This window comes from Methylobacterium isbiliense, from assembly GCF_022179325.1.
Lineage (GTDB): Bacteria > Pseudomonadota > Alphaproteobacteria > Rhizobiales > Beijerinckiaceae > Methylobacterium > Methylobacterium isbiliense.
The window spans coordinates 1-56,676 of the sequence record NZ_BPQQ01000015.1 but is presented as its reverse complement, the minus strand read 5'-3'; the positions used below and the strand labels follow the sequence as shown (position 1 = coordinate 56,676).

Sequence of the window (56,676 nt, the reverse complement as noted above, 5' to 3'; positions counted from 1 at the left end):
TCCACGACGCCTCCCGGGGCGTCCTATAGAAGATCAACAGGCCTTGCTGGTCGCGGCGCCGATCCCGAAGATCGCCGCCCGCTCCCTGGCCTTCGTCCCGCAAGTCCTGGATCCGGCCGCGGGCGGCATCGCCCTTCAGGTCGTGCTGCCCGGCTCCATTGCGGTCGCGCTCGACACGCTGGCCGCGATCGGGGCCGCCGTCGTGGCGGGCGACGCGGCCTTCCGCCTCACCGGGGGAAGGCCCATCGGCTCAGAGGGCGCGGGCCGCGGCCAGAACCTCGTCCGCATGGCCCGGGACCTTCACCTTCGGCCAGATCCGCGCCACGGTCCCGTCGCGGTCGATCAGCACGGTGGTGCGCTCGACGCCCATGTACTTGCGGCCATACATGCTCTTCTCGGCCCAGACGCCGTAGGCGTCGAGCATCGCCTTCGTCTCGTCGGACACGAGGGGAAAGCCGAGACCGTACTTGGCGCTGAACTTCTCGTGGCTCTTGATCGAGTCGGGCGACACGCCGATCACCGCCGTGTCGGCGGCCGCAAAGGCCTCCGCCAGCGCATTGAAGGCCTGGGCCTCCAGCGTGCAGCCGCTCGTATCGTCCTTGGGGTAGAAGTACAGAACCGCCTTGCGGCCCCTGAGCCCGGCGAGGCTGACGGTGCCGCCCGTCGCGGGCAGGGTGAAATCCGGGGCGGGATCGCCGGGGTTCAGGGGCATCGTGCCTTCCTTTCGGCCGATTGATGGTGTGCCTCATGGGACCGAGACCCGCAACGGTGCCCGACGGCGCACAAGGCTGCCGCGGCACCGAACGGGCCGGCTTGAGGCATGCGGACGCGGCGTTAACCTTCGGTAACCGGACTGGACCGACGCTGTCGAATCACCGGCAGGCGGCCCGCAACGACGGCAGGCATGGATCAGGCTCATCCGACCCCTCCCGCACCGCCCGGCGCGGCCTGCCCGCCGGGCCGGCCGTCGGTGCTGCGGCGCTGCGTCAGGGGCGTGCTCGTGCTCAAGCTTGCGGCCGCGCTGCTGGTCGGGCTCGGCGCCGGGCTCGCGTATCTGCGCCTCGCCAGCGGGCCGGTGGGGGTCGCGTGGCTGGAGCCGCGCCTCACCGGCGCCATCGCGGCGCGGCTCGGGCCGGGCTGGCAGGTCACCCTGCGCGACAGCGCCATCGAGATCGACCGCGAGGGGGCGCTGGCGCTGCGCACCACGGGGCTCGACATCCGCAACCCGGAGGGCGCCCTGGTGGTGCGGGCGCCGCTCGCCCTCGTCAGCATCGACCTGCCGGCGCTCCTCACCCTGTCGGTGCAGCCGCGCTCGGTGGAGTTCCGCGACCTCCAGCTGCGGGCGGTGGTGCACCGGGACGGCTCGATCGCGGCCTCCGCCGACCCGACCGAGACGAGCCCGCGCACGCCGCCCACGGTCGACGCGGCCCGCGGCACCGTCTCGCCCATCTCGGCCACGGTCGCGTCGATCTTCAGCCTCGTGCTCGATTCCGCGGGGGTGTTCGGCACCCTCGACCGCGCCCGCCTGACCAACGCCCGGCTCACCCTCACGGACGATGCCGGCGTCGACCGCGCGGTCTTCCCCAAGGTCGACGGCCTGTTCACCCGGGACGCCCTGCGCGAGGCGCGGGTGTTCGAGATGCGCATCCTCGGGCCGCACGGGGCGTGGCGCTTCGGCGGCGACGTGGAACAGGCCGCGGGCGGGCTGCGCCGGGGCGTCCTGACCCTCGACGACCTGCCGGTCTCGGACCTCCTGCTCCTCTCCGGCCAGTCGCGGCTGCCGCTCACCACCGACCTCAAGCTGTCCGGCCGCGCCAGCGTCGCGCTGCACGGCGCCCGGGTCGACACGATGACGCTCGCGCTCCGGTCGAGCGAGGGCAGCCTCCTGATCGAGGAGAAGGACTTCAACCCGGTCACCATCGAGGCGGTCGCGGTGGATGCGAGCTGGGACGAGACCCGCCGCGCCCTCAAGCTCGACGCCGTCGACTACCGGGGCGGGGGCAACGCGGTGCGGCTCGCGGGCGAGTGGGTGGCGGGCCAGAACGGTGCCGACCCGGCCTGGACCGCGCGCCTCACGGGCCGCGACGCGGTGCTGCGGGGCGCCACCGCCGGCGACCCGCCGGTCAGGATCGACAGCATCGAGGCCCGCCTCTCGGGCCGGGACGAGGGCGTCTCCGTCGAGGCCTTCACGGTCGCCGGCCCCACCGCGAGCGGCAGCGTCTCGGGCACCTTCGGCACGCGCCAGGACGAGGGCGGCCTGACGCTGCGCATCCAGGCGGCGCAGACGGACGGGCGCAGCGCCCTGCGGCTGTGGCCCGAGAACATCGCGCCGCCCATCCGCACCTACCTCGTCGACAACCTGCGCGCCGGCCGGCTGGAGAGCCTCGACATCACGGTCGACATGACGATGGCGGAGTTCGCGGCGGCCACCCGCGGCGATCCGATGCCGGACGGCGCGGTGCGCATCGCCTTCGCGATCGCGGAGGGCGGCCTCGTGATCTCGCCCGACGCGCCGCCGCTCTCGCGCGGGCGCGTCTCGGGCCTCGTCACCGGGCGCAACACCACGATCCGGGGCGCCACCGCCGAGATCCGGATGCCGGACGGGCGCCTGCTCGGCCTTCAGGACGGGTCCTTCGTCATCAAGGACGCGGTCCCGCACGACGTCACCGCCCAGATCGGCTTCCGCCTTGTCGGCGGCACCGACGCGGTCGCCTCGCTGCTGCAGGCCAAGCTGTTCCGGGGCCTGAGCAGCACCGAGATCGACCCGGCGGGGGTGAAGGGGCAGGCGGACCTGCGGGTCGACTTCCCCCTGAACCTCGACCGCGTGCCCGACATCGCCGACCTGCCGGTGACGGCGAGCGGCAGCTTCACCGACGTCACGGTGGACAAGCTCGTCGGCAAGGACCGGCTGGAGAACGGCCGCTTCGCCATCGCGTACGACCGCACCGGCTTCAGCCTCAAGGGCGAGGCGAAGCTCGCCGGCGCGCCGATGAGCGTGGACCTGCACCAGCCGAAGGCCGGCAGCCCCGGCGAGGCGCTGGTCACGCTGACCCTCGACGACGCGGCCCGGGCGCGGCGGGGGCTGCCGGCCGCGCCCGCGCTCGCCGGCCCGGTGCCGGCCCGCTTCGTCGTGCCGATCGGCCGGCCGGGCCGCACCACCGCACGGGTCGAGGCCGACCTCTCGCGGGCCTCCATCGACGGCCTCGTCCCGGGCTGGACCAAGGCGGCCGGCAAGCCCGGCAAGCTGAGCTTCGCGCTCACCGAAACCGCGAACGGGATGGACCTGCGCGACATCGTGCTCGAATCCGGCACCGTCCAGGCGCGCGGCAGCGCGGTGGTGGGCCAGGAGGGCACGCTGGAGCGGGCCGAGTTCACCAGCCTGAAGCTCTCGCCCGGCGACGACGTGCGGGGCCAGGTGGAGCGCAGCGGCGGCGCCTACAAGGTCACCCTGCGGGGCGGCGTGGCGGATGCCCGGCCCTTCCTCAAGGCCCTCACCGGGCCGGGCAGGAAGGGCAAGGACGGGCCGGGGAAGGAGGTCGAGGCGGATCTCAGCTTCGCGATCCTCACCGGCTTCAACGACGAGGCGCTGACCAATGCGTCCTTGCGCCTGTCGCTGCGCGGCGACGACCTGCGGCAGGGCCGGATCCAGGGCCGGCTGAAGGGTGCGGCGGTCGCCGTCGAGGTGGCCCGCGGCGAGCGGGGCGCGCCGCCGGTGCTCTCGGCGGAGTCGAGCGATGCGGGGGCGGTGCTGCGCTTCCTCGACATCTACCGGCGCATGTATGGCGGGCGCCTGCAGCTGCAGACCACGATGAACGACGGGCCGCAGAGCGGCGCGGTTCAGATCCGCTCCTTCGTGCTGCGCGACGAGCCGGCGCTGGGGCGCATCATGGCGCAGGGCGATCCCGGCGGCGACGACCACCTGAACCAGAGCGGGCGGCGGGAGGTCAACGATGTCGGCTTCGACCGGCTCTCGGCCGATTTCGTGCGCACCGGAACCCGCATCGAGGTCTCGGAGGCGGCGATCTCCGGGCCCGCGATGGGCTTCACCCTGCGGGGCTGGCTCGATACCGGGCGCAACCGCACCGACATTGCCGGCACCTTCGTGCCGCTCTACGGGCTCAACAACGTCGTCTCGCACGTGCCGATCTTCGGGCCGCTGCTCGGTGGCGGCTCCAACGAGGGCCTGTTCGGCATCAACTTCCAGGTCTCCGGGATGATGAGCGCGCCGAACGTCAGCGTGAACCCGCTCTCGGCCATCGCCCCCGGCTTCCTGCGCAAGCTCTTCGGCGCCGGAGGACCGCCCCAGGCGGCACGGCCGGAGCGGTGAGCGAGGGGCTGATGCGCGGCCCAGGCCAAGCCGCACCGGACGCGCTTGCCAGGCACGCCGGGTCCCGGCACTCTCAGCTTGGCCGTAGCCCCGGCGGGTGCAGGCCGGGGTGTGGCCCCATCGGCCCGCAGGAACTGTCGCAGGAATTGGGAAGTCGAGGATCATGATGATGGACGGCGGACATGCCGAGGCCGGCGAGCTGGACGGGGTCGCTCTGCCCGGGCGTCGGGCGCGGCTTCTCAGCCGCCGGTCGTTTCTGGCCGGCTCGGCCGTCGGCCTCGGGGCGCTCGGGCTGGGCGGCTGCGCGACCTCCGACGGCCTGCTCCTGGCCGAGGCGGCGAAGCTCTACGGGCCGCTCCCCGACGAGAAATTCCCGATCCCGGCCGTCGATGTCAGCAAGGTCGATCCGAAATACTATCGCCGGACGGTCCGCTACGCATCCAAGGAAGCGCCCGGCACGATCATCGTCGATCCCGGCCAGTACTACGTCTACCGCATCGAGGGCGATGGCACCGCCACCCGCTACGGTGCCAATGTCGGCCGCCAGGGGTTCCTGTGGAGCGGCGACGCCTATGTGGGGCGCAAGTCCGAATGGGCGACCTGGACGCCGCCCAAGGAGATGATCCGGCGTCAGCCCGAGACCGCCAAGTACGCCCGCGGCATGCCGGGCGGCCTCGACAACCCGCTCGGCGCCCGCACCCTGCATCTCTACCAGAACGGCGCCTATACGCTCTACACGATCTACGCCAGCAGCGATGCCGAATCGATCGGCAGCGGCATCACGAGCGGCTGTGTCGGCCTGCTCAGCCAGGACATGATCCACCTCTACGCCCGGACGCCGGTCAAGACGAAGGTGGTCGTTCTGCCGGCCTAAGCAGATTTCGCAAAAGCGGTCGCCAGTTTTGCGATAAAAATCTGCGAAGAAACAAGAACCTAAGCGGACGAAGCGTTGGCTTGCCAACGCAAGTCTGCTTAGGCCCATCGCGGCGGCCTTGGAAGCGGCCACCGCCGCGCCAAGATTCCGGTCCGGCCCCTGGGATCAGGCCGCCTCGGGCCCGTAGGCGGCGAAGAACACCCGCACCGCCTCGCCGATCAGGTAGGCCTGCTCGGCCTGGGTCGGCGGGTCGCCCACCGCGAAGAGCAGGCGGCGCAGGGTGCCGGCCGCGCACAGGTCGAGGAAGTGCCGGGCGGCGAGCGCGGTGTCGGCCGGCCGCAGGCGGCCCGCCGCCACCTGGGCATCGAGGTAGATCCGCAGGCGCGCCGCGCCCTGCACCGGCCCCGCCTCGTAGAAGGCGCGGCCGAAGCGCGGGAACTTGTCCGAGGCGCCGATCACCATCCGGACCGACGCGATGTGGTCGGGGCGGCACATCGCGTCGAGGAGGCTCAGGCCGAGACGCCGCAGCACCGCCTGCACGTCCGGATCGTCCTGGTCGAGCCGGAAGAGATTCTCGGCGAGCGTGCGCTTCTCCTCCAGGGTCAGCGCCTCGAACAGCGCCTCCTTGCTGTCGAAGTAGACGTAGAGCGTGCCCTTCGACACGCCCGCCGCCTTGGCGATGGCGCCCATGCTCGCGCCGTCGAAGCCCGCCGCGAGGAAGACCTCGCGCGCGCCGTCGAGGATCTGGCGACGCTTGTCGCTCTCCGCGCCCTGCGCGGCTTCGGGAAGGGTGGGGCCGGCTGCCATCACGGGGACCATTCCGCCGAAGGGAGGTGCGGTCAAGCGCCGACGCCCGGAGCAGGGCGCGGCGCACATTGACCGAACCGTTCGGTCAATCTATATCGGGGCGCGTCGGCAGCGGTCAACCGCGTCGCGACGAGGGATCTGGCCATGGCCTACCGGGACGACTTCGCGCAGGGACGGCCCGCCGGGGCGGGCGAGGCCGCCGCGGCAGCGCCCGCTGAAGCACCCGGCAGGCCGCCCCGGCGCCTGCGCCGTCTGGTGCTCGCCGCCGCGCTCGCGGGACTCCTCGGCGTCGGCGCCTACGAGGGCAGCCGGTGGTATACGACCGGCCGCTTCCTGGTCTCGACCGACGACGCCTACGTGCAGGCCGACATCGCGACGCTCGCCGCCAAGGTCTCGGGCTACCTCGACGCCGTGCCGGTGGTGAACGGGCAGGCCGTGCGGGCGGGCGACGTGATCGCGCGCATCGACGACGGCGATTACCGGCTCGCGCTGCGCGCCGCCGAGGACAAGCTCGCCACGCAGGCGAGCACGGTGGCCCGCATCGGCCGCCAGATCGAGGCGGCCCGCGCCCAGGCGCAGCAGGGCGCCGCCCAGATCGATGCCGCCCGGGCCGATCAGGTGCGGGCGGCGGCCGACTACCAGCGCCAGACCCAGCTCGCCCAGTCCGAGTTCGTCGCCCGCGCGCGCCTCGACCAGGCCCGGGCCGACCGCGACCGCTCCGACGCCACCGTGAAGGGCGCCGAGGCGTCGCTCGCCGCGCTCAAGGCCAACGTCGCGGTGCTGGAGGCGCAGGAGAAGGAGGCCGAGAGCCTCGCGGCCGAACTCAGGACTGCCGTCGCCCGCGCGGCGCGCGACCTCTCCTTCACGGTGCTGCGCGCGCCCTTCGACGGGGTGGTGGGCAACAAGGCCGTGGAGGCGGGAGCCTACGTGGCGCCGGGCTCGCGGGTGGCCGCGCTGGTGCCGCTCCAGAGCGTGAGGATCGACGCGAACTTCAAGGAGACGCAGCTCGCGCGGGTGCGGGTCGGCCAGCCGGTGCGGATCCGGGTCGATGCGTGGCCCGGCCGCGACATCCACGGCAGCGTCGAGAGCCTGTCGCCGGCCTCCGGCTCGGTCTTCAGCCTGCTGCCCCCCGACAACGCCACCGGCAACTTCACCAAGATCGTGCAGCGCCTGCCGGTGCGGGTGCGGGTGCCGGCGGAGGTCGCCCGCGAGGGCCTGCTGCGGCCGGGCCTCTCGGTGGTGGTGCAGGTCGACACGCGGGGCCCGGGCGAGGACGGGCCCGCGCCGAGCGGCGCCCTGGTCTCGCAGGCGGCCCCGGTGCGGACGGCCGGCCGCGGGGAGTAGCCGCGATGACCGCCGCCGCGATGCCGCCCCCGGGCGATCCGCTCCTCGACCGCCGCCGCATGGTGGCGTTCGTCTGCATGGTGTTCGGGATGTTCATGGCGATCTTGGACATCCAGATCGTCTCGGCTTCGCTCGCCGAGATCCAGGCCGGGCTCTCGGCCTCCGCCGACGAGATCCCCTGGGTGCAGACGAGCTACCTCATCGCCGAGGTGATCTCGATCCCGCTCTCCGGCATGCTCTCGCGGGTGCTCTCGACCCGCTGGATGTTCACGGTCTCGGCGGGCGGCTTCACCCTGATGAGCCTGATGTGCGCCACCTCGTCGTCGATCGGCCAGATGATCGTCTGGCGCGCCGCGCAGGGGTTCATCGGCGGGGGGATGATCCCGACCGTCTTCGCCGCGGCCTTCACGATCTTCCCGCCCTCGAAGCGCACGATCGTCTCGCCGATGATCGGCCTCGTCGCGACGCTCGCGCCCACCATCGGGCCGACGGTCGGCGGCTACCTCACCGACCTGTTCAACTGGCACTGGCTCTTCCTCGTCAACATCGTGCCGGGGCTGTTCGTCACGGTCTCGACCTACCTGCTCGTCGATTTCGACGAGCCCAACCTCGACCTGCTGCGTCGCTTCGACTGGGCCGGGCTCGCCTTCATGGCGGCCTTCCTCGGCTGCCTCGAATACGTGCTGGAGGAGGGACCGCTGCACGACTGGTTCCAGGAGGAGGCGGTGTTCGTGGCCGCGATCGTCTGCGTGCTCGCGGGCCTCGCCTTCTTCTGGCGGGCCTTCACGGCCGCGCAGCCGATCGTGGACCTGCGCGCCTTCGCGGACCGCAACTTCGCCGGCGGCTGCCTGTTCAGCTTCGCGATGGGCATCGGCCTCTACGGTCTGACCTACCTCTACCCCGTCTATCTCGGCCGCGTGCGCGGCTACTCGGCGCTGCAGATCGGCGAGACGATGTTCGTCTCAGGGCTCTGCATGTTCGCCACCGCGCCGATCGCCGGCCGGCTCTCGGGGCGGGTCGATCCGCGGATCATGATGGCGGGGGGCTTCCTCGGCTTCGCGGTCGGGACCTACCTCGTCACCGGCCTCACCAAGGACTGGGATTTCTGGGAGCTGCTGCTGCCGCAGGTGCTGCGCGGCTGCTCGCTGATGCTGTGCATGATCCCGATCAACGCCATCGCCCTCGGCACCCTGCCGCCGGCCCGGATGAAGAACGCCTCGGGGCTCTACAACCTCACCCGCAACCTCGGCGGCGCGGTGGGCCTCGCGCTCATCAACACGGCGCTCAACGACCGCTGGGACCTGCACCTCGCGCGGTTGCACGAGCGCTTCACCTGGACCAACCCGATGGTGCTGGAGCGCCTCGACGCGATGGCCCGCGGCTTCTCCGGGCTCGCGGGCGATCCCGACCGGATAGCCCTCAAGGCGATGATGGGGACGGTGCGCACGCAGGGGCTGCTGATGAGCTTCTCCGACGTCTTCCTGATGCTCACCGTGCTGTTCGCCGGCATGGCCTGCGCGGTGCCGCTGATCCGCCGGCCGAATCCCGGTGCGGGCGGGGGCGGGGGGCACTGAGGGGAGATGGAAGGGCGTCTCTCTCGCCGAGGGAGAGAGACGCCAAGTCGCGACACGTCTCGGGAGGAGAATGCAGGGATCCCGGCGGGCCGCGCGAGCGGCGCGGGATCGATGCGTGTCGCTCCCGGAATACGCCTCCCCGCGGCCGGCGAACAGCGGGGATGGCCCCCCACATTGGTCCTAACGGAAGGGGCGCGGGCAGGCCCGCGCCACCTTGACGGCCGGCCGGGTTCTTGCGTGTAAGGGCGCTCCAGGGACGCGATCGAAGCCCATCCCGCCTTGCCTCCAGACCCCGCCTCCTCCGCTCCCGCCCCACTCCGCTTCGAGGCGGTGACCAAGCGCTTCGGCACCGTGCCGGCCGTGGAGGCGGTGAGCCTCGACCTCGCGGCGGGCGAGATCTTCTGCCTGCTCGGCCCCTCGGGCTGCGGCAAGTCCACGCTGCTGCGGATGCTGGCGGGCTTCGAGGCGCCGAGCGCCGGGCGCATCCTCCTCGACGGGCGGGACCTCGCCGGCGTGCCGCCCCACCGGCGCCCGGTGAACATGATGTTCCAGTCCTACGCGCTGTTTCCCCACATGAGCGTGGCCGGCAACATCGCCTACGGGCTCAAGCAGGAAGGGCTGGCGAAGGCCGAGATCGCGGCCCGCACCGCCGAGATGCTGCGCCTCGTCCAGCTCGAGGGCCTGGCGGCGCGGCGGCCCGACCGGCTCTCGGGCGGCCAGCGCCAGCGGGTGGCGCTCGCCCGCGCGCTCGCCAAGCGGCCCCGCGTGCTCCTCCTCGACGAGCCGCTCGGCGCCCTCGACCGCTCCCTGCGGGAGGCGACCCAGGCCGAGCTGCGCGAGATCCAGCGGCGGCTCGGCACCACCTTCGTGGTCGTCACCCACGATCCCGGCGAGGCCATGGTGCTCGCCGACCGCATCGGCGTGATGGATCGCGGGCGCCTCGTGCAGGTCGGATCGGCCGCAACCCTCTACGAGCGCCCCGCGACCCGCTACGTCGCCGGGCTCCTCGGGGACGTGAACCTGATCGAGGGCCGCCTCGGCCCCGGCGGCGCGGGTCAGGCGCGCATCCTCGACACGCCGCTCGGGCCGCTCACGGGCACCGACCACCACGGGGCCGGGGAGGCGGGGGCGAGCGCCGTGCTGGCGCTGCGCCCAGAGCGGCTGCGCCTCGCGCCCGGGAGCGAAGGCGAGGGCGACGGTGAGAGCCTGCCGGCCACGCTCCTCGACGCCACCTATCTCGGCGACAGGATCCTCTACCGGGCGAGGGCCGCGGACGGCCGGGTGCTGCGGGCCACTGCGCCCGCGGGCACGGCGCCGCTCGCGCCCGGCGAGGCGGTGCGCCTCGGCGTGCCTCCCGAGGCCGCCGCCCTGGTGCCGGCATGAATGCCGGTGCCCGCATGAAGGCGGGTGCCCGCATGAGCGCCGGCCCGCGCCGCCGCGACCGCCTGCGCCGCCTGCTGCTCCCGGCGGTGCCGTTCGGCTGGCTCCTGGTGTTCTTCGGCCTGCCGTTCCTGATCGTCCTCAAGATCAGCCTGTCGGACCCGGCCACCGCGCTGCCGCCCTACACGCCGGTCCTGAACTGGGACGGGGGCGTCGCCGCGTGGTCGGACTTCCTGGCCGCGCTCGATTTTGAGAACTACCGCACGCTGATCGCCGACCCGCTCTACCTCGCGGCGGCCACGACCTCGCTCGGGGTGGCGCTCGCCGCCACCGTGCTGCTCGTCCTCGTCGGCTATCCGATCGCCTACGGCATGGCGCGCGCGCCCAAGGGGCTGCAGCCGCTCCTCGTCGCCCTGATGGTGATCCCGTTCTGGACGAGCTTCCTCATCCGCATCTACGCCTGGATCGCGATCCTGAAAGGGGACGGGCTCCTCAACAAGGCGCTGCTCGCCCTGGGTCTGATCGCGCGCCCGGTCGAGATCCTGAACACGCTGCCGGCGATCCTGATCGGGGTGGTCTACGCCTACCTGCCCTTCATGGTGCTGCCGCTCTACGCGGTGCTGGAGCGCCTCGACCGCAGCCTCATCGAGGCCGCCCGCGACCTCGGGGCGAGCCGGCTGAAGGCCTTCCTCACCGTGACGCTGCCGCTCTCGGCCCCCGGGCTCGTGGCGGGCGCGCTCCTGTGCTTCATCCCGATCATCGGCGAGTTCATCGTGCCGGACCTGCTCGGCGGCCCCGACACCCTGATGCTCGGGCGCGTGCTGTGGAGCGAGTTCTTCTCCAACCGCGACTGGCCGCTCGCCGCGGCGGTGGCGATGCTGATGCTCGTCATCGTGGCGGGGCCGGTGGTGTTCTTCCGCGAGGCCGAGGCGCGGCGGCTGGAGGGACCGCCGTGAGCACGCGCCTCCACCCCCTGGCGCTCGCCGCCCTCGCGCTCGGCTTCGCCTTCCTGTACGGGCCGATCCTCGTCCTCGTCGTCTACTCGTTCAACGCCTCGCGCCTCGTCACGGTCTGGGGCGGGTTCTCGACCCGCTGGTACGCGAGCCTCGCGGCCGACGGCGCGCTCGTGACCGCGACCCTAGTGACCCTCAAGGTCGCGTTCGCCTCGGCGAGCCTCGCCACCGTGCTCGGCACGCTCGCGGCGCTCGCCCTCGACCGGCGCGGGCGCTTTCCCGGGCGCACCCTGTTCACGGGCCTGCTCGTCGCCCCGATGGTGATGCCGGAGGTGATCATCGGCCTGTCGCTGCTGCTGCTCTTCGTGGCGCTCGGCGTCGACCGGGGCCTGTGGACGATCGTGGCCGCGCACGCGACCTTCACGCTCTGCTTCGTCGCCGTGGTGGTGCAGGCGCGGCTGGCCACCCTGGACCGCTCGCTGCTCGAAGCCGCCGCCGACCTCGGCGCGCCGCCCGCGCGGGTCTTCCTCACGGTGACGCTGCCGCTGATCCTGCCCGCGGTGATCGCCGGGTTCCTGCTCGCCTTCACGCTGTCGATGGACGACCTCGTGATCGCGAGCTTCGTCTCGGGGCCGGGGGCCACCACGCTGCCGATGCGCCTCTACAGCCAGGTGCGCCTGGGCGTCTCCCCCGAGATCAACGCGATCTCGACCCTGCTCATCGCCACGGTCAGCCTCGGCGTGCTGGCCGCCTCGCTGCTCACGGCCCGGCGCGGCTGAGAGACGCCGCCGGGCCGGGGGCTCAGGCCGCCTGTCCCTCCGGGTTCGGCCGCGGGCCGCGCCGGATCAGCGCCGCGAGGCCGCGCTGGCGGAGACGGTCCTGCAGGGCCACGACGCGGTTGCGGCCGGCGCGCAGGCCGTAGACGAGCTGGCCGGAGAGACGCGCCTGCAGGGTCGCCGCGTGGTCGAACTCGCCGGCCGGCTCCTGCACCACGCCGTCGCGTCCGACGAAGCCCTGCTTGAACAGGCGCAGGCCCGGATTGGTGACGCCGTTCCCGAGGTCGTACCACTCCACCCCCTCTTCGGCGAGCCGGCGGGCGATGCGCCAGTGCAGGGCGTAGCCGGCGCGCAGCGCCAGGGCCTCGTCCGCACTGGCACCGAACAGGTAATGGGCGGTGTCGCCCCCGTTGATCACCACCGCGGCGGCCAGCGTCTCGCCGTCGCGCGCGATGGAGGCGAGGAGGCAACGCCCGGGCGGCAATTGCCGGAACAATCGCGGCAGGGTCTGCAACGGCGCCCGGTCGATGAAGCGCTTGCGGGCGACCATCGCGTCGTTCAGTGCATGGAACTCGGGCAGCGCCTCCATCGGGTCGCGAAAGCTCACCGCAAGGCCGTTCCGCTCGGCGAGCTTCAGGTTGTAGCGCCATTTCTGCGACAGGCTCGCCCGCATGGCGGCCGCATCCGGGTCAAGCCGGACCAGGAAGCTCGCGTTGCCGGGCGCATGGCGCGCCGGGGCGAAGCCGCTCTCGCGCAGGATCCGGACCTCGGTCTCCTGGCCGAGCGGGTGCGGCCGCGGGCAGACGGTGAGGCAATGGCCGCGCCGCGTCCCGTACTCGTCCGCGAGGGCGGCGATGACCGCCCGGTAGACGGCCGGGTCGGCCGGTACGCCGTCCCGGCGCCAGAACGGACCCTCCTTGAGGTAGGCCACGCCCGAGGGAAGGCCGGGCGGGCGGATGATCGCCAGCCGCGCGCCCGCCACCGGCTGGCCGCCGCGCAGCAGCAGCAGGTGGCTCATCCGGCTTCCGCCGCGCAGGCCGTCCGCGTAGGCCGCCGTCTGGTAGCGGCTCACATCGGCGAAGCCGCCGGTGAGCGCGTCCCAGGCGGCCGGATCGAGGGTGTCGGTCCGTACCGCGAAGCCATCGAGGCGCGGGACGGAGGGGAGCAACGCGGCGGGCGGCGGGCAGGCGAGGGCCGCAGCAAGATCGAGACGGGACATGGGCGGGGTCCTGCGAGGATCCGGGACATCTGACGAGGGGAGCAGAGCGGATCACCCGGACCGACCGAGTCTTCGGTCCAGGTCGCCAGGATGCACCCGGCCCGACCACCTTTATTCCCTTGCGTCAGAATGCGGCCATCGCCGGCGCATCGCCAGCAGGAATCGCGCGATTACGTAATCTCGCTTAACGTCAGTCGAGGCGAACGTCTTCGGCAGGGCCATATGTCCATCGGGCCGGCCGGGCGTCAGTACTCCCACTCGGCGCCGACGCCCACCGCCGTGCGCCCGTCCGCGCCGGCCTCGCCCTGGACCTTGATGCGGCCGGTGACGTCGTAGGTCAGGGTGGCGGCGCTGTCCTCGGGCCGCGCGCCGGCGCGCACGCCGACGCTCAAGCGGTCGCCGAGCGCCCGCGACAGGCCGACCGCCGCCCCGCCCCGGGCGCCGGCCTGCACGTCGAGACCGTCGAGGCCGAGTCCCTTGCGGGCGCTCTCGAACACGTCGGGACCGCCGGCGCCGCCGGAGAGCTGCGCTACCCCCTGGGCGAGCTGCAGGGCCTGGAAGGGCGAGAGCCCCCCGGACGCCTTCTTGAACAGCAGGCGCGAGAGCACCTCGTCCTGCGGCAGGGGGGGCTCGGAGGCGAGCACGAAGGAGGGGCGGTCGGCCGGGCCGGTGACGAGGATACGGGCGGTGACGTCCCCGGCCTGGGCCCGGGCTTCGAAGTCGAGGTCCGGATTCGTCAGGTCGCCCGCGAAGGTCAGGCGCCCGCGCTCGAAGTCGAGGCGCTGGCTGATGATCTGGATGCGCCCGCGGCGCATCGCGAAGGCCCCGTTCGCCACCGGCGCGCGGGAGCTGCCGGTGAGCCGCAGGGTCCCGCCGAGTTCCGCGTCGATGCCGCGCCCGCGCACGGTGATGCGCCCGGGGGCGTTCACCGCGAGGTCGAGGGCGGCCTCGAAGGGCGCGCCCTTGCGGCGGCCGGCGGCCTCGCGGCGCGTCCGCGCGGCGAGGCGCCGGCGCTGCTCCTCCGGCACGTTGACGTGCCGCAGGCCGGGCAGGGGCTGCACGGTGGCGGGCAGGCGGTCGGGCACGCCGACCTCCAGCGAGACCACGTCCACCCGCCCCCCGACCCGCGGGGTGCGGGCGAGCGGACCGGACAGGGACAGGTCGAGATCCGTCACCGCGGTCATGAGCGGGCTCGCCACCAGCTCGGCCCGCGTCCCGCCGATCCGCAGCGTGCCGGGGAAGCCCTGCGCGGGGGAGAGCGCGACGCGCCCTTCCGCCCGCAGGCTGCCGCCGTTGCGGGTGGCGGCGGTGAGGCGCTCGATCACCAGCGCGTCGCCCCGGCCGCTCACCCGGCCCTGGATGTCGGTGAGGCGGATGCCCTGGAGCGGATCGGTGAAGCTGCCCCCGCTCAGCGTCGCGTGGCCGGACAGGCGCGGGGCCGCCACCGTTCCGCTCGCCTCGCCCTCGAAGGCGACCCGGCCCGCGAGGCGCTGGCCGGAGGTGGAGAGCAGCGTGTTGGCGAGCGCGGCGTCGAGGCTGCCGCGGGCCGAGAGCCCGAGCGGACCGCCGGTTTCGACGGGGAGGAAGCCGCCGAGGCTCACCTGCAGGCCGCGCCCCGCCGCGACCGTGCCGTCGACCCCGGCGCGGCCGTCGCGGATCGTGCCGGCGGCCCGCGCGTCGATGGGCGGCAGGCCGGCCGCGCGGGTGTCCGGGGTGACGAGCCGCGTCAGCGTCAGGGCGTAGCGCCCCTGCGGGCTCGCGGCCGGGCCGGAGAGCACCGCCTCGCCGTCGAGGCTGCCCGAGAGGGCGAGGGAGGGGGAGGCGAGGCGCGCCAGCGACAGCGGCACCGCCTTGAGCGCCAGGGTGGCGTCGAGGCGCGCGCCCAGCCGCCCGTCGAGGGCGATCCGCCCGGTCCCCGCCGCGACCGCGAGGCCCTCCACCACGAGGTCCGAGCCGTCGAGGGTGAGGCGGGCGGGCTGCGCCAGCGCGAGGCGGTCGGCCCCGCGCACGGCCGAGAGCCGCGCGAGGTCGAGGCGCCGCGGGCCGGCGACGAGCCGCCCCTGGCCGTCGAGGGTGAAGCCGCGGGCGCGGGCCTGGAGCGAGAGGTCGCTGCCGCCATCGGCCGGCGCGGCGTCGAAGCGCAGGGTCTCGACCGTCTCGCCCGCAGCGACCAGCCGGTCGGCGTGGAGCCGCCCCTGCAGGCGGGGAGCGCCCGTCAGGTCGCTGCCGGCAAGGTCGGCGTCGAGGCGCGCGAGCGCGAGGGGGCCGGCCTTCAGGCGCTCGGCCGTCGCGCGCAGGCGCGCCTCCTGCCGGCCGCCGCCCCGCTCCAGCGCCAGCGCTGCGTCGAGCCGTCCGCCGAGGCGCGTCAGCGCCAGCGCCGAGAGGTCGTCGAGGTCGCCCGCCCGGACGGTGAGGTCGGCCTCCGCGAGGCCGCTCTCCTGCCCGAGCGCCGCCCGGCCCGCCACCGCCACCGAGCCGAGACCGAGGCTGAGCCGGTCGAGCACCCAGTCCGCCCGGGCGCGGGCGAGATGCGCCTCGCCGGAGAGCGGCTTGCCGTCGACCCGGCCGGAGAGCCGCAGGCTGCCGTCGAGGCGGCCGGTGACGTCGCGCAGGTTCGCCTCGGCGGCGAGATCGACGAGCGGCCGCCCGAGCGCCCTCGCGTCCGGCGCCCGCAGGCTGAGGGCGAGGTCGGGGCGCTCCAGCGAGCCCGTGAGGGCGGCCGTCATTCCGGCGCGGCCGGCGAGATCGTCGTGCAGGGTCGCGAGGTCGGCGAGATCCAGCCGTGCCGTCAGGTTCGCCTGCGCCAGCGTGGCGCGGCCCTCCGCCCCCGCCGTCACGGCGCGGCCCTCCAGGCGCAGCCCCTCGGCGGCGTAGCCGTCGGGCAGGCGGGTCAGGCGGCCGGCGAGGTGCGGCACGGGGCCGAGCGTGCGGTCGAGGGCGGGGGTGCCGAGCGCGAGGTCCTGGCCCCTCGCCTCGATAGCGGCGGTCACGCCGGTGCGGGCGGGGTTGCCCGACAGGTCGGCACCGGCGGTCACGCGGCCGGCGAGCGGACGCCCGGCCAGCAGCGAGAAGGCCGAGAGGTCGCGCAGCTCGGCGCGCAGCCGGCCCGCCACCTCGGTGCGGCCGACCCGGCCGGCATAGTGCAGGCCCGCCTGGGGCGCATCGAGCGTGAGGTCGGCGAGATCCGCGACGCCGTCCGGCCGCAGGGTGCCGCGCAGGGTCAGCCGCGCGCGCGGCCCGAGCGCCCGGCGCAGGGCCGGATCGGCGAGGCTCAGGCCCTCCACGGCCGCATCGGCCGCGAGGCGGAACGCCTGTCCCTCGGGACCGCGCGGCAGCGGCTCGGCCGAGAGGTCGGCGCTCACCCGGTCGAGGCGGCTGTCCTGCGCCCGCAGGCCCGCGGCCCGCAGGGTGCCGGACAGGTGCGGGGCGGCGAGCGGGCCCTTCAGGCTGGCATCGAGGCTGAGCGATTCGACCTCCCCCGCGCCCGCCCGGGTGACGCCGCCGTCGGTCGGCAGCGCGCGGGCCTGGACGACGAGGTCGGCGCGGCCGGCGGGATCGAGCCGTCCCGCCGCGGTGAGGCGCGCGGTGCGCGAGGCGAGGTCGAAACGGTCGATGGCGGTGCCGCCGTCGTCGCGGAAGTGCAGCACGCCGTCGAGCCGGGTCGTGCCCGCGAAGATCGCGGCGGCGGGGCCGGGCATCAGTCCCTCGATCCGCGAGGCGAGGTCGAGCGTCATCCGGCGCTCCTTCGCCACCCGGTCGATGCGGGCGCGGCCCTCGGCGCCGATGTCGTCGCCTGCCCGGAAGGCGAGCGTGGCCGCGAAGGCGTCGAGGGGGCCGCGCCCGTCGAGGTCGAGGGTCACGGGCGGCAGGCCCGGCAGGTTCATGGCCCGCGCCACGAGGCCGCCCTCGGGCTCGTCGTGGGCGAGCTTCAGGTCGAGCCTCTGGCCCTCCGGCACGAAGGCGAGCCTGAGGGTGGCGTTCCCCGGCCGGTCGAGGCGGCGGATGCCCAGGCCGAGGTCGAGCCCCTCGCTCGGGCTGCCGAGCTTGGCCTGCCCCGCGCCGGCGAGGCGGGCGGCCTGCCCCAGCACCGGCTCGCCGAGCACCAGTTCGCCGAGCGCGAAGGCCTTCACCTCGACCTTCACGGGCAGGTCCGGGAGAAGGGACTCGTCCTCCGCGGCCGTGGCGGCGACGGGGTTCGGCAGCGGCCGGCGCAGCACCTCCAGGCGGCCGATCTCCAGCCGGTCGACCTCCAGGCGGCGGGAGAGGAGCGCGGTGCGCCGCCAGATCAGCCGCGCCCGGTCGAGGCGCAGCCACACGCCCTCGCGGTCGGCGATCGCCACGTCGCGGATGGTCGCGTCGGAGGACAGCGCGCCGTCCACGGCGCCGATCGACACCCGGGAGGCCGGCGTCGAGAGCGCGCGGGAGAGCAGGCCCCCCAGCACCGTGGTCTCGCCCTCGGCCGCCCGGCTGCCCGCGTTCGACCCCAGCCAGACGAGGCCGAACAGCAGCAGGGCGAGGGCGGCGAGCGGGGCCACGCGGCCCCCGAGTGACGGCGCGCGACGCGGGCGCCGCGCGATCCGTCCGGAATCGTCCGTCATCAGAACGCCTGCCCGATGCTGATGTAGAGGGCGACCGGCGGCTGCTTGAGCGCCTTGTCGGGGTTCAGCGGCACCGCGAGGTCGACCCGGATCGGGCCGATGCCGGTGTAGTAGCGCAGGCCCAGGCCCGCCGCGTAGCGGATCGGCTCGTCGAAATCCGGCAGGCTCGACGCGAAGGCGGTGCCGGCATCCACGAAGGGCACGAGGCCGATCGTGTCGGTAAGCTTGATGCGCGCCTCCAGCGAGCCTTCGAGGAGCGAGCGCCCGCCGATCGGCAGCTGGAACGGCCCGATCGGCCCGACCGTGCGGTAGGCGTAGCCGCGGATCGAGCCGCCGCCGCCCGCGAAGAAGCGCAGGCTGGCCGGGATCTCGGCCAGCCCCGCGCCGCTGATCGAGCCGAAGCCGAGGCGCGCGGCCAGGATGGTGTTCGCCTCGTCGTCGAGGGCGAGGTAGGTCGAGCCCTGCGCCCGGGCGAGGAAGAGGCCCGGATCGGAGCCGAGGAAGCCCGGATAGGGCGTCGCCGAGGCGGTGAGGCGGATGCCGCGCGTCGGATCGAGCAGGCTGTCGGTGGAATCGTAGGCCACCGAGACGGGCAGGCCGACGAGGCGGTAATCGACGCGGCCCAGCGCATCGCGGGCGGATCCGACCTGCCCCTCGACGCCGCCCTGCACCGAGACGGTGTCGCTGAAGCGGTGGCGCAGGCCGAGCGTGCCGCCGGCCGCGTCGCTGAGGTAGGATTGCTGCACCTCGCGGCCCACGAAGGCGCCGGCGACGAGGTCCGTGCGGCTGCCGAACAGGGCGGGCTTCACGAAGGTGGCGGCGAGCCGCCCGCCGAGCCCGTTGGTCTCGATGCCGGCGAGCTTGCGGCGGCGCGCGTAGTAGTCGGTGCCGAGCCCGAGATAGGAGAGGTCCGCATCGATGCGCAGGCTCTCGCCGCCGCCGAACAGGTTGCGGTTCGCCCAGTAGCCCCGCACGCCCGGCCCGTCGACCGTGGAGTAGCGGGCCGAGACGCCCAGCAGGTTCGGCGCCCGCTCGGTGACGTCCACGAAGACCGGCAGGCCGCCGTCCGGGTCGAGCGCCTGCCCCTCGCGCACGCGCACGCCGCCGAGCGCCTCGATGCGGGAGACCGAGCGGCGGATGCCGGCCAGCGCCTCCGGGGAATAGGGATCCCCGGGCTCGGCGTAGATGAAGGAGCGCACCACCGCCGGGTCGAGGTCGCGCGTGCCGCGCACCGTCACGGCCCCCAGGGTCGCGAACGGCCCCGGATCGACCGTGATCGTCACGTCCAGCGTGCGGGCGGCGTGGTCCACCACGGGCTCGCGCCGGACCACCTTGGCGAAGGGATGCCCCTCGCCGCGCAGGTGATCGACGATGCGCGCCTCGCGCGCCAGCACCGTGGCGGAGCGGGCCGGCTCCTCCTCGGCGACGCGCGTCAGGCGCGGGGGCAGGGGGAGGGGCCGGCCCGCGGCATCCCGCACCGCAACGCCGCGCAGGCGGTAGAGCGGTCCCTGCTCGACGATGATCCGCACCGCCGCGAGGCGGCGGTTGCGGGCGGCCTCCGCGGCGCGCACGGCCGCCCGGGCCGCCCCGTCGCCGCCGAGGAGCACGTCCTCGATGCGGAAGGCCACCGTGCCGGCGTAGTAGCCGTAGCCCCACAGGGCGTCGACGAGCCTGACCGCGTCGGCCTCGGCGCGGCGCAGCAGGCCCTCGCCGTCGGGCGGCGGCTCGGCCCGCAGGCGGTAGAGGGTCGAGGCGTCCTGGAGCGCGGGCAGGAGGTCGCCGTCCGCGACGCCCTGGATGCGCACGGCGTAGGCCACCGCGTCCGGGCGCGGGGCGGGCGGCGCCTCCTCGCCACCGAACAGGCCGAACAGGTCAAAGGCCCGGGCCGGCGACGGCGCCAGGAGGCCGGTCACGAGGCAGGCGCCGAGCGCGAGCGCCCCCGGCCGGCCATGTCTCCCGATGCGGTGCGCCGTCCGTCCCCTGCCCAGCATGCCCCCGGCTGCTCGTTGCCCCACCTTCCCTTAGGGTCGGCGGATTTCGTGTTCAAACCGTGTCCACGCCGCGGCGCGCGGGCGCACTCTGGGGATAGCCGGGCCGGCGCTCAACCCCGGCCGGGCGCCTTGCGGCGTGCGGTCGCGCTTCGCGCGACGCGGCGGGGCCCCTATCCCGGCGGAGGCGGAGGGGCTTGCTGCCGCTCCGCCAAGGTTCTGGTCCTGCATCGGTTTCGCCGCGGATCCGGGATCCGCGCCGGTGGGCGATGCCCGCCTGTCCGCTTCGAGGAGGCCCCATGCTCCCGGTCGTGTTCCACCCCGCCTACGAGGCGGCGCTGCCGGACGGGCACCGCTTCCCGATGCGCAAGTACGGTCGGCTGGCCGAGATCCTGGCCGCCCGCGGGCTGGTGCGGGAGGGCTTCGTCACGCCCGAGCCGGCCGATCCCGACACGATCGCGCTCGCGCATGACCGCACGTATGTCGAGCAGGTGGTCACCGGCTCGGTGCCGCGGGCGATCGAGCGGGCGATCGGGCTGCCGGTGGATGCGGGCGTGGCGCGCCGCTCGCTCGCCTCGGCCGGGGGCACGCTGCTGGCCGCCCGGCTGGCGCTGGCGCACGGGCTGGCGGGGAGCACCGCGGGGGGCAGCCATCACGGACGCCGGGCCGGAGGCGGAGGCTTCTGCGTCTTCAACGACGTCGCGGTGGCCGCGCTCGCGCTCCGGCGCGAGGGGACGATCCGGCGGGCGCTCGTCATCGACCTCGACGTGCACCAGGGCGACGGCACCGCCGACTGCCTCGCGGGAGAACCCGACCTGTTCACCTTCTCGATGCACGCCGAGAAGAACTACCCCACCGACAAGGTGCCGGGAGATCTCGACGTCGGGTTGCCGGACGGGCTCGGGGACGCGGATTACCTCGACGCGCTGCGCCTCCACGTGCCGCGCCTCCTCGACGCCGTGCAGCCGGACCTCGTGTTCTACAACGCGGGCGTCGATCCGCACCGCGACGACCGGCTCGGGCGTCTCGCGCTCGGCGACGAGGGCTTGGCCGCCCGCGACCGCCACGTGGTCGGCGAGGCATGGCGCCGGGGCATCCCGCTCGTCGCCGTGATCGGCGGCGGCTACGCCACCGACATCGAGGCGCTGGCGGGGCGTCACGCCCTGGTGTTCGAGGCGATGGCGGAATGGGCCTGACGCCGAGGGCGCGGAACGGCGAAGCCTGCGCGCTCGTTGACTCCCAGACGCGCCCCCGCGCCTCGGACCATGAAGGGGATCACCATGAGCTTGATCGGCCGCATCGTCACCAAGATCCTGGGCAACGACGACCCGAACCTCCGCACCGGCGACCGCCACGATTACCGCAATCAGGATTCCGGCACCCTCGTCGGCCGGATCGTCACCAAGATCCTGCGCCGCTGAGGCGGGACTCGCCGCCCGCCGCGGAGCGCCGCCGTCGATGTGCGCTCGCGCACGTCGGCGGGGTCGGAATCGGGCTAGGTATGAGTCCGCAGGGCGACGTTGGCGTCGTGGCCCTGCTGCCCTCTTGGGCGTTTCCTCCCTAGACTCGGGCCGCCCTGCACGGGCGGCCTATTTTTTTGCCGGCACATCCCGCCCGGACAGCTCGTAGCCTCGGACGGCCTGCGAGGGAAGCGGCCCTCTCGGCTTAAGGCCCGCTCAGCCGGACGGCGTAGGCCGGCCCGCGCCGCCCTCCGCGAGCCACGCGGCCTGCGCCCGCGCCACCCGCAGGACGGCTCGCCCGGCGCGGGTGGCCGGCACGCCGACCGCCTCGCCCGCCGCCACCCGGGCCTTCAGCGCCGTCAGGGCCGGATCGCCCCACTCCGCCAGGAGCGCCTGGACGGCGTCGTGCCGGGCGCGGTCGAACGGCGCGCCGCCCGCGAGCGGATGGGGTGGATGCAGATGGGCGACCGGCACCAGCCCGGGCGGGATCTGGGCCGTGGCCGCATGGGTGCGGCGCAGGCGCAGCAGCTTCGCCAGCACGTGCAGGCGCGGGCCGTCCGGTGCCGCTTCGGCCCGGTGCGGGCCGGCGAGGACGACCCGGTCGCAGGGCAGGGCGAGGAGCGCGGCGAGGAGCCCCTCGTCGGCGAGCGGCGCGCGGCCGCAGGCCGCCCGCAGGATGGCGGCCGCCGCGGGATCGGCCGCTCTCAGCAGCACCCGTGCCTGCCGCAGGCCGAGGCCGAGATCGAACAGGGGCGCCTCGCGGTCCTGCGGACGCGCCGCCTCGCGGTCCGGGCCGCAGGCCGTGACGCCGCCCGGCGCGACGCCGGTGCAGGCGGCCGCGGGCCGGCACAGCGCCACCGCGTGGCTCCAGTCCCGGCCGCCCAGCGCCGTCTCGTAGGCGAACGGGACGAGTCCCGGCCCCGGCGCGAAGGCGAGCGCCGCGCGCGACGTCGCCCAGCCGAGCCGGCCCGCGAGCGGGACGGCCGCCTCGCCGGGGTCGCGCCGCAGGGCGAGCGCCGCCCCGTAGCCGCCGAAGGTCCAGGCCACGGCCGGATCGGCCAGCGCGCGCTCCAGGAGCGCCCGCACGGCGCCGGGCTCGACCGGAGGGCGCATCACCGCGCGCCGCCTTGAGCGCAGCGCAGCAAACCGCTACCTGTGCGGGGGCAGGGGGCGCCTGCGCTGGTGAGGGCGAGAGCGTGCAGGATCCGTCTCCGTCGATCCCCGAGGTGGACACCCGCAAGCGCGTCAGTGTCCGGGGCCGCCTGCGCAACTACTTCTTCACCGGCGTCATCGTCGCCGGCCCGCTGGCGATCACGATCTACATCACGTGGTGGTGCATCAGCCTGATCGACGGCTGGGTCAAGCCGCTGGTCCCCTCGGCCTACCTGCCGGACCACTACCTGCCCTTCAGCATCCCGGGCCTCGGGCTGCTCATCGCCTTCGTGGCGCTCACCACGCTGGGGGCGCTGACCGCCAACCTCGTCGGGCGCTCGGTGGTGGAGTTCGGCGAGGTGCTGCTCGCGCGCACCCCGGTGATCTCGGGCCTCTACCGCGGCCTGCGGCAGGTGTTCGAGACGCTGTTCTCCGCCAAGGGCACCTCGTTCCGCACCGTCGGCCTGGTGGAATTCCCCGTGAAGGGCACGTGGTCGGTGGTGTTCCTCTCGGCCCCCGCCGGTCCGGACGTGCAGGCGGCGCTGCCGCCGGCCGGCGACTATGTCGGGGTCTTCCTGCCCTGCGCCCCCAACCCGACCACCGGCTTCTTCTTCTACCTGCCGCGCTCCGAGGTGCTGGAGGTGCCGATCAGCGTGGACGATGCGGCCAAGCTCGTGATGTCGGCGGGCGTGATCCAGCCGGAGGATCCGCAGACGCGGCTCCAGGCGATGGCGGCGGGCCTGCGCGTCGCCCAGGTCGGCCCGGTGGAGGTGCCGGCGCGCGACCGGCAGGACGCGTGAGGCGGCCTGCGCCGCGACGGGCCGGGCTACCAGGCTGCGCAGACGACCGGATCAGGCGCCGACCGCGAGCGCCCGCGCCGGGCGGCGCGGGGCGGGCGTGGCCGCCGCGCTGGACTTGGGCGCGGCGAAGCGCACGAGGTCGGCCAGGGCCGTGAACTCCTCGGTGTCCGGCCCCGGCAGGCGCGTGCCGAAGCCGAGGGCGAAGGAGAGGGTGAGCTTCGAATCCGGGGCGATGCCGCCGGCGTCGAGCGCCGCCAGGAAGGCCTCGCGGAAGCTGCGCACGCCGCACCACGTCTTCTCGGAGAGCTGCAGCGGCCAGTCCCAGTAGCCGTCCGCCCGCCGGGCCGGCAGGGTCTCGCGGGCGATGAAGTAGCCGGTGGCACGGTGCTCCAGGCCCTCGCGCGAGACGACCCAGTCCCGGTTCTCGAACAGGACCGCATCGCCCGGGCGGGAGGAACACGGCGGGGTCGGCCAGCTCGTCGGCATATCGGCCTCCGGTGCGGGCGCGTGCCACGTGGCGTCCGGGCCCGATCTATGGAACATATGCCGAACAGTGAGACGAATCAGGGCATCCGTCAACGGGTTTGCGCGAACAATCCCGGAACGATGGCGGGCCGGGCGGGACCTCTGGCGGGCGGCCGCGCGGGATGCCACCTGAGGCGTTCACGACCAGTCGGAGCGGGGAGCAGCATGGACCGGAGCCGGACGAGCCAGGAGGCCGAGGCGCTCAAGCGGCTGGAGGCCCTGCGGCCCGCCTACGAGCGCCTGCGCGCCGACCGGATTCGGGCCGAGAGCGACGTCGAGCGCCTGACCGCCGAGCTGGAGGCGGCCCGCGCCCAGGCCCGGGAGGAGCTGGGCACCGACGACGAGGCGGCGATCCGGGCGATGATCGAGGCGGCCCGGGCCGAGAACGCCCGGGCGGTGGAGGCCTTCGCGCAGGGCCTGCGCGAGGTGCAGGACCGCCTCGACTGCCTGGCCGAGCAGGCTGCCGATCGCCCCGGGAGCCGCTGAGATGGCCCCCGAGGAGGCGGCGCAGGCCGCCGAGCGCCTCGCCCGGGCGCTCGGCCTCGCCGAGGCCCGCCGCGCCGCCCTGATCGAGGAACGGGACGCGCTCATCCGCAGCGTGGCGGCCGCCAAGGGCCGGCTCGACCTGCGCGACGCGATCGAGGCCTGCCTGCGCGACCTGCAGCAGGAGGTCCACCAGCGCAGCCTCGCGCGCTTCGAGACCCTGCTCTCGGCCCTGGTGCAGGAGGTGCTGCCGGGGGAGAAGCCGGTCTCGCTCGACCTCACCACCGAGCGCGGCCTGCCGGCCCTCGACATCGGCCTCCTGCGCCCGGATGGCGGGCGCGAGGACGTGCTGGAGGACAACGGCGGCGCCATGACCAACGTGGTCGGCACGGGCCTGCGGCTGATCGCGGTGGTCAAGGCCGGAATCGGTCGCTTCATCGCCCTCGACGAGGCCGATTGCTGGATCGCCCCGGACCGGGTGCCGGCCTTCTACCGGGTGCTGGAGGACGGCGCCGCGCGGCTGGGGCTGCAATGCCTCGCGATCTCCCACCACGACGTCTCGGGCTTCGGGCCGGCCACGCAGGTGAGCCGCATCGGCGGCCACCCGGGGAGCGGCGTCCTCGTCGACGGGCCGGCGGAGGCCTGCGCGGCGGCGTGGTCCCCCGGCGACCCGGGCTTCCGCTTCATCCGCCTCGTGGACGTGCAGGGCTTCGCCGACGCCACGCTGCCGCTCGGCCCGGGGGTCAACGCCCTCGTCGGCCCCAACAACCGCGGCAAGTCCACGGTGATCCGGGCCCTGCGGGCGGTGTTCTACGGCGAGGCCCGCGACGGGCTGGTGCGGGCCGGCGCCGCGGCGGCCCGGATCGAGATCGGGGTCGCGGGCGGGCGCCTGCTGCGTTTCGTGCGCCGGCCGAAGCGCAGCCCGGTCAACCTGTGGTCGCTGCACGAGCCCGACGGGTCGGTGGCGGTCGAGAACGGGACGCATTGCGAGACCGGCGGACGCGACGTGCCCGACTGGGTCGACCGCCTGTTCGGCATCACCCGGGTGGAGGATCTGGAGGTCCACGTCGCCCACCAGAAATTCCCGGTCTTCCTGCTCGGCGAGAAGGCGCCGAAGCGCTCCGCCGTGCTCTCGATCGGCCGCGAGGCGGGCTACGTCCGCGACATGCAGGCGCTCCAGCGCGAGCGGATCGCCGAGGACCAGCGCGTCGTGCGCGAGGGCGAACGGCGCCTCGCGGTTCTGGGCGAGCGGCTCGCGCCCTTCGCGGATCTCGACGCGCTCGCCGCGGCGGTGGCGGACCTGCGCCGCGCGGCCGGCACGCTCGCCCGCGGGGCCGGGCGCCTGCGCGCGATCGAGGCGCGGGCGCTCGCCCTGGCCACGCTCGCGGCCGGGCGCGAGGCGGCGTCGGCACGGGCCGGAGCCGTGCGCGCGCTGCCCCCGCCCGAGGCGGTGGCGGAGCTCGGCCGCACCCTGGCCGAGGCGCGCCACCGCGAGGGCCTCGCCCGGCGCCTGACCGCGGCGGCGCGCGACCTCGCGGCGGCGCATGCGCGGAGGACCGCCCTGGCGGGCCTGCCGGCGGCCCCGAGCCTGCGCCCGAGCGCGGCACCCGAGGGCCACGCCGCCGCCCTGGCGCGCCTCTCGGGCGAGCTGACCCGCGCCCGCGGCCGGGCGCAGGCCCTGGCCGACGTGCCGGCCGCCCCGGTGCTCGCGCCCGACGGCCCGGCCGTCGGCCTCGCCGCGCGCCTCTCCGCCCTCGCGGACCGGCTCGCGGCGGCGCACGGGCGCCTCGCCGCGGCGCAGGCGGGCCTCGCGGAGGTCGAGACCGAGACGGCGGCGCTGCTCGCCCGGACCGGCGGGCGCTGCCCGGCCTGCGGCGGCCCGGCCGGTGCCGGCGCGCTCCTCGACGGCCACCGCCACGGCCCGGCCCATCCGGAGGCCGCATGATCCTCGGGCACGAACGGCTGGAGGCCGCCCCGCTCGCCTGCGCGGGCCTGCTGCTGGTGGGCGATCCGCACGTCTCCTCGCGCAAGCCCGGCCGGCGCAAGGACCCGGACTGGCCCGGCCCGATCCTGGCCAAGCTCGACCACTGCGTCGCGCTCGCCAACGCGCGCGACCTCGCGCCGGTGCTGCTCGGCGACCTGTTCGAGCACCCGGTGGAGCCCGACGAGAGCCTGAAGGCGCGCCTCGTGCGCATCCTGAAGGCCTTCCGCCACCGCCCGCTCGCCAATGTCGGCAACCACGACATCCGCCACGCGCGCCTCTCGGACGGCGACAGCCTCGCGGTGCTGGCGCTCAGCGACGTGCTCGACGCCGTGCCGGAATCCGGCCCCGCCGCGCTGTTCGACCTCGGCGGCCGGCGCGTGGGCCTGGGCGCCACGCCCTACGGGCAGGCGATTCCCGCCGACGTGCGCGGGCTCCTGCCCGGGGCCGAGGCGGTGGTCTGGCTCACCCACCACGACCTCGCCTTCGGGGCGGGCTATCCGGGCGCCGTGCCGCCGCACGCCGTCGCGGGCTGCGCCCTGGCGGTCAACGGCCACGTCCACCGGCGCCACCGGCCGGTCGGGATCGGCGGCACCCAGTGGTTCAACCCCGGCACGATCACCCGCGGCTCGGTCGATCTCCTCGCCCACGAACCCGCGGCCTGGATCGTCGCGCCCGATCTCTCGCTGACGCCCGAACCCCTGCCGCACCGTCCCGACGTCTTCGACCTCACGGGCCGCCAAGTGGCCCCGGCCCGGCCCGAGGCGGCGCCGGTCGAGAGCGCCTTCGTGTCGCTCCTGCGGGCCGAGACCGCCACCGACCTCGCCCGCAGCGACGACGGCGCGCTGATCCGCGAGGAGATCGAGGCCAAGTTCGCCCGCGACGGCACCCCGGAGCCGGTGCGCGCGGCGATCCGCTCGCTGGTGGAGGAAGCGGTGGCGCGCCGGGCGGGGTGACCCGGGCTTTCGATTCCGCCTCCGCGCGCCATGATGCGGGCGGGCCGGATCCGGCCCGGACGGGACCCAGGGAGGGAACGCCATGACGACCGGACCGGAGGCCGCGCGCGGGGCTGCGGACGCGCCGGTCCCGTATCCGCGCACGCCCGCCGAGATCATCACCGTGCTCGCCCATTACCACCGGGCCGAGATCGCCCGCATGGCGGGCTGGCGCGACCGCATCGACCGGACCACCAACTGGGCCATCACGGTCATCGCCGCCATGCTCTCGGTGTCGCTCTCGACCCCGACCGCGCATCACGGCGTGCTGCTGTTCGCGATGCTGCTGGTGCTGCTGCTGCTCGGCATCGAGGCCCGGCGCTACCGCTTCTTCGACGTCTACCGCCACCGGGTGCGCCGGCTGGAGCGCTGCTACTACGCGCAGGTCTTCGCCCCGCGTCCGGACCAGACCGGCGACTGGGGGGCGGCGCTCGGCGCGGATCTGCGTCATCCGGAGTTCCACATCAGCCTGGCGGACGCCTTCGCGCGGCGGCTGCGGCGCAATTACGGCTGGATGTTCGTGATCCTGGCGCTCGCCTGGGTGCTCAAGATCACCTCGGCCCGGCTGCAGGAGGCGGGCCGGGGCGAGATGGTCCACTCGGCCGGCGAGGTCGTCGGCAACGCGGCCCTGGGGCCCCTCCCGGGCTGGCTGGTGCTCGGGGCGGTCGCGCTCTTCTACGGCTGGCTCCTGGCGGTGGGCCTGTCCGCCGGCCGGCGGGACGGCGAGGACGGGCAGGTGCACGTCTGATCCCGGCCCCGATCGTCCGCGTCCTCAAGGACTTGCCGAAGCGTTCGGAACCGGCGCGTGAGGCCGCGACGGGGCCTCAGAAGCCGAACGGGTCCGCGGCGGGCAGCGGCCGGCGACGCACCGGCGTCTCGGGCAGGATCGGGCGGCTGACGTCGATGGCGAGCAGACCTTCGACGGCGAGCGCCAGCACGGCGGCGACCCCATCCGGGGCGTTCTGGACCACCGCGGCGCACTCGACGAGGCGGCCGGTGCCGCATTCGTCGAGGTAGTGCAGGATCCGCACCCGGTCGCCCGCCGACACGACGGTGCGGCGGCAGGCCATCACCAGCCGCACCGTGGAGATCCGGGGCTCCGCCCGCAGCGAGGCCGCGCTCTCGATGACGAAGCGGCGCCCGTCCTCGGCCACCACCGGCTCGCCCGCCACGTAGGCGACACGCAGGGGATGGCGGGGAAGATCCGCCTCCGCCACCACGTCGACGAGCAGGCCCGGCTCGTCCGTCCGGGTCTGCTCGAAATCCGCGGCATGCTCCAGGCTCTCGCCCCCGACGAGGAGCCGCGCCGGGGCCGGGCCGGGGCGCAGCGCCTCCACGGCGGGATCAAGGGCCGCGATCGCCAGAAAATCGGCCACGAGCGCCATGCGGGGGGCCGCGAGCGCCGGCACGCCGGACCGGCGGGAATGGGTGCGCACCGCGCTGCGGCGTGTCCCCGGCCGGTCGAGCATCAGGGCGGAATCGTGCGGGCGAGGGGCGCTCATGGCCGGAGGACACTCCCGGAAGCGCGGCGCTGCGCCGGGACAGGGCACCCGCTCGCAAAGATCTCGCCGCATTGGACAAGAAGAACGATTAGCGAACACACGCCCGCAGGTCAACGGCAGGACAATCCCCGCACGATGAAACCGATCGGTCTCGTCTGGAGCTTTCGTCCGATCGGCTGCGGATCGGCGTCGGATAGGCGCTGCGGGCTGGGACAAAATGCGCAGAGCCGGAGCGGCTTTGCTTCTACAGATCGAGCGAAAACACTCGCTCGCCGCGAGGCGCCGTGCTATAAGAATCGCCGTGGCCGCAGGCGCCGCAGCGCACCCCCGGCCGCCTTCGAGCAGGTGAGATCGATCGCATGAGCGCAACGACCGACAAGCAGATCGCGGAGATTCTCGCGACCTACGGTGAGCCGCTGGCCGGCAACGTCTGGCGGGTGCAGGGCACCGCCGTGATCTACCACAAGGCGCTGGAGCGCATCGCCGTGCAGGCCCGCATCCGCTTCGATGCGCCGGTGATCGTGCGGGCGGAGCGCGACGAGGCCGTGATCCTGGTGACCGGCCACATGCCGGGGCCGACCGGCGACCGCACCGAGTGGTCGATCGGCGAAGCCCTGATCGGCGTGAACTACCGCGTCTCCGGCAAGCAGGCGGCCTACGTCTTCGCGATGGCGGAGAAGCGGGCCAAGGACCGGGTCATCCTCAAGCTCGCCGGCCTGCACGGCCTGCTCTACTCCGAGGATGAGGCGGACGAATTCAAGGCTTCCCGCCCCGACCTGCAGCCGGCGCGCAGCCAAGCCGCCCGGACCGAGCCGGCTCCGCAGCCCGGGGCGGCCGAGGAGAGGCTCCAGGAGCATCCCCAGGAGAATCCCGATGAGGAGGCCGCTCCAATCCTCGATGGCGCCTCGGCGGAGAGCGACCTCAGGGCCCGGATCGACAAGGCCAAGAGCATCAACGCGGTGACGGACCTGATGCTCGACCCCGAGACCCAGCGCGTCCTCGCCGCCCTGGCGCCGGGCCTGCGCGACGAGGTGCGCGAGCACGCCAAGCAGCGCCTCGTCAGCCTCGGCTGGCCGGCCAAGAGCCGCAAGGCCGCGGCAGCCTGACGCGGCCGCCCCGCCCATGCGCAGATCGTCGGCGGCCCGGGCGAACCTCGCCCGGGCCGTTCGCTTCGACCGCCGGGCAGGGCGGCCGACCTCGGCGGCATTGTCGCAATCGTGAACGGCATCGGCGCCGTTCGCCTTGCTGGCGCCGGCTTGGGCCGCATCATGCGCGTCCGCGCCGCCGGGAGAAGCGTGCCCGAGACGGCACAGGGGCGCAGCCAGAGTCCGGCGGCCATCCGCCGGACCTTGATTCGCGCCATCAAGGGCAGGATGATGCGTCTGTGGTCAAGCTTTCGTGAGCGCCGCCTCGGATCGGTGCGGACCTATGCAACCGTTGGACCGGACGCCCGTTCCATGCCTATGAGCGATGCCGGCGCGAAGACGCAACCCGTGATCCTGGTCGTCGAGGACGAGCCGGAGGAGCGTTTCCTCGCGGCGACGCTCCTCGAGGAAACGGGGTTCCGCGTCATCGAGGCGGAGACCGCCGAGAAGGCGCTCGCCATCCTGCGCGAGCGGGGCGAGGAGGTGAACGTGGTGTTCTCCGACGTGAGAACCCCGGGCCCGATCGGCGGCTTCGAACTGGCGCGCATCATCGGCGTGACGTGGCCGCGCGTGCATGTGCTCCTCACCTCGGGCGACGCGGGCGACCAGCCGAGCGACCTGCGCATGTCCGCGACCTTCATCCCGAAACCGTGGCGGGCGCTGGACATCCTGACCCTCGTCGAGCAGGCGGCCGGCTACCACAGCGGGCGCTCGCCCGTCGGAGACGCGAACGCCGGGTAGCTGCTCGTCGCGGACGGATTCCGCGGCTTTTTCGCAAGAAGACCTCCGGGTCCCGCCGTGCCGCCCGTGCGGGCACGCACGTCCAAGGCGCATGCCTCGTCCTACAACCTCTCTCGGCCTCGGCGTCAGGGTTGATGCTCGCCAGAGCAGCGGCCCGCGAGTTCCTCGCGGTTGCTGCGCAACCCACCCGGCCGAGCCGCGTTGTGACTCGTGATTTCCTGAGTCATCGCCGCTCACGGGGGAGACAGGGCATTCGCCCGAAGACCGCAGATGAAGCTGATTCCGAGCAACCACGCAGCCAGCTTTGGACAGACGCACGCGACCGCCACGTCGCTGGCCGACGCCCTGCTGCTCGCCAAACTCGGGCACGACCTGCGGGCGCTCTACACCGACGTGGTCGACGAGCCCGTGCCCGAGGAGCTGAACCGGCTCATCAACCGCTTGGCGCCGGCTGACCCGGAGGCGGGCCAGCGCGGCTGAGCGACGGGACCGCGCGACTGTACCGCGGAAGCGACAGGCGTGCGCAACCGGTCGGGGCTCACCGATAAGACCTTGTGATCGGTCCCGAAAAGGTGTGGGTTGAGCGGATCCGTCGGCCCGGCTCTCCTGCCTCCTCGCCTCCATCCTCCTCGTCTCATGCGCCCCTTGCTCCGCCTCCCTCGCGTCGTCCTGCTGACGCTCGGCCTCGCCGCGGGGCAGGGCGGTGCCGCGGCCGCCACCCCGCCGCCCCAGCCCAAGGACGGCCCGGGCGGTGCCGCCTATGCGGCGCAGACCGTCACCAAGCGGGCCCTCGGCCGCGCCGGCGCCGTGACCTTCGCGTTCTACGCCAATGCGCCGGCCCCCGCCCAGGGACGCCCGGTCGTCATCTTCCTGCATGCCTGGGGCGCCACCAGCCCGCAGGCCTATGGGGCCTGGATCGAGCACCTCGCCAAGTCCGGCTCGCTCGTGCTGTTTCCGCGCTTCCAGGAGGTCAACCGCACCCGCCCGGCCGATGCCAGCACCCTGGCGGCGGCGCTCGTCAAGGACGCGCTCGCCGGCCTCGCGACCGATCCGGAGGCCAAGCCCGACCTGACCCGGGTGGCCCTGATCGGCCACCTCGCCGGGGTGCCGATCGCCGCGAATCTCGCGGCGCACGCCGCCGAGACCGGCCTTCCGGTGCCGCGGCTGATCTTCGGGGCCATGCCCGGCGGCATCGCCCGGGACGACAAGTCCCGCGGCATCGCCCTGCACGACCTCGCGCGGATCGCCCCCAACACGCTCATCGTCACGGTGATCGGCGACCGGGACGCACGGGCGGCGGACCTCGCGGCGCGCCGCCTGCTGCGCGAGGCGAGCGGGGTGCCGGCCGACCGCAAGCTCTTCCTGCGGGCGCTCTCGGACGACCACGGCTTCCCGGCGCTCTCGGCCACGCTCGCCTCGCCCGCGGGCAACAACGCCGCCTACGACGCCGCGGCGATCAAGCTGCCGCCCGAGCCCCCGAAGGATCCCAAGCAGAAGCCGCCGCCCTTCCGCTGGTCGGCCGACATGGCGCTCACCGGCGAGCAGACCACGCTCGTGGCGCAGATCAACGCCGCCGGCACCGACAGCCTCGACTATCTCGCCTACTGGAAGACCTTCGACATGGCGGCGGCCGCGGCCTTCGCCGGCCAGGACGCGACCAGCCTCAAGAACAATCCGCGCTTCACCGACATGGAGCGGTGGAGCGACGGCTGGCCGGTGCGGCGCCTCGGGGCCGAGACCCCGCGCCCGCCGGCCGAGCGCCCGGCCGCGACCGGCACGGCCGCCGGCGCGGCCAAACCGCCTGCCCGGCGATGATGACGCCGGCCCGGCGCTGACCGGAACCGCGCCACCGCCCCGGAGACCCCCATGAAGCTCTTCCACTCCCAGACCTCGCCGTTCGTGCGCAAGGTGATGGTGACGGCCCTCGAACTCGGCCTCGCCGGCCGGCTGGAGCGGTTGCCGGCCGCCGCCCACCCGGTGAACCGCGACGCGGCGATCGTGGCGCAGAACCCGCTCGGGCAGGTCCCGACCCTGCTCCTCGACGACGGCACCGTGCTGGCCGACAGCCGGGTGATCTGCGAGTACCTCGACCATCTCGGGCAGGGCGGGCTGTTTCCGCCGGCCGGTCCCGCCCGCTGGGCGGCGCTCGCCGCGCAATCGACCGGGGACGGTCTGCTCGATGCGGCGCTGCTCGTCGTCTACGAGACCCGGGTGCGGGCCGAGTCCGAGCGCTCTGCGGCCTGGGTGGCGGGCCAGCACGCCAAGATCGAGAGCGCGCTGCAGCGGATCGAGGCGGCCGCCCCCGGCTTCGGCAGCCGGCTCGACATCGGCACCATCACGTATGCCTGCGCGCTCGGCTACCTCGACCTGCGCTTCGCCGACCTCGACTGGCGCGCCCGCTTCCCCGCCGCCGCGGCGTGGTTCGAGGGCTTCGACGTGCGTCCCTCGATGCAGGCGACGAAGCCGGCCTGAGGGCAGCGGGGGCACTCATCCTTTGCCGGCGGAAGCCTCCGGCCGTCGCTGGCGCGGCCCTTGCACGGCCCTTCTCGGATCCCTCGTCCGGGCCCAGAGCCATGAACGATTTCGTCGCGCTCCTCCTCGCCGCCCTCGCCGCCTGCCTCGGCTTCATGGGGCTCGGCCTCATCGTCCGCCTCGCCGTGCAGTTCGATCTCGGCTCGCGCTACCTCGGGGAGGGCAGCTTCCTGCAGGTCGCGCTGGCGCTCGGGATCGGGCTCGCGGCGTGGCGCCGGGCGACGCGCACGGCCTGACCGCCCGGCCGGGGCCGCACCCCGCCCCGATGTGGCTGAATCGTAACAGCGCGGGCCGAAGCGGCCCGCCGGGAGCCGGCGCGCTTCTCCGGCCGGGCCCGAACGGCTAGGCTTGCCGCGTCGCGTCCGCCTGCGGACCCGCGGCACCTCGTGGGACGGGCCTGTCCCTCATCCAGGAAAGCGAGCGAATGCGGAAGGTGCGCAAGGCCGTCCTGAAGGCGCGGGCCGTCCAGTTCGGGGCCGCGGCCGCCCTCCTGGCCAGCGCCGGGTGCGGGACGCCGAGGCTGACCGAGGCGGGCCTGATCTCCCGCTACGACCGCCTGCAGGCGAGCGAGACCACCGCCTCCAAGTCGCGGCTCTTCGTCGACCGGGCGGCGCTCGCGGGCGCACGCACCGTGCGCATCATCCCCACGGCCTTCAGCGAGGTGGTGTCGGGGCCCGGCCTGACGCCGGTCGAGCGGCGGGTCATCGCCAACGCGGCGGACCGCGCGCTCTGCTACGAACTCTCCCTGCGCTACGACGTGGTCTCGTCCGGGCCGGCGGACCTCACGGTGCGCTCGGCGGTCACCCGCGTCGGCCTCAGCAACGTGCCGGCGCAGGGTGCCACCATCGGCGCCTCCGCGGCGATCTCCATCGCCGCCCAGGTGGGCGTCGGCTTCGCCGACACCGTCGGCAAGGTCCCGGTCCCGCGCCTGCCGATCGGGCTCGGCGACCTGACCGTGGAGGCCGAGGCGCTGGATGCGCGCCGCCAGCAGCGCGCCGCCATCGTCTGGGCCGGCGCGGCCAATTCCTTCACCAACCAAGCCCGGTTCTCGGTCGCATCCGACGCCTACGACCTCGCGGGCGATTTCGGCCAGGATTTCGGCTATCTCCTCGCCACCGGCGAGGATCCGTTCCAGGCCGAGCTGACCATCCCGACCTACGACCGCGTCCGCGTCACGGTGCTGGGCGAGATGCCCCGCGACCCGGATTGCCAAGCCTTCGGCCGCGCGCCCGGGATCGACGGCATCATCGGCGATTCCCTCGGCCTGCCGCCGGACTGGACCGACAAGGGCCCGCCCGCCGGCCGGCCGTAACGGGCGCGTCGCCGGCCGCTGCGGCCCTCAGACGGGACGGAGCGGCTGGCCTCCTGAGTTGGCCATGAGCCGGAGGATCGCCGGCATCGCCGCGATGGCCGGCCAGCCGCAGGCGAACCAGATCCGGAACAGCCGCTCGTCGGCGGGCCGCAACGGCTGTCCTTGGGCCGCGGCGGTTCGCGCCAGGCCGCCGGGCCGGATCCCCACCACCGGCGGCCGGGACAGGCCGACGAGGCCGCGGAGCCCGGCCGAGCGAAGGATCCAGCTGTGGGTGAGCGGCCGGCCGACCCGACGAGGCCGTAGCCGGGGAAGGGCGAGCGGCACGCAGGCGACCGTCCGCAGCACGGCGCGGCCGCCACAGGCGGTCGACACCGGCACCAAGCCCGGCCGAGGTGGTCCAGTCGAGGTCCAGGCTGGCCAGCACCGCGTCGGCCTGGGCTTTTGCGCGCATGAAGGCGGTTCGCGCGTCGGGTCAGGCGTCGACCGCAAAGTCCTGCACGGCCTCGTAAATCGCGACCTCCAGGCAGGCCCGGACCAGCGCCCGCACGGCGCGCAGGTCGTCGCACGGGCCGTCCTGCAGCATGCCGGCGCCGTTCACGACCGGGTCGCAGCCGGCGATCGCCGGGTGCCACGCGTCGGTACCGCCGAGGGCGGCGACGTCGCCGCCCGATCCAGGTCGTCTCGGGATAGCGGCGCCGCGCCGATGACGCGCCCGAGGGCGTGCGCGGCGTGGCCCGCCGCGACCAGGCGCGGCAGCACGGCCGAGCATCGGGCGGCGGCCTTCGGATCACGGCCGGAAATCCCCGGACGCGGCGGAGCGCCGCGTCCGGGCCTCGCTCAGAAGTACGACTTCAGCGTGCCGCGCCGGCGCACGTCGAGGGTGGCGCAGTGGAACGAGCCGCCGAACGGGCCGTAGGACAGGAACGGCGTCGGAATCGGGTCGAAGCCCCAATCCTTCAGCGCCTTGATCAGCGTCGGCTGGCTCGAATCGACCACGATCTTCTTCTCGTCGATGGCGAGCACGTTGATCGAGGTCCAGGGCGAGCACATCGAGATCTTGCTCATGAAGCCCTCGACCGGGTCGGGGCGGGGCGCGATCAGCACGTCCCAGGTCTTGAGCACGCTGGGCAGCTTCTCGACGTCGATGTAGTCCGGGTTGACCAGCACCTTCCCGGGGGCGAGCGGCATGAACGAGGAATCGATGTGCATCGGCTGCGGGCAGCGGCTCTCGATCTCGTGGATGCGGAAGCCGAAGCCGAGGTGGCGGCGCAGCCACTCGATGCCCATCAGGTTCGTCACGTTGGAGCGGGTCACGAACAGGTCGCGGCCGCAGCGCACGAAGTCGGCCGCGTCGAAGACCGGCTCGAACTCGTTGACCGTGAACTGCATCGGTTCGCCGGCCTTCAGGTTCGGCACCCGGTAATCGTAGTTGTAGAGCTCGTCGGTGAGCTGCGGCCGCGGCGCCGAGGTCCAGCGGGCGCCCGCCCGGAAGTACTCCTTGAACAGCGAGCGGTAGGCATCGCCCTCGAAGTAGCGCGAGCGCCAGCACATCGGGCTCTCGATGATCTCGTCGCCGATCACGAGGTAGGGGTCGCGCGGGCAGGCGACGCAGAAGCCGCGGGAGGACCAGCGCGGCGCCTTGAACTTCCGCGAGAAGTCGATCGAGTCCGGACGGCGGATCGTCACGCCCTCGCCGGCCAGGATCTTGATGAAGCCGTCCAGCTCCTGCTGGGCGAGCTTCTTCATGAACTTCGGGTACCGCCAGCCCGAGGCGAAGCGGTAGAACGGCTGGGCGGCCCGCGGCAGGTTGAAGATGACCGTGAGGTGGTGCGTCGGGATGGTCGCACCGTCGAGCGAGCCGACGATGACCTCCTCCAGCGGATCCCACTCGTTCCAGGCCATCACGGGCGACTGGGGCTGAGGCGGGCGGGCCGTGCCGGCGCTCAGGATCTCGCGGCCGGCGGCCTCGTCGAGCACCTCGTGCCCGCTGTCGATGGTCGTGTCCCGGTCCATACCTGTCATCCCCCTTGCGGCCGTTGCAAATCGGCCGCTGTCGGGCGCGCCCGCGGCCCGGCGGTTTTCGCCGGCAGGCGGGAAAAATCGCGCATTGCCAATAACTTGGGGCGATCTGTGACGATCTCGGTCGAACCGCCCGCACGTCTGGTTTACCCAGCACTGTGTCCGGGCGGTGATAGACAAGGCGTGGCGGAGCTGCAACGTCCGGCCCAGGGGCGCCGATGCTTTGCACCGCACCCGTTGCACGAATAGCGCGCCTGTTCGGGTGGCGGTGCCGGCTATCGCGACAGAAAGAGGACCATGAAGCATCTCACCACACTGGCCCTGGTCGTGGGCCTGTGCACCGTGGTCGGCCTGTTCGTGTCGTCGGGACCGGAGGCGGTGGCCGCCGCCGCCTGGGCCGCCGGCTGGGGCGTGGCGCTCGTCATCCTGGCCCGGTTCGTCGCCGTGGCCTGGGCGGGCCTCGGCTGGTGGGTGGTCTTCCCCGCCGCGACCCGGCCGTCCCTGCGGGCCTGCATCGACGTGCGCTTCGTGCGCGAGGGCGTGAACACGCTCCTGCCGGTGGCGCAGGTCGGCGGCGACCTCATCGGCGCGCGCCTCCTGACGCAGCGGGGCGTCGCGGGCGGCCTGTCGGGCGCCGGCATGTTCGTCGACCTGATGGTGCAGGCCGCCACGCAGTTCCTGTTCACGGTGCTCGGGCTCGCCATCCTGGTGAGGCTCGGGGGCGACGGGCCGATCGTGCACACCGTGGCGGCCGGGCTCGCGGTCGCGGCGCCGGCGCTCGGGGCCTTCTATCTCGTGCAGCGGCGCTCCGGGCACCGCCTCGTCCAGACGGTGCTGCGGCGCTTCGCGGGCGGGCGCGAGTGGCAGGCGCTCGGCGCCGTCGAGGTGCTGTACGACAACCTGCGCGGCCTTTACGGCCGCCCGCGGCGCATCCTCTCGGCCGGCCTCGTGCACATGATCGGCTGGATCATCGGCGCCCTGGAGGTCTGGGTCGTCCTGCGCTTCATGGGCTACGACATCGGCTTCGCGGAGGCGGTGGTGATCGAGAGCCTCGCGCAGGCGGTGCGGGGGGCGGCCTTCGCGGTTCCGGGCGCGCTCGGCGCCCAGGAGGGGGGGCTGATCGCGCTCTGCGCGGTGTTCGGCGTGCCCGCCGAGGCGGCGCTCGCCCTCTCCCTCGTCAAGCGTCTCGCCGACCTCGCGGTCGGGCTGCCGAGCCTGCTGCTCTGGCACGCCCTCGAAGCGCAGGGGGCGGCCGCGGCCCCGGCCCCCGGGTCCGCGCCGGCACCGGGCGCCGGCCTCGGTTCGTCGCTGCGGGCCGTTCTCGGTCCCGCGCGCCTCGATCCGGCCCCGGCCTACGGTTACGCGGGCGCGGCCGGCCGCCCGGCCGGCGACGCAACCAGGGGAGAATGAGCCAGTGCCGAATCGACGCGAGATCCTGCGCGCGGGCCTCGTCGCGGCCGGCCTTGCGGCCATCAGCGTGGGCCTGAGTCCCGCCATCGGCCCGGCCTTTGCGGCCGAGGACGCGGCCGTGGCCTCGGTCAAGCGCATGACCGAGGCCTTCCAGGAGGCGCTCAAGCGCCCCGACGTGCCCGGGCGGGTCGAGGTGCTGTCCGGACCGATGGCGCAGGCCTTCGACCTGCCGGCGATGCTGCGCCTCGCGGTGGGCACACGCTGGAAGGACATCCCGGCGGCCAAGCAGGCGGCCCTGGTCGAGGCGTTCGGCCCCTACCTCACCGCCACCTACGCCACCCGGCTGAGCGCCGCGACGGGCGGGCGCTTCACCGTCCAGCCCAAGAGCGAGCCGCGCGGCAGCGGTCGGCTGGTGCGCAGCACCGTCACGGAGGCGAGCGGGGACGAGTCGCCCGTCGACTACGTCACCAACGCCGAGGGCCGGATCACCGACGTCTACCTCCAGGGCACGGTGAGCGAGGCGGGGACGCTGCGCACGAATTTCGGCGACCAGCTCAAGTCCGGCGGTCCCGACGGCCTGCTCGACTTCCTGCGCAAGTCTACCGCCACGATGCTGGCGGCGACGCCGCCCCCGGCGCCGCCAGTCCCACCCGCCGGCGCCCCCGACAAGCCCGCGGCCGACGCCAAGCCCTGACGGGCTCTGGCGTCTCCCGCCCTCTCTCCCGCCGCCCCTGCGGGCCGGCACGCCCTCGGAACACCCATGGAATCCTTCTGGATCTCGACCCTGTTCCTCAGCCTCGCGGTCGCGGGCTGCCTCTACGCGCTCGCCGCCGCGTGGCTCGCCGGGCGCCTCGCGCGCCGTCCCGGCCCCGTGCCGGCGCCGGGCGCGCCCCGGCCGTCCGTGACCCTGATGAAGCCGCTCTGCGGGGCGGAGCCGAACCTCTACGAGAACCTCACCACCTTCTGCCGCCAGGATTATGCCGGCCCGGTCCAGGTGCTCTTCGGCGTCCAGACCGCCGCCGACCCGGCGATCGCCGTGGTCGAGCGCCTGCGGGCGGAGCACCCCCGGCTGCGCATCGACCTCGTGGTGGATGCCCGCCAGCACGGCGCGAACCGCAAGGTCTCGAACCTCATCAACATGGCGGGCCTGATCGACAACGAGATCGTGGTGCTGGCCGACAGCGACATGGTGGTCGCCCCCGACTACCTGGAGCGGCTGGTGGCCGAACTCGGCCAGCCCGGCATCGCGGCCGTCACCTGCCTGTATCACGGGGTGCCGGCCTCCAGGACCGCCTGGGCGCAGCTCTCGGGCCTCGCCATCGACACGCAGTTCCTGCCCAACGTGCTGATCGGCACGGCGCTCGGCCTCGCCGAGCCCTGCTTCGGCTCGACCATCGCGTTCCGCACCGAAGCCCTGCGGGCGATCGGCGGCTTCGAGGCGGTGCGGGACGACCTCGCGGACGATTACGCGCTCGGCGCGGCGCTGGTGCGGGCGGGGCAGGGCGGGCGCATCGCCATCCCGAACTTCACCATCGGGCATACCTGCGTCGACACCTCGCTCGCCGAGCTGTGGCGGCACGAGACGCGCTGGAACCGCACCATCCGCAACCTCGACCCGGCGGGCTACGCCGGCACCCTGGTCACCCACGCCTTCCCGCTGGCGCTGATCGGCGCGCTCGTGCCCGATTCGAGCCCGCAGGGGATGATGGTGGCCGCCCTGGCGCTCGCCTGCCGGATCATCCTGTGCTGGCGCGTCGAGCGGGCCTTCGGCCTCCTCCCGCACGCCTACTGGCTGTTGCCGATTCGCGACATGCTGTCCTTCGCCGGCTTCGTCTGGTGCTTCGTCTCCGGGGCCGTGACTTGGAAAGGTCACGATTATCGCGTCGTAGCTGACGGCACGCTCATTCCGGAGCCGGGCCTCGCGCGGGAATCCGGCGCTCCCACGGCCTGACCTCGCCGCGCTCCCGCGGCCCCATCTTCGAGAGACGAACCCGATGCGGACCCTCTTCCTCCAGGCTCCCACCTTCGACGGCTTCGACGGCGGCGCGGGCTCGCGCTACCAGGCCAAGCGCGAGATCAAGTCGTTCTGGTATCCGACCTGGCTCGCGCAGCCGGCCGCGCTGGTCGAGAACTCCAAGCTCATCGACGCGCCGCCCCACAACCTGAAGCTCGCCGATGTCGCCGCCCAGGCGAAGGATTTCGACCTCGTGGTGCTGCACACCTCGGTGCCGTCCTTCAGGCAGGACGTGGCGACCGTGGAGGCGCTGAAGGCCGCCAACCCCAACCTCAAGGCCGGCCTCATCGGCGCCAAGGTGGCGGTGGACGCGCAGGGCTCCCTCGACAAGGCCCCGGCCATCGACTTCGTGGCCCGCAACGAGTTCGACTTCACCTGCAAGGAGGTCGCGGACGGGCGCGACCTCTCTCAGATCAAGGGCCTGTCCTACCGCAACGCGTCGGGCGTCATCGTGCACAACGAGGACCGGCCGGTGATGATGGACATGGACCAGCTGCCCTTCGTCACGAGCGTCTACAAGCGCGACCTCGAGATGGAGAAGTACTTCATCGGCTACCTCAAGCACCCCTACATCTCGTTCTATTCGGGCCGGGGCTGCAAGTCGCGCTGCACCTTCTGCCTCTGGCCGCAGACGGTGGGCGGGCACACCTACCGCACGCGCTCGGTCGGGCACGTGATCGAGGAGATCAAGTACTGCCTGAAGGCGTTCCCGCAGACGAAGGAGTTCTTCTTCGACGACGACACCTTCACGGACAACCTGCCCCGCGCCGAGGAGATCGCCCGCGAACTCGGCAAGCTCGGCGTGACGTGGTCGTGCAACGCCAAGGCCAACGTGCCGCGCGAGACCCTGAAGGTGCTGCGCGACAACGGCCTGCGCCTGCTGCTGGTCGGCTACGAGTCGGGCAACCAGCAGATCCTGCACAACATCAAGAAGGGCATGCGGGTCGAGGTGGCGGAGAAGTTCACCAAGGACTGCCACGAGCTCGGCATCGCCATCCACGGCACCTTCATCCTCGGCCTGCCGGGCGAGTCGAAGGAGACCATCCAGGAGACGATCAAGTTCGCGACCCGGATCAACCCGCACACCATCCAGGTCTCGCTCGCGGCGCCCTATCCGGGCACCTTCCTGTACAAGCAGGCGGTCGAGAACGGCTGGCTCGACGCGGCGAACGCCGAACTCGTCGACGAGAACGGGGTGCAGATCGCGCCGCTGCACTACCCGCACCTGTCGCACACCGAGATCTTCAACTCGGTGGAAGAGTTCTACAAGAAGTTCTACTTCCGCGCGCCGAAGATCGCCTCGATCGTCGGCGAGATGGTGCGCTCGCCCGAGATGATGAAGCGCCGCCTGCGCGAGGGCGTGGAGTTCTGGCACTTCCTGAAGGACCGTCAGGCCGGCGCCAAGGCCGCCTGAGCGGCCTGCAACGGACAGCGCGGGCGCCCCTCTCCCGGATGGGAGAGGGGTTCCGTCGCGGCGACCGCACTCACGCGATGACCCCAGCCGCCAAGCGCCTCGTCGTCACCTCGGACGATTTCGGCCTCAGCCGACAGGTCAACGAGGCGGTGGAGCAGGCGCACCGTCACGGCATCCTCTCGGCCGCGAGCCTGATGGTGGCAGCCCCCGCCGCGGCCGACGCGGTGGCGCGGGCGCGCCGCATGCCCTCGCTGCGGGTGGGGCTCCACCTCGTCATGGTCGAGGCGTGGCCGTGCCTCGCGCCCGCCGACCTGCCCGACCTCGTGGACCGGGACGGGCTGCTGCGGCGCGACATGGGCCGGCTCGGCCTCGACCTCGCCCTGAAGCCCGCCGCCCGGCGCCAGCTCGCCGCCGAGATCCGGGCGCAGTTCGAGGCCTACCGGGCGACGGGGCTGCCCCTCGACCACGTCAACGCGCACAAGCACTTCCACGTCCATCCGGTGATCGCCGGGCTGGTGCTGGCCATCGGCCGGGACTACGGGATGCGGTCCCTGCGCGTGCCGCGCGAGGACCGGGCCGTGCTGCGGCGGGCGGAGCCCGGGCCGCCGCTCGGCCTCGCCCTCGACACCGCACCCTGGGCGGCGCTGCTACGGCTGCGGGCGCGCCGGGCCGGGCTCTCCACACCCGACGGCGTGCTCGGCCTCGCGTGGTCGGGACGGATGAGCCCGGCCCGGGTCCAGGCCCTGCTGCGGCACCTGCCGGACGGGCTGACCGAACTCTACACCCACCCGGCGACCGCAGGCGGCTTCCCGGGCGAGGCGCCCGGCTACGCCTACGCGGAGGAACTCGCGGCCCTCGTCGCCCCCGAGAGCCGGGCGGCGCTGCGGGAGTCGGGCGCGGCGCTCGGCGGGTTCTCGGATTTTTCGGGCTAAGCAGATTTCGCAAAAGTGGTCGCCGGCTTTGCGATCAAAATCTGCGACGAAACAAGAACCTAAGCGGACGAAGCGTTGGCTTGCCAACGCAAGTCTGCTTAGGCCCCCTTCCGGGGCGGGCGAGGAGCCCGGCAGAGGCGCCGTCGGCGGGCCGGTGGCCGGGCGCTACACGAAGCGCCGGGCCACCGCCTCTTCGGGCTCGCGCCGCGGGGCCGGCGCCCGGGCGGGCGCCTCCTTCTCCTTGGCCTTCGGCGGCGGGCCGAGGAAGGCCGGGACGATGAAGAAGGCGGCCACCAGGGTGAAGAACAGCGACAGGGCCAGGAGCTTGCCCATGCTGGCGGTGCCCGGATGGCTCGACAGCACGAGCGAGCCGAAGGCGGTGCCGGTGGTGAGCGCGGAGAAGAAGATCGCCCGCGTCAGGCTGGAGGCCAGCATGTCGGCGACGCCGGCCCGCCACGCGATCACGTAGTAGATGTGGAACGCCACGCCGACCGCCAGCATCAGGGGCATCGCGATGATGTTGGCGAAGTTGAGCGGCATGCCGATGAGGTAGAGCGCCTCCAGCGTCCACAGGGTGGCGAGCACCAGCGGCCCGAGCGCCATCGCGACGTCCCAGGGCCGGCGCAGGGCCACCGACAGAATCACGAAGATCGACGCGAGGGCGAGCAAAGCCGCCTCCACGAAGGCGCCCAGGATGGTGCGGCTCGACCGCGTGGTGGCGATCGGCGCGCCGGTGGCGTGGGGCGCCACGCTGAGCACCTGCTTGGCGAAGCGGCGCAGCACGGTGTTGTCGTTCGAATCGCCTTTCGGCTGCACTTCGAGCCGGGCGCGCCCGTCCTTGGCGATCCACTCGGAGCGCAGGGCCGCGGGCAGGGTCTCGATGGTGATCCGCTCCGGCGAGAGCAGGCTGCGCAGGCGCGCGAGCAGGCCCTTGAGGTCCGGCACCACGGCGGCCGCGGCGGCCGCGCGCACCGGCGGCTCGGCCGCGGCGAGGCGGTCGAGGGTGTCGGTGAAGGCCAGGAGCTCCTTCTGGGGCGCGGTCTCGCCGGTGCCGGCGATGCCGCGCAGCGCGCCGGAGGCCGACTTCATCGCCGCCACCACCTCGCGGTCGCTCGGAGGCGGCGCCACCCGCGGCGGGTTCAGGACCGAGCCGAGCACGCCGGCCGCATCCTCGATCGTCGCGAGCTTCTGGTCTTGGTCGGGCGGCACGAAGGTGTTGATGTCGATGACCCGGGCGACGATGGGCAGCTCGCGCAGCTTCTCGGCCATCGGCGCCACGGCGTCGCGGTTGGGCACCAGCACGTCGATGGTGTTGGGGCTCGTCTGCGGGTCCTTGGCGAGGTCGAGATAGGTCGCGACCGATTCCACCTTCGGGCTGCGCAGGTGCATCGGGTTCGAGTCGAAGGGCAGGTAGTAGAGGAGCGGGAGCCCTGCGACCGTGATGAGGCCGGTGAGCACCAGCACGAGCTTGCGGTTGTGGATGATCCAGTGGTCGACCTTGGCCAGCGCGGCGGTGCCGACCTCCTCCTTCTCCCCCGGCGGCTTCATCACGGCGATGAGCGCGGGCAGAAGCGTGAGCGAGAACAGGAAGGCCACAATCATGCCGACGCCGGCGATCAGCCCGAGTTCGGACACGCCGCGGAAGTCGGTGGGCAGGAACGAGAAGAAGCCGGCGAGCAGCGACACCGCCGCGAGCGTCAGCGACCAGCCCACCCCGTGGGCGGCCGAGCGGATCGCCTTGCCGAGGTCGGGCTGCGTGAAGCGGTCGGCCCGGTAGCGCACCGCGAACTGGATGCCGAAATCGATGCCGAGCCCCACGAACAGGGCCGCGAAGGCGACCGAGATCGGGTTCAGCTCCCGCACCATCAGGAGACCGAGCGCCGCGGTGACGATCAGCCCCGCGAAGGTCGTGATCATCACGGCGATCACGAGGCTCGCCGAGCGCAGCGCCAGCCACAGGAACAGCACGATCGCCCCGACCGTGACCGCATTGTTGAGGAGCGCGTCGTCCGAGAGCGTGGCGAACTCGTCGTCGGCGACCGCCACCTGCCCGGTGAGGCGCAGCCGCACCCCGTTCTCCGGCGTCAGCTTCAGGTCGCGGGCGAGGTCGCGGATCAGCTGGGTCGCCTTGGCGCCCGGCTGCAACTCGTCGAAGTCGAGCACCGGCTGGGTGATGACGAAGCGGCGCAGGTCGCTCGTCTCGGCCTTGCCCCCCGAGAGCAGGAGCTGCCAGGAGAGCCGCGCCGGCTCGCCCTTCAGCACCTTGTCGAAGGTGTCCTTGAACTGGCCGATCGGCCCGGTGAGGTCCTCGATCTTGGCCTGCCCGCCCTTCACGCCCTGGGCGCCCATGCCGAGCGCCTGCATGATGCCGCGCAGCGACGGGTCGGCGGCGAGCGGCCCGAGCAGGCCCTGCTGCTGGATCAGCCGTTCGGTGGTCTGCTCCAGCTCCTTCTGCGGCATCAGCAGGAGCCCGTTCTTGTCGTAGAACGGGCCGCCGTCCGGCCGGTAGACGGTCGTGATTCGGTCCTTGTGCTTGGAGAGCGCCTCGGCGAGCCGGCCGGCGGCCTCGTCGGCCTGCTCGGGCGTGCGGGCATCGATCACCGCCACCAGCAGGTTGCTGCGCTGGGGGAAGGCCTTCTCGAACTGGATCTCGTCCTGGCGCCAGCCGACATCCGGGGCGATCAGCCGCTCCACATCGGTGTTGATGCGGAACAGATGCGCCGCCGTCAGCGCGCTGGCGAGGGTGAGCGCCAGCGCCGTCGCGAGGACGAGCCAGCGCTGGCGGACGGAAAGCGCGACGAGCCGTTCGATCACGATGCGAAGCCTGCCTTTGCTCAGCCTGCCTGAGCGGGAAGACGCGGGCGGTGCCCTGCCTTCCTGCCGGGATCTCGTTGATTCCGCATCACCGTCGCCCGCAGGACCGCTCTGCGGAATGATGCCGGGGCGGGTGCCCGAGGGCTTGGCCCAAGAGCGTGGCCCGAGAGCCTGCCCGCGCGTCGGTCCGGAACACTGGCGCGCTAAGTAGTGGTCCGAAGGGGGGATTGCAACGCATTGACTCGGAACGGTTCCGGACGGCGCCGGGATCGGGCGCGGGTGCCGGTGCGCACCGGCCTCGCCAAGCGTCGCTTTTACTCGCGCGCGAACACCGTCATAAGACACTCGGATGGCGCCCTCCGGCCGGCCCGCCGGGACGGAGCGGGGCGACATCGGCCGGTTCGGGCGGCCCGAGCCGCCTCGCGCGGCGTCCGCCGCGCCGCATGGGGAACGACGCGCGGGGATCGACGGTGGTGGGGGACCCCGAACAGAATGCCGTCAGGCTCGTGCTGGCCCAGCCGCGGGGCTTCTGCGCCGGGGTGGTCCGGGCGATCGAGACCGTCGAGCAGGCGCTCGCCCAGGCGGAGAGCGCGGGCGGGAGGCCGGTCTACGTGCGCCACGAGATCGTGCATAACGGGCGCGTCGTGGCCGACCTGAAGGCCAGGGGCGCGCACTTCGTCGAGACCCTTGAGGCCGTTCCGGACGGCGCGCTGACCATCTTCTCGGCCCACGGTGTGCCGCGCCGCGTGGAGGCGCAGGCGCGGGCGCGCGGGCTGCCGATCGTCGACGCCACCTGTCCGCTCGTCGCCAAGGTGCACGCCCATGCCCGCGCCTACGTGGCGCAGGGGCGCACGCTGGTGCTGATCGGGCATGCCGGCCACGTCGAGGTGGAGGGCACGCTCGGCCAGGTCGACGGCCCGGTCCACCTCGTGGGCAGCCTCGCGGATATCGACCGCCTCGACCTGCCCGCCGGTACGCCGCTCGCCTACGTCACCCAGACGACGCTCAGCGTCGACGACACCCGCGGCCTCATCGCGGCGCTCAGGGCGCGCTTCCCCGACACGGTCGGGCCGGAGACCCGCGACATCTGCTACGCCACCCAGAACCGGCAGGTCGCCGTGCGGGCGCTCGCGGCGGTCGCGGACCTGATCCTCGTCGTGGGCGCGCGCAATTCCTCGAACTGCAACCGCCTGCGCGAGATCGCCGCCGAGGCGGGCCGCCCGAGCCACCTCGTCGAGGGGGAGGCGGATCTCGACGGCATCGCGCTCGGGACGGCGCGGACCATCGGCCTGACGGCCGGGGCCTCCACGCCCGAGGTGCAGGTGCGAGAGGTGATTGCTGCGCTGCAGCGTCGCACCCCATTGGCCATCTCGGTGCTGGACGGCGTGGAGGAGCGGGTTAGCTTCGCCTTGCCGTCGAGTTTGGGCAACAGTTAGATTCGTTCGAACCTAGGTCGCTGGAATTTCGCCGCTTTTCGCGCTAATGAGCCGACCGGATTCCTGCACGCGAGCAAAGGAGCCTTGATCTTGGGCATCCCTCTACGGTACGTCGCGAAGATCGGCGGCTACATTCTCAAGCAGCACCTCACGGGGCGCAAGCGTTATCCCCTCGTGATGATGATGGAGCCGCTGTTCCGCTGCAATCTGGCCTGCGCCGGCTGCGGCAAGATCGACTATCCGGACGAGATCCTCAACAAGCGCCTGCCGGTCGACGAAGCACTGGAGTCGGTCCGCGAGTGCGGCGCCCCCGTCGTCGTCATCGCGGGCGGCGAACCGTTGCTGCACAAGGACCTGCCGCAGATCGTGCAGGGCATCATCGCGCAGAAGAAATTCGCCATCGTCTGCACCAATGCGCTGCTGCTCGAGAAGAAGATCTCGCAGTACAAGCCGAGCCCGTACTTCACTTGGTCGATTCATCTCGATGGCGACAAGGAGATGCACGACAAGTCGGTGTGCCAGCGCGGCGTCTACGACAAGGCGGTGGCGGCGATCAAGAAGGCGAAGGATCTCGGCTTCCGGGTCACGATCAACTGCACCTTCTTCAACAACTCCGAGCCCGCGAAGATCGCCGACTTCTTCGACAGCGTGACCCGGATGGGCATCGACGGCATCACCGTCTCCCCGGGCTACGCCTACGAGCGCGCGCCCGATCAGCAGCACTTCCTCAACCGCAAGGCCACGAAGGACCTCTTCCGCGGCGTCTTCCGCCTCGGCAAGGAGAAGGGCCGCGAGAAGTGGACCTTCCAGCAGTCCGGGCTGTTCCTCGACTTCCTGGCCGGCAACCAGAGCTACCATTGCACGCCCTGGGGCAACCCGACCCGGACGGTCTTCGGCTGGCAGAAGCCGTGCTACCTGCTCGGCGAGGGCTACGCCAAGACCTTCAAGGATCTGATGGAGACCACCGACTGGGACGCCTACGGCACCGGCAACTACGAGAAGTGCGCCGACTGCATGGTGCATTCGGGCTACGAGGCGTCCTCGGTGGTGGATTCGGTGCGCAAGCCCTGGAAGCCGCTGGTCTACGCCCTCAAGGGCATCAAGACCGAGGGTGAGATGGCGCCCGAGATCTCGCTGGAGAACCAGCGCCCGGCGGAGTTCGTCTTCTCACGCAACGTCGCGCAGAAGCTCTCCGAGATCCGGAACGCCGAGGCCGAAGCCAAGAAGCGCGCGACAGCGGCCTAGGGAGGCGAAGGCCGCCGAGGAATCGCGGGCGAGGCGCACCAGCCCGCCCACCTTGGCGGACCGGCGCGCCAGCGCCGACAGGACGGCGAGCAGGTCGGGCTCGCCGTTCGGCTTCAGGGCCTTGGCGATCGCGGCGGGCAGCGCCCGGTCGGCGGGGTCGCACACCACCCGCACGGCGCAGAACGGCAGGCCGTGCCCGTCCGCGAAGGCGGCGGCCACGTGCGATTCCATGTCGACGGCCGCCGCGCCCGTGGCGGCGTGGAGCGCCGCCTTGGCGTGGGGCGAGAGCACGGCCGCATCCACGCCCGCCAGATCCGCCCGCACCACCCGGAACGGACCATCGGCGAGGCGGTGCGCCAGCGCCGCCACCACGTCCGGGTGCGCGCCGCGCCGCCCGCCCGCCGTCACCACCCCGCTCGCCACCACCACGTCCCCGGGCACGAGCGCCGGATCGAGCCCGCCCGCGATCCCGATGCTCATCACCGCCCGGCAGCCGGGCGGGGTGCGCGCGCCCAGCACCTCCCGCAGCCGCGCCGGGTTGCCGCCCGCGCCCACGGTGGCCACCCCCGGGCCGGCGGCGAGCCGGGCCTCGCGGGCGAGCCCCGTCACGGCCAGAACGGGATGCGGTCCGGAGGGGCCGGCGGTGTCCTCGACGACGATCATGCTGGCGGCCTGTCTGGAGGGCAGGGGCGGGACGCAAGGCGTGCCGCATGCAGTCCTCATACCAGGGCGTGTATGGCCGCTCTGTGGCGGCTTGGCCACGACGAGCGGGGTTGGGTCGCGCGGGCGGGTGCCCGCCCTCCAGACCGCAGCTCCACCTCAGGGATACGGCGACCTGCCTATCCGGCCCGCGCCGCCGGCATCACGGCGGTGGGGTCGAAATCCGCGGCCGGCGCCTTGCGCGCCCGCAGGGCCGGCAGCACGCGCTCGCCGAACAGGTCGATGAAGGCGGGCTGACTGCCGCCGACCTGATGCAGGTCGATGCTGTCGAAGCCCAGCGCCGCGCAGGCGGCGATGCGGTCGATGATCGCCGGGAGATCGCCGGAGACGAGCACCTGCGCGTGCATGTCCTCGGGGCGCACGAAGCGGGCGGCGGCCTCGAACTCCGCCGGGCCGCGCAGCTCCCAGGCGGCCGGGCTGCCGATCTGGTTGAAGCGCCATTGCGCGTGCGCCTGGTGCAGGGCCTCGTCGGGGTCGGGGGCGTAGCTGAGATCGAACTTCAGGAAGATCGGCTTGTCGGCCCCGCCGTTCTCCCGGAAGGCCTCGACGATGCGCGCTAGCGCGTCCGGCCGGCAGCCCACGGTCAGCAGGCCGTCCGCCCAGGTGCCGAGCCACGCCGCGGTCTCGGGCGTGGTGGCGGCGCCCACGAGGCGGGTGGGGGTCTCCGGGCGCGACCAGACCTTCGCCTCGACGGCCGAGACGCGGCCCCGGTGCGTCACGGTCTCGCCCGCCAGCAGGGCCCGCATGATCTCGGCCCCTTCGCGCAGGCGCGCGTTGCGCTCGGCCTTGTCGGGCCAGGGCAGGCCGGTGACGTGCTCGTTCATCGCCTGCCCGCTGCCGAGCGCCACCCAGGGCAGGCGGCCGGGATACATCTGGCCGAGCGTCGCCACGGCTTGGGCCAGCACCGCCGGCTGATAGCGCCAGCCGCCCGGCACGGTGATGATCCCGAAGGTCAGGCGCTGCGTCGCCTGGAGGGCGGCGCCGAGCCACGCCCAGGCGAAGCCCGACTGCCCCTGCGCCGACGACCAGGGCTGGAGATGGTCGGAGGAGAAGGCCGCGTCGAAGCCGGCCTGTTCGGCGCGCTGCACGAAGCCGAGCAGATCGCGCGGCGCGACCTGCTCGTGCGAGGCGTGGTAGCTGTAGAGCGTCATCGAGGCATCCTGCGCCGGCGCCCTTCCAATGCCCGGCGCGCGCGCAAGGCACGTGCGGCAGGATGTCCGGCCTACATGCCGACCGCGACGCGCCGGCTGTTGCCCCGCTGCAGGTTGCGGTAGCGCGCCATCGCCCAGAGCGGGAAGAACTTCGCGTAGCCGTGGTAGCGCAGGTAGAACACCCGCGGGAACCCGGTCGCGGTGTAGCGGTCCTCCGCCCACAGCCCGTCCGGCCCCTGCGTGCGGGCGAGGTAGTTGATGCCCCGCTCCACCGCCGGGTTGTCGGCCTCGCCCGCCGCCATGAGGGCGATCAGCGCCCAGGCGGTCTGCGAGGCGGTGCTCGGCGCCCGCTCGTAGCCGCGGTAGTCGAGCGCGTAGCTCGCCGCGTCCTCGCCCCAGCCGCCGTCCGGGTTCTGGATCCCGGTGAGCCAGCCCACCGCCCGCCGCACCGGCTCGGAGGCCGGGTCGACCCCGGCCGCGTTGAGGGCGCAGAGCGCCGACCACGTGCCGTAGATGTAGTTCATGCCCCAGCGGCCGTACCAGCTGCCGTCCGGCTCTTGGTCGGCGAGCAGGTAGGCGATGCCGCGGGCGAGCGCCGGGCTCGTCTCCGCGGTCTCGCCGAGCTGCGCCAGCATCGAGACGCAGCGCGCCGTCACGTCGGCGGTGGGTGGATCGAGCAGCGCGCCGTGGTCGGAGAACGGGATGTAGTTGAGGTAGTGGTAGGTGTTGTCGGCGTCGAAGGCCGCCCAGCCGCCGTCGCGGCTCTGCAGCCCCTCGACCCACTCGCGCGCCCGGGCGATCGACTGGTCGTAATCGGGCGCGCCCGCGCCCTTCCGGGGCTCGCCCCGCGCCTGGGCGCGGTCCATCGCCATCACCACCACGGCGGTGTCGTCGAGGTCCGGGTAATGCGGGTTGGCGTACTGGAAGGCCCAGCCGCCCGGCCGCACGTCCGGCTTGGCGGCCGCCCAGTCGCCCTTGACGTCGAGCACCTGCAGGGGCTTGAGCCAGTCGAGGGCGCGCTTGGCGTGCCGCTCGGCCTCCGGGCCGCCGGCCTCCATCAGGGCGTGGGCGGCGAGCGCCGTGTCCCAGACCGGGGACAGGCAGGGCTGCACGTAGGCCTCGTGCTCCTTGACGGTGACGAGCTTCTCCACCGCCGAGCGGGCCGTGGCCACCAGGGGATGATCCTCGGGATAGCCTAGCGCCTCGTACATCAGCACCGAGTTCGTCATCGCCGGGAAGATGGCGCCGAGGCCGTCCTCACCGTTCAGGCGCTCGCTCACGAAGGCCACCGCCTTGTCGATGGCGCGCGCGCGCGAGCCCGCCGGGAAGGCGCCCTCGACCTTCTGGAGCACCGCGTCGATGGCGGCGAAGACCGGCCGCCACGGCGAGGCCTCCTGCGGGCCGGCCGGCCAGCGCTTCACCTGCTCGGGCGGCTCCACGAACAGCTCCTGCATGCCGATCCCGCGCGGGTTCCTCGCCCGCGGCTTCTTGGCCTGCAGCACGAACAGCGGCACCATCACGGTGCGGGCCCAGTAGGACACCTTGTCGAGGTGGAACGGGAACCACCGCGGCAGCAGCATGACCTCGACCGGCATCACCGGCACGGCGGTCCAGGGCACCTCGCCGTAGAGCGCGAGCAGGGTGCGGGTGAAGACGTTGGCGTGCGCCGCGCCGCCCCGGCTCAGGATGGCGTCGCGGGCGCGGCGCATGTGCGGCGCCTCGACCGAGTCGCCGATCATCTTGAGGGCGAAGTACGCCTTGACGCTGGCGCTCATGTCGAAGGGCCCCTCGTGGACGAGGGACCAGCCGTCATGGGCGTCGCTCTGCGTGCGGCGCAGGTAGTTGGCGATCTTGGCTTCCAGCTCCGCCGGCGGGATCGAGGCGCGGAAGTGATGGTAGAGGATGTACTCGGACGGGATGGTCGCGTCGGCCTCCAGCTCGAAGCACCAGTGGCCGTCGGGCTGGACGAGCTTCTGCAGGCCCCGCGCGGCGAGCGACACGCGCCGCTCGACATCCTCCAGAGTGATGCCCTGCGTGCTCATGCGGTGCAGCGTCTCGACCTTGCCCACTTTCGTCCCACCTTCCTTCATCCGGGCGGCCCGCTGCGCCGCCGCTGCGTCCCCTGATTCGCGGCGATGCAAAAATCGCCGCACCGCCCAAGCTGTTCCCTCCGCGCGGGCGGCCCGTCAAGCGGCTCCGCGCAGGGCTGCCTTGTCCTCCACGACGACCGAGGCCGCCGTCGCGCCGGACCGGATCGCGCCCTCGATGGTCGAGGGCAAGCCCGTCGCGGTCCAATCTCCCGCAAGTGCGAGATTGGCGAGGTGCGTGCGCGCACCCGGGCGACGCGCGGCCTCCTGCGGCGTCGCCGCGAAGGTGGCGCGCTTCTCCTTGACGATCTGCCAACGCGGCAGCGGCGCGCCCTCCTGCCCGGTGAGGCGGGCGACCTCGCCCCAGATTGTTTGGGCGAGATCCTCGCGGGGCACGTCGAGCAGCCGGTCGGCGCCGCTGATGGTCACTGAGAGCCGGTCCGGATAGGCGAACAGCCACTCGGTCACTCCGCCGACCACGCCCAGGAGCAGGGGGGTGCCCGGCGGCGGCGCCACCGCGAAATGCGCGTTGACGATCGAGCGGTGCGCCTGCGGCACGGCGAGGCCCGGGATCAGGTCGGCGGCGACCCAGGCGGGCAGCGCCAGGACGACGGCGTCGTCCGGCCCGAGGGTCTCGGGGGCGTCGCCGAAGTCGAGCCGCGCGACGGCGGAGCCCGTGCGGTCGAGGGCGCGCAGGCGGCGGCCGAAGCGGATATCCGCGCCCCGCTGCGCGAGGTGGCGCAGGGCCGGATCCACGAAGGCGGCCGAGAGCCCCGCCACCGCCACGAGCGGCCGGCAGGCGCGGCCGCCCGCGCCCAGCGTCTCGCGCAGGATCGCGGCGGCGAGGCCCGCATCGCTCTCGCGCGGCTCGGTGTTGAGGGCGGCGAGCAGCACCGGGTGCCAGAGCCGCTCCCACAGCAGGCCCTCGCAGGCCATGCTCTCGCCGATGGTGGCGGCGCGCCCGCCCGCCCGGAAGAGGCCGAGCGGGGCGAGGTAGTCGCGGGCGCGGCTGCCGGGCACGCGGCGGCGGGCATCGAGCACCCACCAGGGCAGCCGGCCGGCATTGGGCCGCAGGGTCCAGCGCTCGCCGGTGTCGAGATCCGCGAACGGGAAGGCGGCCTCCGCCGGCCCGGTCAGCGCGTCCGCCGGGGCGCCGACGGCGGCGAGGAAGTCGAGGGCGTCGCGGTTGCCCGAGAGCAGCAGGTGGTTGCCGTTGTCGATGGTGAGCCCGAGCGCGGGGTCGAAGTAGGAGCGGCAGCGCCCGCCCGCCTGCTTGGCGGCCTCGTGCACGATCACGCGCCGTCCGGCCTCGACGAGGCGCACCGCCGCCGAGAGCCCCGCGAGGCCCGCTCCCACCACATGGACGGTTCCGGTCATCACACGATCCCGTGCCGCAGGAGGACGCCGGCGAGCTTCAGCTTGCCCGGCTTCACGCGCGCGCGGGGGGCGGCCCAGCCGCGCGCCAGGAGCCCGTCGAGGATCAGCCGGTAGGCCGCCGCCATGATCCGCGGCGCCTTGGTGGCCCGGCGGGGTGCAGCCGCGATGATCCGCCAGGAGGCGCGGTAATGCGCGTCCGCCTCCGCCGCCAGCGCCGCGCAGACCTCGCCGAGACGCGGGTGGCGCAGGGCCGCCTCGGGCGTCGGCCGGTCGAGGCCGATCCCGGCGAGCCGCTCGCGCGGCAGGTAGAGGCGCCCGCGCGCCGCGTCCTCGTCGATGTCGCGCAGGATGTTGGTGAGCTGCAGCGCCCGGCCGAGATGGTGGGCGAGCTCCCGGCCCGGCCCCTCGGCCATGCCGAAGATCCGCACCGACAGGCGCCCGACCGCGCTCGCGACCCGGTCGCAGTACAGGTCGAGAGTCGCGGCGTCGGGCGCGACGATATCGGCCTCGGCATCCATCGCCATGCCGTCGATGACCGCCTGGAAGTCCTCGCGCCGCAGGCCGTAGCGCCGCACCGGCTCCACGAGCGGCCGCGTGCGGGGCGGGGGATTCCCGGCATAGAGGGCGTCGATGTCGGCGCGCCAGCGGTCGAGTTCGGCCGCCCGCACCTCCCGGGCGCCGCCGTCGTCGGCGACGTCGTCGACCGCCCGGCAGAAGGCGTAGACCGCGTACATCGCGTCGCGCTGGGCGGCCGGCAGCAGCCGCATGGCCGCGTAGAAGGAGGAGCCCGCGGCGGGCAGGGCGGGCGCCTCGGCGGCGGGCGAGGGGGCGGCGAGCGCGGTCACGGCCGGGCTCCGCGGATGCGGGGGGCGTGGCGGCGCCGGAAGGGCCGGCGCGCGAGGCTGGCGCCCGCAGCGGCGAGCGCCGTCAGCGCGAAGGCGGCCTTGCCGTGGTGCACGGGCTCGCTCAGGGGGTCGCGGGCGGTCAGGCCGCGGGCGAGCAGCACCGCGAGGCGGTGGATCGCCGCGATCTCCATGGCGAGCCGGGTGTCCTCGATCAGGTCGGGCAGCGCCCGGCCCTCGTGCAGGAGGTCGAGGCAACGATGCGCCAGGGTGCCGATCACCGCACGCAGGGCCGGCGAGGCGCGCTCTGCCCCGAGTGCGGCGACCTCGACGCCGTGCGTGGCGAGCAGGTCGGCGGGCAGGTAGACCCGGTCGAGCTGGGCGTAGTCCTTCCCGCAATCCTGCAGGTGGTTGATGATCTGGAGCGCCGCGCAGATCGCGTCCGAGGCCGCCCAGGTCGCGGCCGGATCCTCGCCGTGCACGTCGAGGACGAAGCGCCCGACCGGCATCGCCGAGTAGCGGCAATAGTGCATCAGCTCATCGAAATCGGCGTAGCGGGACTTCCGGGCGTCCATCCGGAAGGCGTCGAGGAGCTCGAGGGCGTGGCGCGGCGCAAGCCCCCGCTCGGCCAGGGCCGCCTTGAGCGGGGCGGCCTCGGGATCGGCCGCGCCGGCCCCGGTCAGCGCGTCCGCGAGGCCGTCGAGGAGGGCGATCTTGCGCTCCGGGGTGAGGCCCGGGTTGTCGGCCACGTCGTCGCCCGCGCGCACGAAGGTGTAGAAGGCCAGGATCGGCCCGCGGTGGCGCGGATGGATCAGGTGCGACGCGACCGGAAAGTTCTCGTCGCGGTGCGACTTGCCGGAGCGCGCCTCGGTCGCGGTGGTCATGATGGGCGTCCCTTCAGGGCCGTGGTGCCGGCGTGCGTCGAGATCGGGCGCCGTCATCGCACGAACCCCGCCTGGCGGAACCACGTGACGGCATCCCGCAGGCCCTCGCGGTAGGGCCGCGCGGCGTAGCCGAGTTCGGCCCGTGCCTTGGCGTCGGAGAAGAACATCCGGTAGCGGGACATCCGGATCCCGTCGAGGGTGGCGAGCGGCGCCTTGCCGGTGACGCGGGCGGCAAGTTCCGAGATCACGGCCACCGGATAGACCGCCGCCCGGGGCAGGCGCAGCGTCGGCGCCCGGCGGCCCACGATCCCGGCGATGTCGGCGAGCATCTGCGACAGGAGCACGTTCTCGCCGCCCAGGATGTAGCGCTCGCCGATGCGCCCGCGCCGCAGCGCCAGCAGGTGGCCGGCCGCCACGTCGTCCACGTGGGCGAGGTTGAGCCCGGTATCGACGAAGGCCGGCATCTTCCCGTTCGCCGCCTCGACGATGATGCGTCCGGTCGGGGTCGGCTTCACGTCGCGGGGGCCGATCGGCGTCGAGGGATTGACGATCACGGCGGGCAGGCGCTCGCGCGCCACCATCTCCTCGACCACGCGCTCGGCCACGACCTTGCTGCGCTTGTAGGCGCCGATGGCGGTCTCGGGGGTGAGCGGGCGGGTCTCGTCGGCGGGCGTGCCGTCGTCGTGCGGCCGGATCGTCGCGACGCTCGATGTGTAGACGACCCGCTCCAGGCCCTCCTTGAGCGCCGCCTGCATCAGCACCCGGGTGCCGTCGCGGTTGGTGCGCACGATCTCCTCCGGGTCGGGTGCCCAGAGACGGTAATCGGCGGCGGCGTGCACGAGGTAGCGCATGCCCCGCATCGCCGCGGCGACGGCGGCGGGGTCGCGCATGTCGCCCTCGGCCACCTCGACGTCCGGCCATGTCAGGTTGGTGCGCGGGCTCGTCGCGCGCACGAGGATGCGCACCGGGAAGCCGGCAGCGCGGAAGACGTCGACCAGCGCCGGCCCGAGGAATCCGCTCGCGCCGGTGATCAGCACCGGGCCGACCTCCGGCCGGGCTTCAGACAGGGTGCGGTCCGACGCCTCGATCATGCTCACGGGGTTGTCCAGGATCACCGTCGCGCGGGCGACGAACAGGGATGGGCGGCGGGCGCAAGTGCCCGCCGCTTCTGCCATTCCGGAGCCTCAGCGGCAAGGCGGGCTCAGGCCCGCCCGCCGCTCAGGCGCGGCGCAGGTGGGTGCGCTTGGCCTGCTGCGCGGGGAGGAGGTCGCGGACGGTCTTGACGATGGCCGGCGCGTCCAGCCCCGCCTGCGCGTACATCCGCTCCGGCGTGTCGTGGTCCTGGTACGCGTCCGGCAGCGTCAGCGTCCGCACCCGCACGCTCCCCCCGTCCAGAGCGCCCCGCGCCGACAAAAGATGCAGCACCAGAGCCCCGAACCCTCCCGTCGAGCCCTCCTCCAGCGTCACCAGAACCTCGTGGCTCCCCGCAAGGTCCAGGAGCAGATCCTCGTCCAGCGGCTTGGCAAACCGCGCATCCGCCACCGTCACTCCGATCCCGTCCTCGCCCAGGCGCTCCGCCGCCTTCAGCGCCTCCGCCAGACGCGTGCCCAAGCTCACCAGCGCCACTCGCGCCCCCTCGGGCCGCCGCACCACCCGCCCGCGCCCGATCGCCAGCACCTCGCCCCGCTCCGGCAGCTCCACACCCACGCCCTCGCCCCGCGGGTAGCGGAACGCGATCGGCCCGGCATCGTGCGCGTGCGCCGTCGCCACCATGTGCACCAGCTCCGCCTCGTCGGCCGCCGCCATCACCACCATGTTCGGCAGGCAGCACAGATACGCCAGGTCGAACGCCCCCGCATGCGT

48 protein-coding genes are annotated in these 56,676 nt (G+C 73.6%); 28 read left to right on the top strand and 20 right to left on the bottom strand.

Annotation, left to right across the window (positions count from 1 at the left end; translation table 11 throughout):
* Positions 1 to 250: 250 nt before the first annotated feature.
* Positions 251 to 712 (bottom strand): peroxiredoxin, encoded by a 462-nt coding sequence (locus MFF61_RS06545; protein WP_238234271.1) that lies wholly within the window; start codon positions 710 to 712, stop codon positions 251 to 253.
* A 192-nt stretch (positions 713 to 904) separates the two neighbouring features.
* Here MFF61_RS06545 and MFF61_RS06540 point away from each other — a divergent pair, with 192 nt between their 5' ends.
* Together MFF61_RS06540 and MFF61_RS06535 are read left to right on the top strand one after the other, a co-directional pair.
* Positions 905 to 4,327, top strand: coding sequence for a DUF3971 domain-containing protein (locus MFF61_RS06540; RefSeq protein ID WP_238234270.1), 3,423 nt, complete (start codon positions 905 to 907; stop codon positions 4,325 to 4,327).
* Between the two features lie 163 nt (positions 4,328 to 4,490).
* A complete protein-coding gene (locus MFF61_RS06535; protein ID WP_238234269.1) occupies positions 4,491 to 5,201 on the top strand; it encodes a L,D-transpeptidase in 711 nt (236 codons plus the stop codon).
* 165 nt (positions 5,202 to 5,366) lie between these two features.
* Here the strand turns inward: MFF61_RS06535 and MFF61_RS06530 are convergent, their stop codons facing one another.
* Complete coding sequence (locus MFF61_RS06530; RefSeq protein WP_238234268.1) at positions 5,367 to 6,008, bottom strand: TetR/AcrR family transcriptional regulator; 642 nt, start codon at positions 6,006 to 6,008, stop codon at positions 5,367 to 5,369.
* Positions 6,009 to 6,152: 144 nt separating this feature from the next.
* On the opposite strand from MFF61_RS06530, the gene MFF61_RS06525 reads away from it, so the two are divergent.
* The 5 genes from MFF61_RS06525 (at position 6,153) to MFF61_RS06505 (ending at position 12,038) form a co-directional block, all read left to right on the top strand.
* Positions 6,153 to 7,352: an HlyD family secretion protein gene (locus tag MFF61_RS06525; RefSeq protein ID WP_238234267.1), complete on the top strand. Its 1,200-nt coding sequence runs from the start codon at positions 6,153 to 6,155 to the stop codon at positions 7,350 to 7,352.
* 5 nt (positions 7,353 to 7,357) lie between these two features.
* On the top strand, positions 7,358 to 8,926 hold the full coding sequence (locus tag MFF61_RS06520; RefSeq protein ID WP_238234266.1) for a DHA2 family efflux MFS transporter permease subunit: 1,569 nt from the start codon (positions 7,358 to 7,360) through the stop codon (positions 8,924 to 8,926).
* 330 nt (positions 8,927 to 9,256) lie between these two features.
* The gene (locus tag MFF61_RS06515; protein ID WP_373324645.1) at positions 9,257 to 10,309 is read left to right on the top strand and encodes an ABC transporter ATP-binding protein; all 1,053 of its coding nucleotides are present in this window, start codon (positions 9,257 to 9,259) and stop codon (positions 10,307 to 10,309) included.
* A gap of 32 nt (positions 10,310 to 10,341) precedes the next feature.
* Positions 10,342 to 11,262 (top strand): ABC transporter permease, encoded by a 921-nt coding sequence (locus MFF61_RS06510; RefSeq protein ID WP_238234264.1) that lies wholly within the window; start codon positions 10,342 to 10,344, stop codon positions 11,260 to 11,262.
* Entirely contained in the window at positions 11,259 to 12,038 is a 780-nt protein-coding gene (locus MFF61_RS06505) for an ABC transporter permease (RefSeq protein WP_238234263.1), read from the top strand. Before MFF61_RS06510 ends, MFF61_RS06505 begins: the two co-directional genes overlap by 4 nt.
* Positions 12,039 to 12,060: 22 nt before the next feature.
* Here the strand turns inward: MFF61_RS06505 and MFF61_RS06500 are convergent, their stop codons facing one another.
* From MFF61_RS06500 to MFF61_RS06490, 3 genes are all read right to left on the bottom strand, one after another.
* Positions 12,061 to 13,254: a lipid II:glycine glycyltransferase FemX gene (locus MFF61_RS06500; protein WP_238234262.1), complete on the bottom strand. Its 1,194-nt coding sequence runs from the start codon at positions 13,252 to 13,254 to the stop codon at positions 12,061 to 12,063.
* A 245-nt stretch (positions 13,255 to 13,499) separates the two neighbouring features.
* A complete protein-coding gene (locus MFF61_RS06495) occupies positions 13,500 to 17,852 on the bottom strand; it encodes a translocation/assembly module TamB domain-containing protein (protein WP_238234261.1) in 4,353 nt (1,450 codons plus the stop codon).
* Positions 17,852 to 19,843, bottom strand: a complete 1,992-nt coding sequence (locus MFF61_RS06490; RefSeq protein WP_238234260.1) for an autotransporter assembly complex protein TamA — start codon at positions 19,841 to 19,843, stop codon at positions 17,852 to 17,854. Before MFF61_RS06490 ends, MFF61_RS06495 begins: the two co-directional genes overlap by 1 nt.
* 296 nt (positions 19,844 to 20,139) lie before the next feature.
* On the opposite strand from MFF61_RS06490, the gene MFF61_RS06485 reads away from it, so the two are divergent.
* Together MFF61_RS06485 and MFF61_RS06480 are read left to right on the top strand one after the other, a co-directional pair.
* Entirely contained in the window at positions 20,140 to 21,036 is an 897-nt protein-coding gene (locus MFF61_RS06485) for a histone deacetylase family protein (protein ID WP_238234259.1), read from the top strand.
* 84 nt (positions 21,037 to 21,120) lie between these two features.
* Entirely contained in the window at positions 21,121 to 21,261 is a 141-nt protein-coding gene (locus MFF61_RS06480; protein ID WP_238234258.1) for a TFIIS helical bundle-like domain containing protein, read from the top strand.
* 255 nt (positions 21,262 to 21,516) lie between these two features.
* Here the strand turns inward: MFF61_RS06480 and MFF61_RS06475 are convergent, their stop codons facing one another.
* Positions 21,517 to 22,413: a DUF6925 family protein gene (locus MFF61_RS06475; RefSeq protein WP_238234281.1), complete on the bottom strand. Its 897-nt coding sequence runs from the start codon at positions 22,411 to 22,413 to the stop codon at positions 21,517 to 21,519.
* A gap of 83 nt (positions 22,414 to 22,496) precedes the next feature.
* Here MFF61_RS06475 and MFF61_RS06470 point away from each other — a divergent pair, with 83 nt between their 5' ends.
* The gene (locus MFF61_RS06470) at positions 22,497 to 23,252 is read left to right on the top strand and encodes a DUF502 domain-containing protein (protein ID WP_238234257.1); all 756 of its coding nucleotides are present in this window, start codon (positions 22,497 to 22,499) and stop codon (positions 23,250 to 23,252) included.
* 51 nt (positions 23,253 to 23,303) lie between these two features.
* On the opposite strand, the gene MFF61_RS06465 is transcribed toward MFF61_RS06470, so the two are convergent.
* Entirely contained in the window at positions 23,304 to 23,738 is a 435-nt protein-coding gene (locus MFF61_RS06465) for a hypothetical protein (RefSeq protein WP_238234256.1), read from the bottom strand.
* 204 nt (positions 23,739 to 23,942) lie between these two features.
* Here MFF61_RS06465 and MFF61_RS06460 point away from each other — a divergent pair, with 204 nt between their 5' ends.
* From MFF61_RS06460 to MFF61_RS06445, 4 genes are all read left to right on the top strand, one after another.
* Entirely contained in the window at positions 23,943 to 24,263 is a 321-nt protein-coding gene (locus MFF61_RS06460) for a hypothetical protein (protein WP_238234255.1), read from the top strand.
* 1 nt (position 24,264) lies between these two features.
* Entirely contained in the window at positions 24,265 to 26,205 is a 1,941-nt protein-coding gene (locus MFF61_RS06455) for an AAA family ATPase (protein ID WP_238234254.1), read from the top strand.
* A complete protein-coding gene (locus MFF61_RS06450) occupies positions 26,202 to 27,197 on the top strand; it encodes a hypothetical protein (RefSeq protein WP_238234253.1) in 996 nt (331 codons plus the stop codon). Before MFF61_RS06455 ends, MFF61_RS06450 begins: the two co-directional genes overlap by 4 nt.
* 82 nt (positions 27,198 to 27,279) lie before the next feature.
* Positions 27,280 to 27,984, top strand: a complete 705-nt coding sequence (locus MFF61_RS06445; protein ID WP_238234252.1) for a DUF2270 domain-containing protein — start codon at positions 27,280 to 27,282, stop codon at positions 27,982 to 27,984.
* Between the two features lie 76 nt (positions 27,985 to 28,060).
* On the opposite strand, the gene MFF61_RS06440 is transcribed toward MFF61_RS06445, so the two are convergent.
* Entirely contained in the window at positions 28,061 to 28,738 is a 678-nt protein-coding gene (locus MFF61_RS06440) for a hypothetical protein (RefSeq protein ID WP_238234251.1), read from the bottom strand.
* Positions 28,739 to 29,097: 359 nt separating this feature from the next.
* On the opposite strand from MFF61_RS06440, the gene MFF61_RS06435 reads away from it, so the two are divergent.
* The 7 genes from MFF61_RS06435 to MFF61_RS06405 all read left to right on the top strand — a co-directional run bounded on the left by MFF61_RS06435 (position 29,098) and on the right by MFF61_RS06405 (position 34,468).
* Entirely contained in the window at positions 29,098 to 29,844 is a 747-nt protein-coding gene (locus MFF61_RS06435) for a trna delta -isopentenylpyrophosphate transferase (RefSeq protein WP_238234250.1), read from the top strand.
* Between the two features lie 357 nt (positions 29,845 to 30,201).
* Positions 30,202 to 30,624, top strand: coding sequence for a response regulator (locus MFF61_RS06430; RefSeq protein ID WP_238234280.1), 423 nt, complete (start codon positions 30,202 to 30,204; stop codon positions 30,622 to 30,624).
* A gap of 270 nt (positions 30,625 to 30,894) precedes the next feature.
* Positions 30,895 to 31,104, top strand: coding sequence for a NepR family anti-sigma factor (locus MFF61_RS06425; protein ID WP_238234249.1), 210 nt, complete (start codon positions 30,895 to 30,897; stop codon positions 31,102 to 31,104).
* Positions 31,105 to 31,260: 156 nt separating this feature from the next.
* A complete protein-coding gene (locus MFF61_RS06420) occupies positions 31,261 to 32,439 on the top strand; it encodes an alpha/beta hydrolase family protein (protein WP_238234248.1) in 1,179 nt (392 codons plus the stop codon).
* A gap of 51 nt (positions 32,440 to 32,490) precedes the next feature.
* Entirely contained in the window at positions 32,491 to 33,096 is a 606-nt protein-coding gene (locus tag MFF61_RS06415; protein ID WP_238234247.1) for a glutathione S-transferase family protein, read from the top strand.
* A gap of 101 nt (positions 33,097 to 33,197) precedes the next feature.
* Positions 33,198 to 33,392: a hypothetical protein gene (locus tag MFF61_RS06410; RefSeq protein ID WP_238234246.1), complete on the top strand. Its 195-nt coding sequence runs from the start codon at positions 33,198 to 33,200 to the stop codon at positions 33,390 to 33,392.
* A gap of 188 nt (positions 33,393 to 33,580) precedes the next feature.
* Positions 33,581 to 34,468 carry a DUF3313 domain-containing protein gene (locus MFF61_RS06405; protein WP_238234245.1) on the top strand — a complete coding sequence of 296 codons (888 nt, stop codon included), beginning with the start codon at positions 33,581 to 33,583 and terminating at the stop codon, positions 34,466 to 34,468.
* A 27-nt stretch (positions 34,469 to 34,495) separates the two neighbouring features.
* Here MFF61_RS06405 and MFF61_RS06400 read toward each other — a convergent pair whose 3' ends face one another.
* From MFF61_RS06400 to MFF61_RS06395, 3 genes are all read right to left on the bottom strand, one after another.
* The gene (locus tag MFF61_RS06400) at positions 34,496 to 34,792 is read right to left on the bottom strand and encodes a DUF2269 family protein (RefSeq protein ID WP_238234279.1); all 297 of its coding nucleotides are present in this window, start codon (positions 34,790 to 34,792) and stop codon (positions 34,496 to 34,498) included.
* Between the two features lie 148 nt (positions 34,793 to 34,940).
* Positions 34,941 to 35,066 (bottom strand): hypothetical protein, encoded by a 126-nt coding sequence (locus tag MFF61_RS33830; protein WP_283205975.1) that lies wholly within the window; start codon positions 35,064 to 35,066, stop codon positions 34,941 to 34,943.
* Between the two features lie 239 nt (positions 35,067 to 35,305).
* On the bottom strand, positions 35,306 to 36,481 hold the full coding sequence (locus tag MFF61_RS06395) for an amidinotransferase (RefSeq protein WP_238234244.1): 1,176 nt from the start codon (positions 36,479 to 36,481) through the stop codon (positions 35,306 to 35,308).
* Positions 36,482 to 36,784: 303 nt separating this feature from the next.
* Between MFF61_RS06395 and MFF61_RS06390 the strand changes: the two genes are divergently transcribed.
* The 5 genes from MFF61_RS06390 (at position 36,785) to hpnK (ending at position 42,257) form a co-directional block, all read left to right on the top strand.
* Positions 36,785 to 37,897: a flippase-like domain-containing protein gene (locus tag MFF61_RS06390; protein WP_238234243.1), complete on the top strand. Its 1,113-nt coding sequence runs from the start codon at positions 36,785 to 36,787 to the stop codon at positions 37,895 to 37,897.
* A 4-nt stretch (positions 37,898 to 37,901) separates the two neighbouring features.
* Positions 37,902 to 38,591, top strand: a complete 690-nt coding sequence (locus MFF61_RS06385) for a Tgt2/MlaC family protein (protein WP_238234242.1) — start codon at positions 37,902 to 37,904, stop codon at positions 38,589 to 38,591.
* Between the two features lie 66 nt (positions 38,592 to 38,657).
* Complete coding sequence (hpnI, locus tag MFF61_RS06380) at positions 38,658 to 39,848, top strand: bacteriohopanetetrol glucosamine biosynthesis glycosyltransferase HpnI (protein ID WP_238234241.1); 1,191 nt, start codon at positions 38,658 to 38,660, stop codon at positions 39,846 to 39,848.
* A 43-nt stretch (positions 39,849 to 39,891) separates the two neighbouring features.
* On the top strand, positions 39,892 to 41,325 hold the full coding sequence (gene hpnJ / locus MFF61_RS06375; RefSeq protein ID WP_238234240.1) for a hopanoid biosynthesis associated radical SAM protein HpnJ: 1,434 nt from the start codon (positions 39,892 to 39,894) through the stop codon (positions 41,323 to 41,325).
* Positions 41,326 to 41,402: 77 nt separating this feature from the next.
* Complete coding sequence (gene hpnK / locus MFF61_RS06370) at positions 41,403 to 42,257, top strand: hopanoid biosynthesis-associated protein HpnK (protein ID WP_238234239.1); 855 nt, start codon at positions 41,403 to 41,405, stop codon at positions 42,255 to 42,257.
* A gap of 165 nt (positions 42,258 to 42,422) precedes the next feature.
* Here the strand turns inward: hpnK and hpnN are convergent, their stop codons facing one another.
* On the bottom strand, positions 42,423 to 45,071 hold the full coding sequence (gene hpnN / locus MFF61_RS06365; protein WP_238234238.1) for a hopanoid transporter HpnN: 2,649 nt from the start codon (positions 45,069 to 45,071) through the stop codon (positions 42,423 to 42,425).
* A 443-nt stretch (positions 45,072 to 45,514) separates the two neighbouring features.
* Between hpnN and ispH the strand changes: the two genes are divergently transcribed.
* Together ispH and hpnH are read left to right on the top strand one after the other, a co-directional pair.
* Complete coding sequence (ispH, locus tag MFF61_RS06360; RefSeq protein ID WP_238234237.1) at positions 45,515 to 46,507, top strand: 4-hydroxy-3-methylbut-2-enyl diphosphate reductase; 993 nt, start codon at positions 45,515 to 45,517, stop codon at positions 46,505 to 46,507.
* Positions 46,508 to 46,597: 90 nt separating this feature from the next.
* Complete coding sequence (hpnH, locus tag MFF61_RS06355; protein WP_238234236.1) at positions 46,598 to 47,752, top strand: adenosyl-hopene transferase HpnH; 1,155 nt, start codon at positions 46,598 to 46,600, stop codon at positions 47,750 to 47,752.
* Here hpnH and MFF61_RS06350 read toward each other — a convergent pair.
* From MFF61_RS06350 to MFF61_RS06315, 8 genes are all read right to left on the bottom strand, one after another.
* Positions 47,675 to 48,415, bottom strand: a complete 741-nt coding sequence (locus MFF61_RS06350) for a phosphorylase (protein WP_238234235.1) — start codon at positions 48,413 to 48,415, stop codon at positions 47,675 to 47,677. The genes hpnH and MFF61_RS06350 overlap by 78 nt on opposite strands.
* Before the next feature lie 176 nt (positions 48,416 to 48,591).
* Positions 48,592 to 49,623: a TIGR03885 family FMN-dependent LLM class oxidoreductase gene (locus MFF61_RS06345; RefSeq protein ID WP_238234234.1), complete on the bottom strand. Its 1,032-nt coding sequence runs from the start codon at positions 49,621 to 49,623 to the stop codon at positions 48,592 to 48,594.
* A gap of 71 nt (positions 49,624 to 49,694) precedes the next feature.
* Positions 49,695 to 51,713 (bottom strand): squalene--hopene cyclase, encoded by a 2,019-nt coding sequence (gene shc / locus MFF61_RS06340; RefSeq protein WP_238234233.1) that lies wholly within the window; start codon positions 51,711 to 51,713, stop codon positions 49,695 to 49,697.
* A gap of 96 nt (positions 51,714 to 51,809) precedes the next feature.
* A complete protein-coding gene (gene hpnE / locus MFF61_RS06335; RefSeq protein WP_238234232.1) occupies positions 51,810 to 53,087 on the bottom strand; it encodes a hydroxysqualene dehydroxylase HpnE in 1,278 nt (425 codons plus the stop codon).
* Positions 53,087 to 53,932: a presqualene diphosphate synthase HpnD gene (gene hpnD, locus MFF61_RS06330; RefSeq protein WP_238234231.1), complete on the bottom strand. Its 846-nt coding sequence runs from the start codon at positions 53,930 to 53,932 to the stop codon at positions 53,087 to 53,089. Before hpnD ends, hpnE begins: the two co-directional genes overlap by 1 nt.
* Positions 53,929 to 54,813, bottom strand: a complete 885-nt coding sequence (hpnC, locus tag MFF61_RS06325) for a squalene synthase HpnC (RefSeq protein ID WP_238234230.1) — start codon at positions 54,811 to 54,813, stop codon at positions 53,929 to 53,931. The genes hpnD and hpnC overlap by 4 nt, the downstream gene beginning before the upstream one ends.
* 53 nt (positions 54,814 to 54,866) lie before the next feature.
* Positions 54,867 to 55,904 carry a hopanoid-associated sugar epimerase gene (hpnA, locus tag MFF61_RS06320; RefSeq protein WP_238234278.1) on the bottom strand — a complete coding sequence of 346 codons (1,038 nt, stop codon included), beginning with the start codon at positions 55,902 to 55,904 and terminating at the stop codon, positions 54,867 to 54,869.
* A gap of 127 nt (positions 55,905 to 56,031) precedes the next feature.
* Positions 56,032 to 56,676, bottom strand: a 645-nt coding sequence (locus MFF61_RS06315; protein ID WP_283205974.1) for a transketolase C-terminal domain-containing protein, incomplete at its 5' end; no start/stop codon positions are given.

Bases quoted from the DNA above. Each gene is read 5' to 3' on its own strand.
- MFF61_RS06545 (WP_238234271.1), bottom strand. From the start codon at position 712: ATGCCCCTGAACCCCGGCGATCCCGCCCCGGATTTCACCCTGCCCGCG.
- MFF61_RS06540 (WP_238234270.1), top strand. From the start codon at position 905: ATGGATCAGGCTCATCCGACCCCTCCCGCACCGCCCGGCGCGGCCTGC.
- MFF61_RS06535 (WP_238234269.1), top strand. From the start codon at position 4,491: ATGATGATGGACGGCGGACATGCCGAGGCCGGCGAGCTGGACGGGGTC.
- MFF61_RS06530 (WP_238234268.1), bottom strand. From the start codon at position 6,008: ATGGCAGCCGGCCCCACCCTTCCCGAAGCCGCGCAGGGCGCGGAGAGC.
- MFF61_RS06525 (WP_238234267.1), top strand. From the start codon at position 6,153: ATGGCCTACCGGGACGACTTCGCGCAGGGACGGCCCGCCGGGGCGGGC.
- MFF61_RS06520 (WP_238234266.1), top strand. From the start codon at position 7,358: ATGACCGCCGCCGCGATGCCGCCCCCGGGCGATCCGCTCCTCGACCGC.
- MFF61_RS06510 (WP_238234264.1), top strand. From the start codon at position 10,342: ATGAGCGCCGGCCCGCGCCGCCGCGACCGCCTGCGCCGCCTGCTGCTC.
- MFF61_RS06500 (WP_238234262.1), bottom strand. From the start codon at position 13,254: ATGTCCCGTCTCGATCTTGCTGCGGCCCTCGCCTGCCCGCCGCCCGCC.
- MFF61_RS06495 (WP_238234261.1), bottom strand. From the start codon at position 17,852: ATGACGGACGATTCCGGACGGATCGCGCGGCGCCCGCGTCGCGCGCCG.
- MFF61_RS06490 (WP_238234260.1), bottom strand. From the start codon at position 19,843: ATGCTGGGCAGGGGACGGACGGCGCACCGCATCGGGAGACATGGCCGG.
- MFF61_RS06485 (WP_238234259.1), top strand. From the start codon at position 20,140: ATGCTCCCGGTCGTGTTCCACCCCGCCTACGAGGCGGCGCTGCCGGAC.
- MFF61_RS06480 (WP_238234258.1), top strand. From the start codon at position 21,121: ATGAGCTTGATCGGCCGCATCGTCACCAAGATCCTGGGCAACGACGAC.
- MFF61_RS06475 (WP_238234281.1), bottom strand. From the start codon at position 22,413: ATGCGCCCTCCGGTCGAGCCCGGCGCCGTGCGGGCGCTCCTGGAGCGC.
- MFF61_RS06465 (WP_238234256.1), bottom strand. From the start codon at position 23,738: ATGCCGACGAGCTGGCCGACCCCGCCGTGTTCCTCCCGCCCGGGCGAT.
- MFF61_RS06460 (WP_238234255.1), top strand. From the start codon at position 23,943: ATGGACCGGAGCCGGACGAGCCAGGAGGCCGAGGCGCTCAAGCGGCTG.
- MFF61_RS06455 (WP_238234254.1), top strand. From the start codon at position 24,265: ATGGCCCCCGAGGAGGCGGCGCAGGCCGCCGAGCGCCTCGCCCGGGCG.
- MFF61_RS06450 (WP_238234253.1), top strand. From the start codon at position 26,202: ATGATCCTCGGGCACGAACGGCTGGAGGCCGCCCCGCTCGCCTGCGCG.
- MFF61_RS06445 (WP_238234252.1), top strand. From the start codon at position 27,280: ATGACGACCGGACCGGAGGCCGCGCGCGGGGCTGCGGACGCGCCGGTC.
- MFF61_RS06440 (WP_238234251.1), bottom strand. From the start codon at position 28,738: ATGAGCGCCCCTCGCCCGCACGATTCCGCCCTGATGCTCGACCGGCCG.
- MFF61_RS06435 (WP_238234250.1), top strand. From the start codon at position 29,098: ATGAGCGCAACGACCGACAAGCAGATCGCGGAGATTCTCGCGACCTAC.
- MFF61_RS06430 (WP_238234280.1), top strand. From the start codon at position 30,202: ATGAGCGATGCCGGCGCGAAGACGCAACCCGTGATCCTGGTCGTCGAG.
- MFF61_RS06425 (WP_238234249.1), top strand. From the start codon at position 30,895: ATGAAGCTGATTCCGAGCAACCACGCAGCCAGCTTTGGACAGACGCAC.
- MFF61_RS06420 (WP_238234248.1), top strand. From the start codon at position 31,261: ATGCGCCCCTTGCTCCGCCTCCCTCGCGTCGTCCTGCTGACGCTCGGC.
- MFF61_RS06415 (WP_238234247.1), top strand. From the start codon at position 32,491: ATGAAGCTCTTCCACTCCCAGACCTCGCCGTTCGTGCGCAAGGTGATG.
- MFF61_RS06410 (WP_238234246.1), top strand. From the start codon at position 33,198: ATGAACGATTTCGTCGCGCTCCTCCTCGCCGCCCTCGCCGCCTGCCTC.
- MFF61_RS06405 (WP_238234245.1), top strand. From the start codon at position 33,581: ATGCGGAAGGTGCGCAAGGCCGTCCTGAAGGCGCGGGCCGTCCAGTTC.
- MFF61_RS06395 (WP_238234244.1), bottom strand. From the start codon at position 36,481: ATGGACCGGGACACGACCATCGACAGCGGGCACGAGGTGCTCGACGAG.
- MFF61_RS06390 (WP_238234243.1), top strand. From the start codon at position 36,785: ATGAAGCATCTCACCACACTGGCCCTGGTCGTGGGCCTGTGCACCGTG.
- hpnI (WP_238234241.1), top strand. From the start codon at position 38,658: ATGGAATCCTTCTGGATCTCGACCCTGTTCCTCAGCCTCGCGGTCGCG.
- hpnJ (WP_238234240.1), top strand. From the start codon at position 39,892: ATGCGGACCCTCTTCCTCCAGGCTCCCACCTTCGACGGCTTCGACGGC.
- hpnK (WP_238234239.1), top strand. From the start codon at position 41,403: ATGACCCCAGCCGCCAAGCGCCTCGTCGTCACCTCGGACGATTTCGGC.
- ispH (WP_238234237.1), top strand. From the start codon at position 45,515: ATGGGGAACGACGCGCGGGGATCGACGGTGGTGGGGGACCCCGAACAG.
- MFF61_RS06350 (WP_238234235.1), bottom strand. From the start codon at position 48,415: ATGATCGTCGTCGAGGACACCGCCGGCCCCTCCGGACCGCATCCCGTT.
- MFF61_RS06345 (WP_238234234.1), bottom strand. From the start codon at position 49,623: ATGACGCTCTACAGCTACCACGCCTCGCACGAGCAGGTCGCGCCGCGC.
- shc (WP_238234233.1), bottom strand. From the start codon at position 51,713: ATGAAGGAAGGTGGGACGAAAGTGGGCAAGGTCGAGACGCTGCACCGC.
- hpnE (WP_238234232.1), bottom strand. From the start codon at position 53,087: ATGACCGGAACCGTCCATGTGGTGGGAGCGGGCCTCGCGGGGCTCTCG.
- hpnC (WP_238234230.1), bottom strand. From the start codon at position 54,813: ATGACCACCGCGACCGAGGCGCGCTCCGGCAAGTCGCACCGCGACGAG.
- hpnA (WP_238234278.1), bottom strand. From the start codon at position 55,904: ATGATCGAGGCGTCGGACCGCACCCTGTCTGAAGCCCGGCCGGAGGTC.